This is a genomic window from Paenirhodobacter enshiensis (assembly GCF_000740785.1).
GTDB lineage: Bacteria > Pseudomonadota > Alphaproteobacteria > Rhodobacterales > Rhodobacteraceae > Rhodobacter > Rhodobacter enshiensis.
Genome location: NZ_JFZB01000012.1, coordinates 1 through 57671 on the forward strand (window position 1 = coordinate 1; position 57671 = coordinate 57671).

Annotated in this window: 48 protein-coding genes (1 of these 48 running past the window's edge); 32 read left to right on the forward strand and 16 right to left on the reverse strand. The window is 68.2% G+C overall.

The annotated features are described in order from the left end of the window. Window positions 1–237: 237 nt before the first annotated feature. Window positions 238–1149 carry a DMT family transporter gene (locus tag CG50_RS07990; protein ID WP_036636927.1) on the forward strand — a complete coding sequence of 304 codons (912 nt, stop codon included), beginning with the start codon at window positions 238–240 and terminating at the stop codon, window positions 1147–1149. Here the strand turns inward: CG50_RS07990 and CG50_RS07995 are convergent. Next, a complete protein-coding gene (locus CG50_RS07995; RefSeq protein ID WP_036636930.1) occupies window positions 1146–2480 on the reverse strand; it encodes an aspartate aminotransferase family protein in 1335 nt (444 codons plus the stop codon). The two genes, CG50_RS07990 and CG50_RS07995, sit on opposite strands and share 4 nt — an antisense overlap. Window position 2481: 1 nt before the next feature. Next, a complete protein-coding gene (locus CG50_RS08000) occupies window positions 2482–3336 on the reverse strand; it encodes an aldose 1-epimerase family protein (RefSeq protein WP_036636933.1) in 855 nt (284 codons plus the stop codon). Window positions 3337–3629: 293 nt separating this feature from the next. On the opposite strand from CG50_RS08000, the gene CG50_RS08005 reads away from it, so the two are divergent. The 5 genes from CG50_RS08005 to CG50_RS08025 all read left to right on the forward strand — a co-directional run bounded on the left by CG50_RS08005 (window position 3630) and on the right by CG50_RS08025 (window position 10794). After that, window positions 3630–5705, forward strand: coding sequence for a hydantoinase/oxoprolinase family protein (locus CG50_RS08005; protein WP_036636935.1), 2076 nt, complete (start codon window positions 3630–3632; stop codon window positions 5703–5705). A gap of 4 nt (window positions 5706–5709) precedes the next feature. Further along, window positions 5710–7329 (forward strand): hydantoinase B/oxoprolinase family protein, encoded by a 1620-nt coding sequence (locus CG50_RS08010; RefSeq protein WP_036636937.1) that lies wholly within the window; start codon window positions 5710–5712, stop codon window positions 7327–7329. A gap of 65 nt (window positions 7330–7394) precedes the next feature. Beyond that, the gene (locus CG50_RS08015; protein WP_036636939.1) at window positions 7395–8207 is read left to right on the forward strand and encodes an NAD-dependent epimerase/dehydratase family protein; all 813 of its coding nucleotides are present in this window, start codon (window positions 7395–7397) and stop codon (window positions 8205–8207) included. 162 nt (window positions 8208–8369) lie between these two features. Then, window positions 8370–9308 (forward strand): LysR substrate-binding domain-containing protein, encoded by a 939-nt coding sequence (locus CG50_RS08020; protein WP_161785395.1) that lies wholly within the window; start codon window positions 8370–8372, stop codon window positions 9306–9308. 193 nt (window positions 9309–9501) lie between these two features. Further along, the gene (locus CG50_RS08025) at window positions 9502–10794 is read left to right on the forward strand and encodes a D-amino acid dehydrogenase (RefSeq protein ID WP_036637178.1); all 1293 of its coding nucleotides are present in this window, start codon (window positions 9502–9504) and stop codon (window positions 10792–10794) included. A 67-nt stretch (window positions 10795–10861) separates the two neighbouring features. Here CG50_RS08025 and CG50_RS08030 read toward each other — a convergent pair whose 3' ends face one another. Further along, entirely contained in the window at window positions 10862–11377 is a 516-nt protein-coding gene (locus CG50_RS08030) for a copper chaperone PCu(A)C (RefSeq protein WP_036636941.1), read from the reverse strand. A 45-nt stretch (window positions 11378–11422) separates the two neighbouring features. Next, entirely contained in the window at window positions 11423–11785 is a 363-nt protein-coding gene (locus tag CG50_RS08035; protein WP_036636943.1) for a hypothetical protein, read from the reverse strand. 99 nt (window positions 11786–11884) lie between these two features. Between CG50_RS08035 and CG50_RS08040 the strand changes: the two genes are divergently transcribed. Further along, window positions 11885–13441, forward strand: a complete 1557-nt coding sequence (locus CG50_RS08040) for a D-aminopeptidase (RefSeq protein WP_036636945.1) — start codon at window positions 11885–11887, stop codon at window positions 13439–13441. A 2-nt stretch (window positions 13442–13443) separates the two neighbouring features. Here CG50_RS08040 and CG50_RS08045 read toward each other — a convergent pair whose 3' ends face one another. The 3 genes from CG50_RS08045 to CG50_RS08055 all read right to left on the reverse strand — a co-directional run bounded on the left by CG50_RS08045 (window position 13444) and on the right by CG50_RS08055 (window position 17437). Beyond that, complete coding sequence (locus CG50_RS08045; protein WP_036636947.1) at window positions 13444–14763, reverse strand: NAD(P)/FAD-dependent oxidoreductase; 1320 nt, start codon at window positions 14761–14763, stop codon at window positions 13444–13446. A gap of 196 nt (window positions 14764–14959) precedes the next feature. Next, a complete protein-coding gene (locus tag CG50_RS08050; RefSeq protein ID WP_036636949.1) occupies window positions 14960–16405 on the reverse strand; it encodes an NAD-dependent succinate-semialdehyde dehydrogenase in 1446 nt (481 codons plus the stop codon). Window positions 16406–16783: 378 nt separating this feature from the next. Next, a complete protein-coding gene (locus CG50_RS08055) occupies window positions 16784–17437 on the reverse strand; it encodes a GntR family transcriptional regulator (RefSeq protein ID WP_036636951.1) in 654 nt (217 codons plus the stop codon). A 287-nt stretch (window positions 17438–17724) separates the two neighbouring features. Between CG50_RS08055 and CG50_RS08060 the strand changes: the two genes are divergently transcribed. From CG50_RS08060 to CG50_RS08080, 5 genes are all read left to right on the forward strand, one after another. Next, complete coding sequence (locus tag CG50_RS08060; RefSeq protein ID WP_036636953.1) at window positions 17725–19308, forward strand: gamma-glutamyltransferase family protein; 1584 nt, start codon at window positions 17725–17727, stop codon at window positions 19306–19308. A 287-nt stretch (window positions 19309–19595) separates the two neighbouring features. After that, a complete protein-coding gene (locus tag CG50_RS08065) occupies window positions 19596–20456 on the forward strand; it encodes an ABC transporter substrate-binding protein (RefSeq protein ID WP_051909732.1) in 861 nt (286 codons plus the stop codon). A 109-nt stretch (window positions 20457–20565) separates the two neighbouring features. Beyond that, complete coding sequence (locus tag CG50_RS08070) at window positions 20566–21288, forward strand: amino acid ABC transporter permease (RefSeq protein WP_036636955.1); 723 nt, start codon at window positions 20566–20568, stop codon at window positions 21286–21288. Window positions 21289–21318: 30 nt separating this feature from the next. Beyond that, complete coding sequence (locus CG50_RS08075; RefSeq protein ID WP_036636957.1) at window positions 21319–22095, forward strand: amino acid ABC transporter ATP-binding protein; 777 nt, start codon at window positions 21319–21321, stop codon at window positions 22093–22095. Window positions 22096–22231: 136 nt separating this feature from the next. Further along, the gene (locus CG50_RS08080; protein ID WP_036636959.1) at window positions 22232–23083 is read left to right on the forward strand and encodes a bestrophin family protein; all 852 of its coding nucleotides are present in this window, start codon (window positions 22232–22234) and stop codon (window positions 23081–23083) included. Between the two features lie 7 nt (window positions 23084–23090). Here the strand turns inward: CG50_RS08080 and CG50_RS08085 are convergent, their stop codons facing one another. The 5 genes from CG50_RS08085 to CG50_RS08105 all read right to left on the reverse strand — a co-directional run bounded on the left by CG50_RS08085 (window position 23091) and on the right by CG50_RS08105 (window position 30531). Beyond that, window positions 23091–24755 carry an adenylate/guanylate cyclase domain-containing protein gene (locus CG50_RS08085; RefSeq protein WP_051909734.1) on the reverse strand — a complete coding sequence of 555 codons (1665 nt, stop codon included), beginning with the start codon at window positions 24753–24755 and terminating at the stop codon, window positions 23091–23093. 180 nt (window positions 24756–24935) lie between these two features. Further along, window positions 24936–25811: an MBL fold metallo-hydrolase gene (locus tag CG50_RS08090; RefSeq protein WP_081880346.1), complete on the reverse strand. Its 876-nt coding sequence runs from the start codon at window positions 25809–25811 to the stop codon at window positions 24936–24938. Window positions 25812–25923: 112 nt separating this feature from the next. Beyond that, a complete protein-coding gene (locus tag CG50_RS08095; RefSeq protein ID WP_036636963.1) occupies window positions 25924–26379 on the reverse strand; it encodes a cyclic nucleotide-binding domain-containing protein in 456 nt (151 codons plus the stop codon). A gap of 11 nt (window positions 26380–26390) precedes the next feature. Further along, on the reverse strand, window positions 26391–29108 hold the full coding sequence (locus CG50_RS08100; RefSeq protein ID WP_036636965.1) for an ABC transporter transmembrane domain-containing protein: 2718 nt from the start codon (window positions 29106–29108) through the stop codon (window positions 26391–26393). A 79-nt stretch (window positions 29109–29187) separates the two neighbouring features. Then, window positions 29188–30531 (reverse strand): nucleotide sugar dehydrogenase, encoded by a 1344-nt coding sequence (locus tag CG50_RS08105; RefSeq protein WP_036636967.1) that lies wholly within the window; start codon window positions 30529–30531, stop codon window positions 29188–29190. 178 nt (window positions 30532–30709) lie between these two features. On the opposite strand from CG50_RS08105, the gene CG50_RS08110 reads away from it, so the two are divergent. Together CG50_RS08110 and CG50_RS08115 are read left to right on the forward strand one after the other, a co-directional pair. Then, window positions 30710–31795, forward strand: a complete 1086-nt coding sequence (locus CG50_RS08110) for a glycosyltransferase family 4 protein (protein ID WP_036636970.1) — start codon at window positions 30710–30712, stop codon at window positions 31793–31795. Then, window positions 31785–32546: a polysaccharide deacetylase family protein gene (locus tag CG50_RS08115; RefSeq protein ID WP_036636971.1), complete on the forward strand. Its 762-nt coding sequence runs from the start codon at window positions 31785–31787 to the stop codon at window positions 32544–32546. Before CG50_RS08110 ends, CG50_RS08115 begins: the two co-directional genes overlap by 11 nt. Here the strand turns inward: CG50_RS08115 and CG50_RS08120 are convergent. Further along, window positions 32524–33489, reverse strand: coding sequence for a glycosyltransferase family 32 protein (locus CG50_RS08120; protein WP_036636973.1), 966 nt, complete (start codon window positions 33487–33489; stop codon window positions 32524–32526). The two genes, CG50_RS08115 and CG50_RS08120, sit on opposite strands and share 23 nt — an antisense overlap. A 125-nt stretch (window positions 33490–33614) precedes the next feature. Between CG50_RS08120 and CG50_RS08125 the strand changes: the two genes are divergently transcribed. The 7 genes from CG50_RS08125 to CG50_RS08155 are packed head-to-tail and all read left to right on the forward strand — an operon-like array spanning window position 33615 to window position 43221. Further along, complete coding sequence (locus CG50_RS08125) at window positions 33615–35495, forward strand: ABC transporter ATP-binding protein (RefSeq protein ID WP_036636975.1); 1881 nt, start codon at window positions 33615–33617, stop codon at window positions 35493–35495. Next, a complete protein-coding gene (locus CG50_RS08130; protein WP_036636977.1) occupies window positions 35492–37435 on the forward strand; it encodes an ABC transporter substrate-binding protein in 1944 nt (647 codons plus the stop codon). Before CG50_RS08125 ends, CG50_RS08130 begins: the two co-directional genes overlap by 4 nt. Beyond that, window positions 37432–38430 (forward strand): ABC transporter permease, encoded by a 999-nt coding sequence (locus CG50_RS08135; protein WP_036636978.1) that lies wholly within the window; start codon window positions 37432–37434, stop codon window positions 38428–38430. The genes CG50_RS08130 and CG50_RS08135 overlap by 4 nt, the downstream gene beginning before the upstream one ends. Beyond that, the gene (locus CG50_RS08140; protein WP_036636980.1) at window positions 38427–39596 is read left to right on the forward strand and encodes an ABC transporter permease; all 1170 of its coding nucleotides are present in this window, start codon (window positions 38427–38429) and stop codon (window positions 39594–39596) included. Before CG50_RS08135 ends, CG50_RS08140 begins: the two co-directional genes overlap by 4 nt. Before the next feature lie 20 nt (window positions 39597–39616). Then, entirely contained in the window at window positions 39617–40825 is a 1209-nt protein-coding gene (locus tag CG50_RS08145; protein WP_036636982.1) for a glycosyltransferase family protein, read from the forward strand. A 3-nt stretch (window positions 40826–40828) separates the two neighbouring features. Continuing rightward, window positions 40829–42073, forward strand: coding sequence for a glycosyltransferase family 4 protein (locus CG50_RS08150; RefSeq protein WP_036636985.1), 1245 nt, complete (start codon window positions 40829–40831; stop codon window positions 42071–42073). A 2-nt stretch (window positions 42074–42075) separates the two neighbouring features. Continuing rightward, on the forward strand, window positions 42076–43221 hold the full coding sequence (locus CG50_RS08155; RefSeq protein WP_036636986.1) for a glycosyltransferase family protein: 1146 nt from the start codon (window positions 42076–42078) through the stop codon (window positions 43219–43221). On the opposite strand, the gene CG50_RS08160 is transcribed toward CG50_RS08155, so the two are convergent. Beyond that, window positions 43218–44003, reverse strand: a complete 786-nt coding sequence (locus CG50_RS08160; RefSeq protein ID WP_036636988.1) for a metallophosphoesterase — start codon at window positions 44001–44003, stop codon at window positions 43218–43220. The genes CG50_RS08155 and CG50_RS08160 overlap by 4 nt on opposite strands. 51 nt (window positions 44004–44054) lie before the next feature. Beyond that, a complete protein-coding gene (locus CG50_RS08165) occupies window positions 44055–45011 on the reverse strand; it encodes a helix-turn-helix domain-containing protein (protein WP_036636990.1) in 957 nt (318 codons plus the stop codon). Between the two features lie 280 nt (window positions 45012–45291). Here CG50_RS08165 and eat point away from each other — a divergent pair, with 280 nt between their 5' ends. The 3 genes from eat (at window position 45292) to eutC (ending at window position 48922) form a co-directional block, all read left to right on the forward strand. Then, a complete protein-coding gene (eat, locus tag CG50_RS08170) occupies window positions 45292–46671 on the forward strand; it encodes an ethanolamine permease (protein ID WP_036636992.1) in 1380 nt (459 codons plus the stop codon). Window positions 46672–46736: 65 nt separating this feature from the next. Beyond that, window positions 46737–48122 carry an ethanolamine ammonia-lyase subunit EutB gene (locus CG50_RS08175; RefSeq protein ID WP_036636994.1) on the forward strand — a complete coding sequence of 462 codons (1386 nt, stop codon included), beginning with the start codon at window positions 46737–46739 and terminating at the stop codon, window positions 48120–48122. Continuing rightward, a complete protein-coding gene (gene eutC, locus CG50_RS08180) occupies window positions 48119–48922 on the forward strand; it encodes an ethanolamine ammonia-lyase subunit EutC (RefSeq protein WP_036636996.1) in 804 nt (267 codons plus the stop codon). The genes CG50_RS08175 and eutC overlap by 4 nt, the downstream gene beginning before the upstream one ends. 16 nt (window positions 48923–48938) lie before the next feature. Here the strand turns inward: eutC and CG50_RS08185 are convergent, their stop codons facing one another. After that, window positions 48939–49850 (reverse strand): LysR substrate-binding domain-containing protein, encoded by a 912-nt coding sequence (locus CG50_RS08185; protein ID WP_161785396.1) that lies wholly within the window; start codon window positions 49848–49850, stop codon window positions 48939–48941. Window positions 49851–49962: 112 nt separating this feature from the next. Here CG50_RS08185 and CG50_RS08190 point away from each other — a divergent pair, with 112 nt between their 5' ends. The 8 genes from CG50_RS08190 to CG50_RS08225 form a co-directional block, all read left to right on the forward strand. Continuing rightward, window positions 49963–51003 (forward strand): ABC transporter substrate-binding protein, encoded by a 1041-nt coding sequence (locus tag CG50_RS08190; protein WP_036636997.1) that lies wholly within the window; start codon window positions 49963–49965, stop codon window positions 51001–51003. 75 nt (window positions 51004–51078) lie between these two features. Then, window positions 51079–52146, forward strand: a complete 1068-nt coding sequence (locus tag CG50_RS08195; protein ID WP_036636999.1) for an ABC transporter ATP-binding protein — start codon at window positions 51079–51081, stop codon at window positions 52144–52146. Beyond that, complete coding sequence (locus tag CG50_RS08200; protein ID WP_036637000.1) at window positions 52143–52997, forward strand: ABC transporter permease; 855 nt, start codon at window positions 52143–52145, stop codon at window positions 52995–52997. The genes CG50_RS08195 and CG50_RS08200 overlap by 4 nt, the downstream gene beginning before the upstream one ends. Further along, window positions 52997–53794, forward strand: a complete 798-nt coding sequence (locus tag CG50_RS08205) for an ABC transporter permease (RefSeq protein WP_152559470.1) — start codon at window positions 52997–52999, stop codon at window positions 53792–53794. Before CG50_RS08200 ends, CG50_RS08205 begins: the two co-directional genes overlap by 1 nt. Next, the gene (locus CG50_RS08210) at window positions 53791–54921 is read left to right on the forward strand and encodes an NAD(P)/FAD-dependent oxidoreductase (RefSeq protein WP_036637004.1); all 1131 of its coding nucleotides are present in this window, start codon (window positions 53791–53793) and stop codon (window positions 54919–54921) included. The genes CG50_RS08205 and CG50_RS08210 overlap by 4 nt, the downstream gene beginning before the upstream one ends. Further along, a complete protein-coding gene (locus tag CG50_RS08215) occupies window positions 54905–55210 on the forward strand; it encodes a (2Fe-2S)-binding protein (RefSeq protein ID WP_036637006.1) in 306 nt (101 codons plus the stop codon). Before CG50_RS08210 ends, CG50_RS08215 begins: the two co-directional genes overlap by 17 nt. Next, window positions 55210–56586 carry an NAD(P)/FAD-dependent oxidoreductase gene (locus CG50_RS08220; protein WP_036637009.1) on the forward strand — a complete coding sequence of 459 codons (1377 nt, stop codon included), beginning with the start codon at window positions 55210–55212 and terminating at the stop codon, window positions 56584–56586. The genes CG50_RS08215 and CG50_RS08220 overlap by 1 nt, the downstream gene beginning before the upstream one ends. After that, on the forward strand, window positions 56583–57671 hold the 5' portion of the coding sequence (locus CG50_RS08225; RefSeq protein WP_036637011.1) for an NAD(P)/FAD-dependent oxidoreductase. The gene runs 60 nt beyond the window's last position; the window shows 1089 of its 1149 coding nt (coding positions 1–1089); the start codon lies at window positions 56583–56585; the stop codon falls past the right edge of the window. Before CG50_RS08220 ends, CG50_RS08225 begins: the two co-directional genes overlap by 4 nt.

Consider the following 57671-nt stretch of genomic DNA (forward strand, 5'->3'; position numbering starts at 1 on the left):
AAAACTGTCCGGAAAATGGGGACCACCTCAATTATCGCGGTCCCGATGGCAACTTTTCGGCCCAGAATGACAGCTTTATCATCATGGCACGCGTTTTCTGCAAAAAGTAATAATCGCAGAATAAGGATTCTGTAAAATGCGGTATGTATGGAAATTGTGGGCAAAATTTTCGCCGGAATAGGCGATAAATCTAGGGCCTGCGCCGAAACGGCGCAAGCCTGAGGAAAGACCCGAACGATGATGACACGGACAGCCCCGGTGACCTTGCTGCTCTTCGCGGCGGTGCCGGCGATGTTTGCCTCGAACATGGCGATTGCGCGCTGGTTCGACGGCCGGATTCCCCCGATGACGCTGGCCAGCCTGCGCTGGCTGATTGCCGGGGCGATTCTGACCATTATCATCGGCCGGGCGCGGCCCTCGCTGCAGGTGCTGGCGCGCAACGCGGGGCTTCTGGCGGTGTTGACGGTGCTGGGCGGCGTGCTCTCCGTCGCGCCGCAATATGCCGCCGCGACCCGGACCGAGGCCGGGCATATCGCGCTGATCTTCGCGACCTCGCCCCTCATGGTCAGCTTCATCGAACGTCTGGTCTGGAACCGTGGGCTGAGTGCACCGGTGCTGGCGGGCTCGGTTCTGGCCTTCGCGGGGATCGCCGACGTGGTCAGCCGCGGCGCGCCCGAAACCTTGCTCGCGCTGCGCTTCAACCCGGGCGATCTGCTGGCGCTCGCGGCGGCGATGGCCTGGGCGGGCTATACCGCGCTGACCCGTCGCGCCGACAGCGGGCTGAGCCCGATGGTGCAGCTCTGGGTTCTGGCGCTTGGCAGTGGCGTCGCGCTCTTGCCCGCCGCCGGGGCCGAGGTCGTCGCGGGTCATCTGCCGGAGATCACCGTCGCGACGGTGCTGGGGGTCATCGCGCTCGCCACCGTCGCGGGTGTCGGCGCCTATTGCGCCTATGGCGCGCTGATAGGGCGCATCGGCGCGGCGCGGGCGGCAATGTCGATGTATCTGGTGCCGCTGTGGACACTCGCCTTCGGCGCGCTGTTCCTGAACGAGCCGGTCCAGCCCTATCACCTGAGTGCCATCGCGCTGGTGCTGGCCGGGCTCGGGGTGTCGAACCTGCACCTCTCCCGCCCGGTCGAGGCCCGGGCCTAGCCTGCGATGGCCATGTCGAGCGCCCCGGCCAGGCGCTCGACGATCAGCGCGACATGGGTTTCGTCGATGATATAGGGCGGCGCCATCAGCACATGATCGCCGCGCTTGCCGTCGATGGTGCCGCCGCCCGGATAGACCATCAGCCCGGCCGCGAGCGCGGCCTCCTTCAGCCGTGCGTAAACCTTGCGCGCCGGATCGAAGGGCGTCTTGCCGGCGCGGTCCTCGACCAGCTCGATCGCGCGAAACAGCCCCCGGCCGCGGATGTCGCCGACATGCGGATGATCGCCGAACCGCGCGCGCAGCGCCGTGTCGAGCGCCGCCCCCATCGCGCGGACATGGGCCAGAAGCCCGTCTTCCTCGATCACCTTCTGCACCGCCAGCGCGCCCGCGCAGGCCGTGGCATGGCCGACATAGGTGAACCCGTGCTGGAACGTACCCGATCCGGTGGTGATCGCCTCGAAGATCCGGTCCGACATCAGACAGGCGCCGATCGGCTGATAGCCGGCACCGAGGCCCTTGGCGCAGCTCAGCAGATCGGGGGCGACGCCCTCGTCCTCGCAGGCGAACAGCCGCCCGGTGCGCCCCATGCCGCACATCACCTCGTCGAGGATCAGCAAGATGCCGTAGCGGTCGCAGATCTCGCGGATGCGGCGGAAATAGCCCGGCGCGGCGGTGATCGCCCCGGCCGTCGCCCCGCCCACCGTCTCGGCGATGAAGCCGATCACCGTCTCGGGGCCGAGGCGCAGGATCTCGGCCTCCAGCTCGTCGGCGGCGCGGATTCCATAGGCCTCGGGCGTCTCGCCGGGTTCGGCGTAACGGTAGGCGAAGCACGGTGCGATGTGGCTGACCGGCAAGAGGATCGGCTCGTAGACCGCGCGCCGGCCGGGGTTGAAGCCGACCGAAAGCGTGGCGATGGTGTTGCCGTGATAGCTTTGCCGGCGCGCGATGAAATGGCGCCGGGCGGTCTCGCCCTTCTCCCAGAAATATTGCCGGGCGAGTTTCAGCGCGGTCTCGTTTGCCTCGGACCCGCCCGAGACGTAGTAGACATGGCCAAGGTCGCCGGGCGCGCGGGTGGTCAGGAATTCGGCCAGCTCCTCGGCCGGCTCCGAGGTGAAGAAGCTGGAATGCGCATAGGGGATGCGGTCGAGCTGCGCCTTGATCGCGGCGATCACCCGCCTTTCGCTGTGTCCGAGGCAGGACACAGCCGCCCCGCCCGAGGCATCGAGATACCGTTTCCCCGTGCTGTCGATGACATAGGGCCCATCGCCCGCCACCGCCACAGGCAGCGGATGCGACGGGTCGCGGTGCAGGATATGGGTGCGGTTGTCCATCTCAGATCACCTCGACGCTGAAACCGAATGTGGCGGTGTCGCCGGCCGCGAGGGTCAGGCTATAGGGGCGCGCGGCGATCTCCGGCCCGGCGCCGGCGCGGGCCGCCATGCCGTGCCAGGGCTCGATGCAGATGAACGGCGCGCCGGGCTTTTGCCACAGCGCAAGGTTCGGCAGGTTCTCGAAGCGGAAGTGCAGGCGCGGGCCGGTGTCGGCCGCGTAGACCAGCCCCTCGCCCGCGCCCTCGGGGAAGATCATCGCGTCTTCGGTGAATTGCGCGGGCGTGAGGGGCAGCGCGCCTTTGACGAAGGGCGAGGGCAGCTTCGTCTCGCCGATCAGCCCGCCTTCGAGGCGCACAAGGGCCGGCTCGCCGCGGTTGTCGAGGGTGATACGATGCGCCCCCTCGGCGCCGGGCAGCGGCCACAGGAACGCCGGGTGGAAGCCGAGCCCGAACGGCATCGGCGTATCGTCGCGGTTCTCGACCGTGGCGGTGACACTCAGCCGGTTCGCCGCGATCCGGTGGGTCAGGCTCAGGCGGAAGGCGAAGGGATAGACCGCCCGCGTCGCGTCGCTGTCGCTCAGCACGAAGGTGCAGGCGGTCTCGCTCGCCTCGACGAGATCGAAGGTCGAGCGGCGGGCGAAGCCGTGCTGCTTCATCTCGGCCGCGCGGCCGTTCACCGCGATCACGTCACCCTCGGCACGCCCGACGATCGGGAACAGGACCGGCGAACGCCCGGCCCAGAACGCCGCATCGCCGTTCCACAACAAGGGCTTGCCCTGCCATTCCAGGCTCTGCATCTCGGCCCCGAGCGGGCTGATCGTGGCGCGCAGCGTGTCGCTGCCGATGGCGAGGGTCATCTTGTGCTTTCCGGTCCGGTGACGGCCCGAGCAGGCGGGCTTTTTCTTGGCTTACACCCGGCCAACACAGGCGAAAAGTCCGCGATCCCGCGCCGGCCGGGCAAACGGGCGGTTTTGGCGACGACTGCCGGTTTTCCGGGCGATGTCCTGACAAGGACAAGTATTACTTGCCCTGAATCCAGCTTTTCTTGCTTTCGGCGCGCGGCATCCGCGACCACCTTCAGGGCAACGTTTCGCATCCGCGGGGTCCCCCGCACACCAATGCCCGCGGCCCCGGCCGCACAGGAGGCCACATGATCCGACTTGGCGCCGACATCGGCGGAACCTTCACCGACATCGTTCTCGAGGTCGGCGAACAGATCTTCTCGACCAAGGTTCTGACCAATTACACCCAGCCCGAACAGGCGATCATCGACGGGATGGCGATCGTGACCGAACAGGCCGGGATCGGGCTGGCCGAGATCGACCAGATCATCCACGGCACCACGCTCGCCACCAACGCGCTGATCGAGCGGCGCGGTGCGAAGACCGCCCTCGTCACCACCGAGGGCTTCCGCGACGTGATCGAGATGCGCACCGAAAGCCGCTTCGATCAGTACGACCTGAACATCCGCCTGCCGAAACCGCTGATCCCTCGCGAGCATCGCTATCCGGTCGCCGGCCGCATCGGCGCGCAGGGGCAGGAGCTGGCTCCGCTCGACGAGGACGCGCTGCGCGCGCTGATCCCGGTGCTGAAGGCCGAGGGTTTCGGCGCCATCGCCATCGGGTTCATCCATTCCTACGTCAACCCCGCGCACGAGCGCCGCGCCCGCGAGATCCTGTCCGAACTCGGCCTGCCGGTGTCGATCTCGTCCGAGGTCTCGCCGCAGATGCGCGAATACGAGCGCTTCAACACCGTCTGCGCGAACGCCTATGTCCGGCCGCAGATGGCCGATTACCTGACCCGGTTCCGCACCCGGCTGACCGAGATGGGCGCCACCTGTCCGATCTTCATGATCCATTCGGGCGGCGGTCTGGTGTCGCTGGAAACCGCGGCGGAATTCCCGGTGCGTCTGGTCGAATCCGGCCCCGCCGGCGGGGCGATCTTCGCCGCCGGCATCGCGCAGCGCTTCGGCCTCGACAAGGTGGTCAGCTATGACATGGGCGGCACCACCGCCAAGATCTGCCTGATCGAGGATTTCGTTCCCCGCACCGCCCGCACCTTCGAGGTCGCCCGCAGCACCCGTTTCGCCAAGGGTTCGGGGATGCCGATCTCGATCCCGGTGATCGAGATGATCGAGATTGGCGCGGGTGGCGGGTCGCTCGCCTGGGTCGACAGCATGGGCCGGATCCAGACCGGGCCGGAATCCGCGGCCTCGGAGCCGGGTCCGGCGTGCTATGGCCGCGGCGGTCTGCGCCCGGCGATCACCGATGCCGATGTGATCCTCGGCAAGATCGACCCCGAGAATTTCGCCGGCGGCGCGATCCGCCTCGATGCCGGGGCGTCGTCCGATGCCATCGGCCGCGAAGTGGGCTCGAAACTCGGGATGGAGGCGCTCGAAGCCGCTTTCGGCATCGCCGAGGTGGTCGATGAGAACATGGCCAACGCCGCCCGCGTCCACGCCGTCGAGAACGGCAAGGACATCGGCGAGAACATGATGATCGCCTTCGGCGGCGCCGCGCCCCTGCACGCCGCGCGGCTGTGCGAGAAGCTCGGCATCGACCGGTGTCTGATCCCGGTCGGCGCGGGTGTGGGTTCGGCCATCGGCTTCCTGCGCGCGCCCTTCGGCTATGAGGCGCTCGGTTCTCACGTCATCCGGCTGTCGGAATTCGATGCTGCGGTGATGAACGGGCTGGTGGCGGACCTCAAGGAAACCGCCGAGAAATTCGTTCGCGAAGGCGCGGGCGCGGGCCGGCACGATTGCGAGATCACCGCCTTCATGCGCTATGCCGGGCAAGGCTGGGAAATCCCCGTGCCGCTGGCCGAGCATACCTTCACCGCCGCCGATCGCGACCGTCTGAAGGCCGATTTCCAGGCCGCCTACGCGCGCTTCTTCGGGCGCAGCATCGACGCGCTCGGCGGGCTCGAAATCGAGATCGTCACGCTCTCGGTGAAGGTCGAGAGCCGCCAGCCCGCCCCGGCGCCGCATGATCTGAGCACCGGCACCCCCGCGCCCGTGCCTGCCGGTCAGGGCGAACGTGCGGTCTTCGACCCCGATACCGGCGAGATGATGCCCTCGGCCATCGTCGCGCGCTCTGCGCTCGTGCCCGGTCAGCGCATCGCCGGCCCCGCCGTGATCGTCGAGCGCGAGACCTCGACCGTCGTGACCTCGCCCTTTGACGCCGTGTTGCAGTCCGACGGCTCCATCCTGCTGATCCGCAAGGAGTGATCCCATGAACGTTTCCGACATTCGCATGCAGGTGATGTGGAACCGCCTGATCTCGGTCGTCGAGGAGCAGGCGCTGACGCTGATCCGCACGGCGTTCTCGACCTCGGTGCGCGAGGCGGGCGACCTTTCGGCGGGCGTGTTCGGCCCCGACGGGCAGATGCTCGCCCAGGCCGTCACCGGCACGCCCGGCCACGTCAACACCATGGCCGAGGCGGTGCTGAACTTCCTCGCCGAGATCCCGCGCGAGGAGATGTTCGAGGGCGACACCTATGTCACCAACGATCCCTGGCTCGGCACCGGGCATCTGCATGACATCACGATGGTTTCGCCCTCGTTCCTCGATGGACGGCTGGTCGGCTTCTTCGCCTGCACGGCGCATGTGGTCGATGTGGGCGGGCGCGGCTTCGGGGCGGATGCGAAATCCGTCTACGAGGAAGGCATCCAGATCCCGATCATGAAATTCGCCGAGAGGGGCGTGGTCAACACCTCGCTGCTGCGTCTTTTGAAGGCCAACGTGCGCGAACCCGATCAGGTGATCGGCGATTTCTACTCGCTGTCGGCGTGCAACGAGGTCGGCCATCGCCGGCTGGTGACGATGATGCGCGAGATCGGGCTGAGCGACCTCGACGCGCTGGCCGAATTCATTTTCAGCCGCACCCGTGCCGCGACGCTCGAACGGATCCGGGCGCTGCCGCAGGGCGCATGGTCGAACGTGATGGACACCGACGGCTATGACGAACCGATCCGTCTGGCCGCGAAGGTCGAGATCCGGGGCGAGACGATCAACGTCGATTTCACCGGCTCGTCCGCGCCCTCGCGGTGGGGCATCAACGTGCCGCTGATCTACACCAAGGCCTATGCCTCCTACGCGCTGAAATGCGTGATCGCGCCCGATGTGCCGAACAATTCGGCGAGCCTCGCGCTGTTCACCATCTCGAGCCCCGAGAACATCTGCAACGCGCAGCGCCCGGCCCCGGTCAGCCTGCGCCACGTGATCGGCCACATGATCCCGGACGTGGTTCTGGGCGCGCTGTCGCAGGCGCTGCCCGGCCAGATCCAGGCCGAGGGCGCGGGTTCGCTGTGGAACGTGCATCTTTCGGTCAAGCCGGTGTCGAAACAGGCCGGCCGGCGCGCCGAGGTGCTGATGTTCAACTCGGGCGGCACCGGCGCGCGGCCGGCGCTCGACGGGCTGTCGGCGACGGCCTTCCCTTCGGGCGTGATGACCATGCCGATCGAGGCGACCGAGCAAACCGGCCCCATCGTGATCTGGCGCAAGGAGCTGCGCCCGGATTCGGGCGGCGCCGGGCGCTATCGCGGCGGCCTCGGTCAGGTGATCGAGATCGGCGCGATGCCGGGGCACGAGCTCGACTTCTCGGCGATGTTCGACCGGGTGAACCACCCGGCCCAGGGCCGCGAGGGCGGCGAGGCCGGCGCGCCGGGCGAGGTCGTTCTCGACGACGGCACGAAGATGCGCCCGAAGGGCTGGCAGCATGTGCCGGCGGGGCGGCATCTGATCCTGAAGGCGCCGGGCGGCGGCGGCTTCGGCCCGGCCTCCGAACGCGATCCCGAGGCGCTGGCGGCCGATCTGCGCGGCGGCTATGTGAGCGCGGGCGGCAAGTCCTGACGCGGATGCCCCGAGACCGGGGGCTTTGCGGCAAAGAAACTGACGAGAAACAAGGGGACAAGACCATGGCGAAATACAAGCGCATCCTGATCACCGGCGCCGCGGGGCGGCTTGGCTCGCGGCTGCGCGGCGGGCTCGCCCATCTGGCCGACACGATCCGGCTGACCGACGTGAACCCGATTGCCGATCTCGGGCCGAATGAGGAATTCGTGCAGGCGGACCTCGACGACCTCGATGCGGTGGTCGCGGCCTGCGAGGGCTGCGATGCCATCGTGCATTTCGGCGCCCGCGCCGACGAGGACAAGTGGCAGGTGATCCTGCATTCGAACATCATCGGCGGCTACAACGTCTACGAGGGCGCGCGGCGCGGCGGGGCGAAGCGGGTGGTTTATGCCTCCTCGGTCCATGCCATCGGCTTTCACAAGATCGTCGACCAGATCGACGCCCATGCGCCGCATCGCCCCGACAGCCTTTACGGCGTGGCGAAATGCTTCATGGAAGACCTGAGCCGGATGTATTTCGACAAGTTCGGGCTGGAATCGGTGTGCTGCCGGATCTTCTCGTCCTTCCCGGAGCCCGCGGACCGGCGCCATCTGTGGTCCTATCTGTCGTTCGACGACTGCGTGCGCATGGTCGAGGCGAGCCTGCGCGCCCCGGTGGTCGAGCACACGATCCTGTTCGCCACCTCGGACAATCGCGAGAAGGGCTTCGACAACCGGCTGGCGGGCCATATCGGGTTTCACCCGCAGGACAACACCGAGCCGTTCCGGGCCGCGATGGAGGCCGCGACCCCGGAGATCGACCCGAAGTTGCCGCGGTTCCGCTTCCTGGGCGGTTACATGACCGAGCTGCCGCATCCCGACGACGCGAAGGCCTGAGGGGGCGGTTTCGGCCCTGGTGGGGTGAGGGGCTCTGCCCCTCGCCCGTTCCGGGCTCACCCCGGGATATTTGCGGAAAGCCGAAAGAGCCGGGCGGGGATGGCCGGGCGGGATCGGGGCGGTTATGCTCGGGTGCGAGAACCCCTGCCCTGTTTCGAGCCCATGCCTGACCCTGCCCGCCCTTCGACCGAGACCGTGCCGCGGCTGCCGCCGCTGAATGCGCTGCGCGCCTTTGACGCCGTGGCTCGGCACCGGAGTTTTCGCGGCGCCTCGGAGGAGCTTCGGGTCTCGCCTCAGGCGGTGAGCCAGCAGATCCGCCATCTGGAGGAAGCGCTCGGTGTGATGCTGTTCATCCGCCGTGCCCGGGCCGTCGATCCGACCGAAGCGGCGCTGGTTCTGGCGCGCCATGTGCGGGCAGGTCTTGGCGAATTTGCCGAAGGGGTGCGGCAGGTCTCGCGCAGCCCGGTGCGCGCGCGCATCAACATCAATGTAAGCCCCTATTTCGCCTCGCATTTCCTGCTGGCCCGGATCGGGGCATTTCGCGCGACGCTTCCCGGCATCGACCTGCGCCTGACCACGATGGTCGAGATGCCGGAGTTCGACCGCGACGACATCGATGCCTCGGTGCAATGGGGTTATGGCGAGTGGCGCGGCGTCGAGGCGGTGCGGCTTGTCTCCGATCCCAAGGTGATCTGCGCGACGCCCGCGATTGCGGCCCGGATCGGTTCGGCCGCCGATCTGGCGCATGAGGTGCTGCTGGAGCCGGTCAGGGATGGCTCGTTCTGGGCGCCGGTGTTGGCGTTTCTGGGGGTGGACACCCCGCTCGGCGCGGCGCGGATGGTGTTTCACGAGGCGGCGACGACACGGCAGGCGACGCTCGAGGGCCTTGGCGTCGGGCTGTTGTCCGAAGCCCATGCGCGCGAGGACATCGCCGCCGGCAAGCTGGTTGCCCCGCTTGGCGATGCGCTTGCCGATCTGCCCGAGGCGCAGGTTCCGGGCTTCTATCTGGTTTTGCCGCGCCGGCGCCACCCGCCGGCGCCGGTTCTGGCGTTCCGGAACTGGATTCTGGCGCAGGACTGGTCATCTCCGGCGCGGGTGTGACGGCGATTCGCGCGCACTTTTTCAAATTCATCGAAGAAATCACCGAAAAGCGGATTTCTGTATATATCTTGTTGCGGCGGATGGCCTCCGGGCCGGACGATTTGCGAAGAACGACCACTCCGGCCGGATAATGTTGCGCGATATCCCGCCGCAGAGGCGGTCGGGGCGCTATGGCATCGCTGCGAGGTCGCTGATGAAAATCGTCATTCTTGGGTCGGGCGTGATCGGTGTCACCTCGGCGTGGTATCTGAATCAGGCGGGCCATGAGGTTACCGTCATCGACCGCGAGGCGGGCCCGGCGCTCGAGACCTCGTTCGGCAACGCGGGCGAGATCAGCCCCGGATATTCCGCCCCCTGGGCGGCGCCGGGGATCCCGATGAAGGCGCTGAAATGGATGTTCATGCGCCACGCGCCTCTGGTCATCAATCTGCGCCCCGACGCCCACAAGGTCGGCTGGCTTGGCAAGATGCTGCTGAACTGCACCTCGGCGGCCTATGCGGTCAACAAGAGCCGGATGGTGCGCATCGCGGAATATTCGCGCGACTGTCTGCGCGATCTGCGCGCCGAGACCGGCATCCATTACGACGAGCGCACCCAGGGCACGCTGCAGGTGTTCCGCGATCCCCATCAGGTGGAATCGGCGGCGAAGGACATCGCGGTTCTCAAGGCCGATGGCGTGCCGTTCGAGGTTCTCGATGCCGATGGTTGCGTCGCCTATGAGCCCGGCCTGAAGAAGTTCAAGCCGCAGATCGCGGGCGGGCTGCGCCTGCCGGGCGACGAAACGGGCGATTGCTTCAAGTTCACCAACGCGCTCGGCGAGATGGCCAAGGCGAAGGGCGTAACCTTCCGCTGGAACACCGAGATCACCGGCCTCGAGACCGAGGGCGACCGCATCGTCGCGGCCCGCGCCGGCGCCGAGCGCATCACCGCGGATGCGTTCATCGTGGCTTTCGGCAGCTACTCGCCGTTCCTGGTGCGCCCGCTCGGGATCAACCTGCCGATCTACCCGCTCAAGGGCTATTCGCTCACCGTTCCGATCCGCGACGAGGCGCGCGCCCCCGTCTCGACCGTGATGGACGAGACTTACAAGGTCGCGATCACCCGTCTGGGCGACCGGATCCGCGTCGGCGGTCTGGCCGAGATCAACGGCTTCAACATGGCGCTCGACCCGCGCCGGCGCGCCACGCTCGACAAGTCGCTCACCGATCTGTTCGAGGGCGCCTGCGACCCGGCCGAGGCGCTGTTCTGGTGCGGTCTGCGTCCGATGACCCCCGATGGCACGCCGATCATCGGCCGGACCCGGTTCTCGAACCTTTACCTGAATACCGGACACGGCACGCTCGGCTGGACGATGTCGGCGGGGTCGGGGCGGCTGATCGCGGATATCGTCTCGGGTCGCAAGACCGGGATCGACGCGACCGACCTCGGCTACGACCGCTATCTGAGCGAGCGTCAGGCCGGGCACAGGCCGGCCCTTGCCGCCTGAGACCGGCGGTTCTGACCGATGAAGGCCGTCCCGTCGCCGGGGCGGCCTTTTCGATGTGGCGGACAGCTCAGTTCGAGGCCGGGGCCGCCATGCCCATCGGCTTTCCGGCGCCCATATGCGCCTTGCCGGGGGCGATCACGGCCATCTTCAATGCGACGTCGCCTGCCTTTTCGAAGGTCAGGGTGACGTCGACGGTCTCGCCCTCGGTCAGGGGTCTGGTCAGCCCCATGAACATGACGTGATAGCTGCCGGGCTTCAGCACCACGGTCTGGCCGGCCGGGATCGGCAGCCCGTCCGGCAGCTCGCGCATCTTCATCACATCGCCCTGCAGTGCCATTTCGTGGACCTGCACCTCGGTCGCGAAATCTGCCTTGCCGCCGATCAGGCGGTCGTCTGCGGATCCGGCGTTGGAGATGGTGACGAAGCCGCCGGCGACCGGGGCCCCGGGCAGGGTGGCGCGGGTGAACGCATCGCTGAGTGTCAGGCCGGCAACCTGGACAGCGGCGGGTTTCGGGCTCTCGGCGAAGGACAAGGAGGCCGGGACAAGCGCCAGCGCGGCGCCCAGAAGGAACGGACGGATCATGGAAATCTCCGGTATATCAATTCGTTGAAGGTGTGTGGGCGGGTCTCAGACCCGCGGGGGCGCCCGCCATCCCCGCCCCGGGTCGAGGACCGGCCGGATGGCCTGGCTTTCGCGCGGAGCGGGGACGGTCCGGACCCGGATGAACCTCGCCGCGCGCACTGCTCCCGGCGCGGGCAGCAGCCGGACCGCGCCATCGACATGGCAGCCGGCGTCGGGCGTGAGGCCGTGAATATCGCCGCGCTTGCCCGCGCAGACATCGGCGACGTCGAACCCGGCCAGAGCAGCCGCGGCGATCCTCTCGGCCTCGGCCGAGGGGGCACGATGGGCGAATCCGCACGCCGCCGTCGAAACGGTCAGCATCGTCAGCACGATAAGGCCGGCGAGGCCGTGGCGCAGCAAGCGGATCATCGGCGGAGCTTGCACGGAACGACGCGCACGCGCAAGCACACTGCCGGCTTTCGCCCGGCCGTGCATCGGCGTAGCCTGCGCGCCGAACAGGAGACCCCGATGACCGATCTGAACCTTGCCGCCGCCGAAGCCCTTCTCGACACTCTTCCCGCGCGTCTCGGCGGTCCGGGGGGGCTTGCGGGTGTGGTTCACGAAGGCCGCATCGTGATGGCGCGTGCCTGGGGCTATGCCGATCTCGAGGCCGGGCGGCCGATGACGCGGCAAAGCCGGCTGCCGGTCTGCTCGATCTCGAAGCAGTTCACCTGCGGCGCGGTGCTGGCGGCGCTCGGTTCGCCAGAGGCGCTGGACGATCGGGTCGCGGATTGGCTTCCGGCTTTTGAGGAGCCGCGGCCGAGCGCGCGCAACCTGTGCAACAACCAGTCGGGCCTGCGCGATTACTGGGCGCTGACGGTCCTTGACGGCGCGCGGGCCGAGCAGGAATTCCCCCGCGGTGCCGCACGTCCGCTGATCGCGCGGATGAAGACCGGGCATTTCGCGCCGGGCACCTCCTATTCCTATTGCAACGCCAATTTTCGCATCCTCGGCGACATGCTGTCCGAGGCGACGGGCCGCGACCTCGCAGAGCTTTACCGCACTCTGATCTGGGATCCGGCGGGGATGGACAGCGCGGCGCTGACGCCCGACACGCGCCATCCGGTCGATGGAGTCACCGGCTATGAGGGCGCGCCCGATCACGGCTTCCTGCCGGCGCATAACGGCGTCTGGTGGCAGGGAGATGCGGGGATTTCGGCCTCGCTCGATGACATGCTGGCGTGGGAATGCTGGATTGATGCCACGCGCGAGGATGCGGGCTCGGTTTATCGCCGCTTGTCAGAGCCGCAAACCTTCGCCGACGGCGCGGCGGCGGGCTATGGCTTCGGCCTCGCGCGCGAGACCGTCGGGCGGGCTGTTTTCACCGGGCATGGCGGTGCGTTGCGCGGCTTCCGGCTCTATCGGATGAACGCGCGGGCGGAGCGGCTTTCGGTCGTGGTGATGCTCAACCACGAGGGCGATGCGCATGGCGCGGCAGTGGCGCTGGCGCGTGCGGCGCTTGGCGTGGCGGAACCCGCGGCGCCTTTGTTGCCCGAGGGCTGGGACGGGATCTGGCTCGACCGCGAACGCGGCATGGTGGCGCAGATCGTCTCCGGCCGGCGGAGCGCGACTTTGCATTATGCCACCCGCCCGCTGTCGATGCAGTTCGACGGCGAGGGGCTGAGCGCGCCGGGCACCACGATCCGCCGCGATGGCACGGCGCTGAGCATGGCGCTGCCGGGCGAGAATACCGTTCGTCGTCTGATCCCGCTGTCCCCCCTGCCCCATGCCTCGGGCGACGAGATTTCGGGCCTTTACGAAAGCCCGGAACCCGGCAGCCGGATGCGGATCGAGGCGCGCGACGGCGCGGTCTTCGCCACCTTCGAGGGCACGCTCGGTCAGGGCCGGCCGGAGCCGATGACCCCGGTCGCGCGCGACATCTGGCGGCTGACGGTGCGCCGCTCGATGGATGCTCCGGCACCGGGCGAATGGACCTTCACGGTCAGCCGTGACGCGGCGGGCCGCGTCGCGGGCGGCACGCTCAGCGTCTGGCTCGCCCGCGGGATCCGCTGGCGCCGGCTGTAACCTCAGGCGAGCGCGGGCCGCAGCCGGCGGATCGACAGCGGTTCGGGATCGACCGCCGGGCGGCGCCCCATCACCAGATCGGCCGCCATCTCGCCAAGTGCCGGGCCGACGCCGAAGCCGTGGCCCGAGCAGCCCGAGGCGATGAAGAAGCCGGGCACCGTGGCGATCGGGCTGACCACCGCGACGGAATCGGGCGTCACATCCATCACGCCCGCCCAGGCCGTCACCAGCTTCGCCGAGGCGAAGGGGGTGAACGCCTCGGCCAGTTGCGCCATCGCCTTGCGGATATTGGGCAGATGCGGCGCCGGGTCGAGGGTGCGGCAGGTCTCGAACGCGGTCACCCGGTCGCCCGCCCAGTGCCGCGGGCGGCGCAGATCCTCGAAGAAGCTCATGCCGAAGCGCAGGCTCAGATCGCGCCACGAGCCGAGCAGAGAGGGCAGATATTCGCGCATCAGCACGAAGTTGTCGGGCAGGATCGGGGTCAGGTTCGCGCTGCGCAGCGCGATGGTGTAATCGCCGTCGAGGCGGCGCCGGAACGCGATCTTGCGTGCGCCGAAGGCGGTTTCTCCCAGGCCTTCGACGCCGGTGACGCGGGCCGCGGTGCCCAGAACCTGAAGCTGCGGGAAGTCGATGCCGAGGTTGCCGGCAAACAGCCGCGACCAGGCCCCGCCCGCCAGCACCACCTGCGAACAGCCGATCCGCCCGCGCTCTGTCACCACGCCCGAGACGCGGCCGGCCGAGGTTTCGACCGTGCGCACGGCGCAATTGGTCAGCACCCTGGCGCCGGCGCGCCGCGCGGCTTCGGCCATCGCGGGGGTGGCGAGCCAGGGCTCCGCCCGACCGTCGCTGTCGCACAGGATCGCGCCGGCCAAGGGTTTCGCCGGGTTCATGCCGGGGAAGGCGGCGGCGGCCTCGCGCGCGCTCAGCTGCCTTGTGTCGAAGCCATGCGCGCGGGCGGTCTCGCGCCATTTGATCCACGGCGCGCCCTCGGCTTCGGAATGGAAGGCATAGGCGATGCCGGTCTCGCGATAGCCGGTCTCGGCACCGATGCGGGCGTTCATGCCCCGCCACATCTCGCGCGAGGCGATGGCGAGCGGCAGTTCCGCCATGTCGCGGCCGATCTGGCGCACCCAGCCCCAGTTGCGGCCCGACTGCTCGCCGCCGATCACGCCCTTTTCGCACAGCGCGACAGGGATGCCGCGCTCGGCCAAGGTCAGCGCGGTCATCGTGCCGACGATGCCGCCGCCGATCACCACGACCTCCACTTGCTCGGGGAGTTCGGCATCGCCGGTGACGGGGGTGACGGGGATCGAGATCGACATGGGTCAGGCCTTCGGTGGGCAGAAAAGACCGGGCTGGTCTGCGCGGTGCAACGCGCCTTGTCACGCGATTTCGGCGCCCGGACGGCGGTTGCGGCGATCTGTCCGGGAATGGTGCCGTGAAAAGCGGCAGCACGCGAAAAAGAGAAGGCCCCGATCCGCGGGGACCGGGGCCTTCGGTGTGGTCTCAGGGACAGGCTCAGCCGATCCGGGTGACGAACTTGGTGTCGAGATAGGCCTCGACCGCCTCGGATCCGCCTTCGGTGCCGTAGCCCGAGTCCTTCATGCCGCCGAACGGCACTTCGGGCAGCGCGAGGCCGAGGTGGTTGATCGTCAGCATCCCGGCCTCGACCCGTGCGGCGAGCGCATCCGCCGTCGCCGAGTTGCGCGTCCAGGCATAGGCCGCGAGGCCGAAGGGCAGACGGTTCGCCTCGGTGATCGCTTCCTCGACCGAGGCGACGCGGTTCACGATGGCGACCGGGCCGAAGGGTTCTTCGTTCATGATCCGGGCGTCGAGCGGCACATCGGCCAGAACGGTCGGTTCGTAGAACCAGCCCTTGTTGCCGAGGCGCTTACCGCCGGTCATCAGGCGCGCACCGCGCTCGATGGCGTCAGAGACCAGCGCCTCGATCGCCGGGATGCGGCGCGGGTTGGCGAGCGGGCCCATGGCGACGCCCTCTTCAAGCCCGTTGCCGACCTTGACCTGCTTCGTCGCGGCGGTGAAACCGTCGAGGAAGGCGTCGAACGCCGGCTCCTCGATCAGGAAGCGGGTCGGCGAGACGCAGACCTGACCGGCGTTGCGGAACTTGTGCATCGCCATGACCGAGGCCGCCTGCGCCACATCGGCATCCTTCGCGACGATCACCGGGGCATGGCCGCCAAGCTCCATCGTCACGCGCTTCATGTGCTGACCGGCGAGCGCCGCCAGCATCTTGCCCACGGGCGTCGAGCCGGTGAACGAGATCTTGCGGATCACCGGATGCGGGATCAGGTATTCGGAAATCTCCGCCGGCACACCATAGACCAGGTTGATCACGCCGGCCGGGGCGCCGGCATCGACGAAGGCCTGAATCATCGCCGCGGGCGAGGCCGGGGTTTCCTCGGGCGCCTTGACGATGATCGAGCAGCCGGCGGCCAGCGCCGCGCACAGCTTGCGCACCACCTGATTGATCGGGAAGTTCCACGGCGTGAAGGCCGCAACCGGGCCGACCGGCAGTTTCAGCGTCATCTGCACGACGCCCGGCTGACGCGAGGGGATCACCTGACCGTACTGGCGGCGGGCTTCCTCGGCGAACCAGTCGATGGTGTCGGCGGCGCCGAGCGTCTCCATCCGCGATTGCGCCAGCGGCTTGCCGTTCTCGCGCGTCATGATCCAGGCGATCTCGTCGACGCGTTCGCGCAGCAGCTCGGCCGCGCGGCGCATCAGCTTCGAGCGCTCGAACGCGCCGGTGTCGCGCCAGATCGCGAAGCCCTTCTCGACGGCGGCAAGCGCGCGGTCGAGGTCGTCGCGCCCGGCATGGGCGACACGGCCGATCACCTCTTCGGTCGCCGGGTCGATCACGTCGATCCAGCCCTGCGATCCCCCGACCCACTGGCCGTCGATCAGCAGGCGCACATCGGGATAGGTAAAGTCAGTCGTGCTCATGGCGTTCGTTCCGTATGGTTCAATCTTCTGGATGTATCGGCCGGGGCGGTGCGTCCGGGGACGGCATGACGGCCGGGTCGGGCTCATAGGTGGCGGCGAAGTGCGACAAAGGCAAGGGTTTGCGCGCCGGGGCGGGCAGTTTCGGGCCGGCCGGCAGGCGAAGCGCCCAAATCCTGGCCATCGCGATCAACCAGCCGCGCAACGTGCCGAGCGACGGGATCGCCCGGGCGACCGTATCGGACCGGGGGCATCCGCGATTTCTGCCGAATGCCTTTCGCTGCGATGAAGCGGCTGCCCGGCCACGAAGATCTGGCGCGAAGATCCGGATTGCGCCGACCGTATCGGACCGGGGCGTCCCGGGCCCTCCCCCGGGCGGGGTCAGCGCAGGGGGGGCGTCTCCTCGCCCTCGACGATCTCAAGCACCACGCGGAAGGTCGCGGCGGTGTGCGCGCGCATCAGACGTTGTGCCTCGTTTGCGTCCTCGGCGTGGATCGCGGCGGCGAGAGCGCGGTGCTCGACCTGCGAAGTGGCGATGCGGTCGGCGCGGCGATTGAACTGGATATGGCGCCAGGGCATGGTGCGCAGCTCCAGTTCCTCGATCATCTCCGCCATCACCGGGTTATGGGCACCGTCGCGGATGATGCGGTGAAAGCGGCGGTTGACCTCCTCGAAATCGGCATCGGGGTCGTCGCCGGCCTGCACCGCGGCGGCGAGGGCCTGACGCTCCAGCTCGCTCATCCTGAGAGCGGCGAAGCGTGCGACCAGCCCTTCGATCTCTCCCATCGCCTCGAACAGCGCGTGCAGGGTCTGGGTCGGGATTTTCCGCACCAGAAGCGCGCGGCGCGGTCCGCGTTCGGCCAGCCCCGTCGAGACCAGCCGCTGCAGCGCCTCGCGCACCGGGGTGCGCGACATGCCGTATTCTTCCGCTATGGGTATCTCGTTCAGCAGGTCGCCCGGATGGTAACGCCCTTCGAGAATGCCCGAAAGAAGGGCGGAATAAACGTCGTCAGCGTATTTTTTGCCACTTCTCATTCTTCATGCCACTGTTGGATATCTTTTTCTTTATTTGTATACATAAACGAAGCGACACCATCGTGCCACCTCGAAGAGGAATCATCGGGCGTCGATCTGGTCCCGGCCGTCACGGGCGGATGCAGGTCAGCCTATCGCCGAAGCCGGGCGGGGCCAAGCGCCGCCCGTGTTCCGGACGTCGATCCCTGCGCGGTGTGGCCCGATGATCGCCCCGCCCGTTCGCGGGCGAGGAGGAATGAGACAAGACAACGGGCCCGAAGCGGGCCAGACCACAGGAAGGACGCCCCATGTTCAACTTCTTCTCGGCGCAGCGACCGTCGACCTATACCGGCAAGGCGATGATCGCGACCTCGCATCCGCTGGCGACGGCGGCGGGGCTCGAGGTGCTGCAGCAGGGCGGAAATGCCGTCGATGCGGCGATCGCTGCGGTGGCGGTGCAGGCGGTGGTCGATCCGCTGATGACCGGGGTCGGCGGCGATTGCTTCGCGCTTTACGCCCCGGCGGGGGGTGCGGTGCGGGCGCTGAACGGCTCGGGCCGGGCGCCGGCGGCGGCAAGCGTCGCGGCGCTGAAGGCGGCGGGTCTCGAAACAGCGATCCCGCTGCGTTCGCCTCATGCGATCACCGTTCCGGGCGCGGTTTCGGCCTGGGTGCGGCTGGTTGACGATCACGGCAGCCTGCCGTTGTCGCGCCTGTTCGAACGTGCCATCGGCTATGCCGAGGAGGGCTTCCGTGTGACGCCGCGCGTGGCGCAGGACTGGGCGCAAAGTGCCGCGACCGTCGCCGACGATCCGGCGGCCTCGGCGGTGTTCCTGCCCGGCGGCAAGGTGCCCTCGGTCGGCGACACGATCCGCAATCCGCGTCTCTGCGCCACCCTTCGTGCCATCGCCGAGGGCGGCGCGGCCGCCTTCTACGAAGGCCCGAACGCCGGGGCGATGGTCGATTATCTGCGCGGCATCGGCGGGCTGCATACGCTCGACGATTTCGCGGCGGGCCGTGACGGCGCCGAATGGGTGACGCCGATTCACGCCAGTTATCGCGGCCATGTCATCTATGAATGCCCGCCGAACGGTCAGGGCGTCGCGGCGCTGCTGATCCTGAAGATCCTCGAAGGCTTTGACATGGCCACGCTCTCCGAGGCCGACCGGATCCACCTCCATGCCGAGGCGGCCAAGATCGCCTATCACCACCGCGACGCGCTGATCGGTGATGCCGATCACTGCCGCGGCGTGGCCGAGACGCTGCTGTCCGAGCCGGCGATCTCGACCCTTCGCGCGCGCATCGACATGAGCCGCGCCGGCCGCCCGGCGCTCTGGGACGAGCCCGAGCACAAGGACACCATTTACCTCTGCGTCGTCGACGAGGCGGGCAACGCGATCTCCTTCATCAACTCGATCTTCCATGCCTTCGGTTCGGGCCGGATGGATGCCGAGACCGGGGTGCTGTTCCACAATCGCGGCGCTTCGTTCCGGCTGATCGAGGGGCACCCGAACGCCATCGGCCCGCGCAAGCGGCCGATGCACACCATCATCCCGGGCATGATGTTGACGGATGGCCGGGTCGAGATGCCCTTCGGCGTGATGGGCGGGCAGTATCAGGCGGCGGGCCATGCGGCGTTCCTGTCGGGCGTGATCGACCGCAGGATGAGCTTGCAAGAGGCGATGGACGCACCGCGCAGCTTCGGTTTCGGCGGCGTGCTGGAGGTCGAGCCCACCGTCTCGGCCGAGGCGCGGGCAGAGCTGGAACGGCGCGGACACAAGGTCGTTGTCGTCGCGGCTCCGATCGGGGGCAGTCAGGCGATCCGCATCCGCGAGGATGGGCTCCTCGAAGGTGGTTCCGACACGCGCAAGGACGGGATGGCGCTCGGGTTCTGATCTCGTTTCGACGGTCCATGCACGGCCCCGCCTTCGCAGGCGGGGCCGTTTTCGGTTCAGGGTCTGTGCCGGCCGGTCCGGAAACCGAATCAATGCCGCAGATGTTCAATACATTACTGTTCAATATGTATACATAATGAGCTGATACATCCGATCAGCGGGCAGAATTTGGGCGTTCCAGGGCTGAGCCCCGGATTTCTCCCGAGGCCACGGCCTTTGCATTGCCCCTGCCGGCTTGCAAGCGCAGCTTCGGATCAGAGCTTCACCGGCACCACGGAGGGATTTCGATGCTGGACCATGACCTTTCCCCGTTCACCCGACCGGCGCTGTCGCGGCTTGCCGCAAGTGCGGCGTTGTGCGCGGCACTCGCGGCGCCCGGCCTTGCCGCGGCCGGTCTGCCCGACGCCATCGCGTCCTCGAAGACGCTGACCTTCTGCAGCGCACTCAGCCAGCCGCCGCTGGAATTCGTCGACGAGAATCAGACGCCGGTCGGCGCCGATATCGAGCTTGGCGACGAGCTGGCGAAGCGGCTGGATCTGAAGACCAAATGGATCAACATCCCGTTCTCGGGGCTGATTCCGGCGCTGCAGGCAGGGCAGTGCGATGCGATCCTGTCGCAGCTGTTCATCAAGGCGCCGCGCCTTGAGGTGATCGACCAGGTTCCTTACGCCTGGTCTCAGGAGATCCTGGCCTTCAAGAAGGGCTCTCCCGTGGTCGACGATCCGGTCGAGATGTCGGGCAAGAAGGTTGCGAGCGTCACCGGCACCACCGCCACCGTGCTGCTTGAGCAGGCGAACGAAAAGCTGAAGGCCGAAGGCAAGGCGCCGATCACCATCGTCGAATTCCCGACGGGCACCGCCGCCTTCCAGCAGCTGATGATCGGCCAGGTCGATGCTTACGGCGCCTCTTTCGAGATCGGTCAGTATTACGATCAGCACAACCCGGGCGAGATCGTCACCGGATCGAAGCCGTTCTACAAGATCCTCACCGGCATCGGCGTGCGCAAGGACGAGAAGGGCCTGAGCAAGGCGCTGGAAGAGCAGTTCGCCCTGATGATGAAGGATGGCAGCTATGCCGCCATCTACAAGAAATGGGGCATCGAGAGCGACATGCTCGACGCGCCCATGCCGACCCAGCCCGCGAACTGAGACCGCCGAACGAAACCCGGCGAACCGAGGAAGGCTTCCGCCCGGCGCATGACGTGCCGGGCGGTCCGCCCCGCGACAGGCGCGGGCGCAAGATCACAGCGAGGATTCCGTGCATTTCGACTGGCCGTATTTCTGGCATCAGCTGCTGACCCCGGGGGACAAGTTCCTCACCGGCCTCGGGCTGACCGTTTCGATGGCGCTGTGCGCCGAGATCATCGGCCTTGTGCTGGGGCTGGTCATCGCGCAGATGCGGCTGTCGCGTCCGCGTCCGTTGCGTGCCTTCGCCAGCCTCTATATCTGGGCGATCCGGGGCACGCCGCTTCTGGTGCAGATCGTGTTCATCTACACCGGCCTCGCTGCGGCGGGGATCATGCGGTTTCGCGATTTCACCCTATTCGACATCACCGTCAGCGGCAGCGTTCAGGCTGGCATCATCGCGCTCGGTCTGCACGAGGCGGCCTATATGGCGGAGATCTTCCGCTCCGGCATCCAGGCAGTCGACCGCGGTCAGTTCGAGGCGGCGAAGGCCATCGGTATGCCGCCCTCGATGATGATGCGTTACGTCGTGCTGCCGCAGGCTTTGCGGGTGGTCTTGCTGCCGATCGGCAACCAGTTCAACATCTTGCTGAAGAACACCACCCTCGTCAGCGTGATCGGCGTGTCCGAGATGATGCTGGTGACCGAGACGATCAACTCCGCCACCTTCCGCACCTTCGAGCTGTATTCCGTCCTCGGGCTCTATTTCCTCATGCTGACCAGCCTGTGGACGCTGTTCATGAGATGGGCCGAGAAGCGGCTGGAGCTGAGCTCGCGCGGCACCGCGACGCGCTGAACCCGTGCAACATTCCCGAGGGGCAAGACGATGATCGACAAGCGCAATCTGCTGGTGGAAATGGACGCCATCGAGAAATGGTATGGTCCGACAAAGATCCTCGACAAGGTGGATTTCAAGGTCTCCAGGGGCGAGGTCGTGGTGCTGATCGGGCCTTCGGGCTCTGGCAAGACGACGCTTCTGCGCTGCATCAACCATCTGGAGACGGTGCAGGGCGGCCGCATTCTGGTGAACGGCAAGCCCATCGGCTACCGCATCACCAACGACAAGCTGGTCGAGGATTCCGAGCGCAACGTCGCGCTGCAACGGCGCGATGTCGGCATGGTGTTCCAGCGCTTCAACCTGTTCGCCAACATGACGGTGCTGCGCAATATCACCATCGCGCCGAAGCTGCTGCGCGGGCTGACCCAGGCCGAAGCCGAGGCCGAGGCGCGCACCCTGCTCGCCCGCGTCAACCTCGCCGACAAGGAGAATTCCTATCCGCACGAGCTGTCGGGCGGCCAGCAGCAGCGCATCGCCATCGCCCGCGCGCTCGCGATGAAGCCCGCGCTCTTGCTGTTCGACGAGCCGACTTCCGCCCTCGATCCCGAGATGGTGGGCGAGGTTCTGGCGGTGATGAAGGATCTGGCAACCTCGGGGATGACCATGGTCGTCGTCACCCACGAGATGGGCTTCGCCCGTCAGGTCGCGGACCGCGTGGTGGTGATGGCCTCGGGCCACATCATCGAAGAGGGCACGCCCGAGGAGGTCTTCGAAAACCCGCAGCATCCGAAAACTCAGGCGCTGCTGAATTCGGTCTTGCACTGAGGGCGCGGGGGGGTGCCCTCCTCCCCCACCGCGCACGGCGGAAGCCGATTGCAGCACCCGGATTTGCACGGCATTCTGGCGCCCTGCCGCCCGCGCTCCGGGCGTGGCATGAACGCGCGGGAGTGCGGAGGAAAACATGATCGTTCGCGGCCGGCCGAGTGCACTTGGCCTGTTCTTCGTGGTGCGCGGCTCGCTGATCCGCGAGGTCTGGCCGCAGGTGGTGGGGGTCGCGCTGCTTTCGGCGCTGGTGGTGCTGGCGCATCGCTCCGTTCCCGCGCTGGTGCCGGGGGTCAACACCGCGCCCTTCGCGCTTCTCGGCATCGCGATCTCGATCTTCCTCAGCTTTCGCAACAGCGCGAGCTATGACCGCTGGTGGGAGGGGCGCAAGCTCTGGGGGCAGATCATCCAGACCGCGCGCGACATCGCCCGGCAGAGTTCGATGATCGAGGGGCAGCCGGAACGGCGCGGGCTGCTTCTGGCCGTCGTGGCCTTCGCCCGCCGGGCCGAGCGTCAGCTGCGCGCCGCCCCCGGCCCCGAAAGCGCCGATCAGGCGCTGGCCGAGGCCGCCCGTCAGATCGGCGCGGCCGAACGCGCCGGCACGCTCACTCCGATGGAGGCGCTGGTGCTGCATCAAAGCCTGGTTCGGCTGTCGCAATCGCTCGTCGGTTGCGAGCGGCTGGCGAACACCCCCCTGCCCTTCGCCTATACGCTGCTTTTGCACCGCACGGCCTATCTGTTCTGCTTCGTGCTGCCTTTCGGCTTCGCCGACACCATCGGCTGGGGCACGCCGCTGATGACGGCGCTGGTGGCCTATACGTTCTTCGGCCTCGATGCGCTCGGCGCGGAGCTCGAGGATCCCTTCGCGCTGCTGCCGAACGGGCTGCCGCTGGCAGCCTATGCGACCACGGTCGAGATCGCGCTGCGCCAGGCGCTTGGCGAAACCGACCTGCCCGCCCCGGCGAAGCCGATGGGGTTCATTCTGACCTGATCTGCCCTCAGAGCGTGGCGGCGGGCTCCGGGGCCAGTCGCTGCGTGGCCGCCTCGTCGATCAGATAGACCCGCAGCATCGAGCTGCGACCGCGGATCGCGATCTCATGGTTGACGATGCCGCCGAAATCGAGGCCGGAGCGATCGGCGACCTCGGCCGAGACGACGATCGGCATGTTTTCCTGTTTCGCCACGGTTTCCAGACGGCTTGCGACATTCACGGTATCGCCGACGACGGTGACCGCCGTCGCCCCCGGAATCCCCATCCGGCCGACGATCACCGGCCCGGCATGGATGCCGGCGACGGCGGTCAGCGGGGCCTCGCCGTTCTGGGCGATGTCGCGGCTCAGCTCGTCGACGGCACGGCGGATCGCGATGGCGGCGCGGATTGCGCCGCTGCATCCGGCCTCAAGATTGTCGTCGGTCGCGAAGATCGCCATCGCGCCGTCACCGATGAACTTGTCGATCCGTCCGCCCTCGGCCTCGACAGCCGATCCCACCGCTTCGAAATAGCGGTTGAGCAGGAACACCACGTCATAGGGCAGGTGGCGCTCGGAATAGGTGGTGAAACCGCGGATGTCGCAAAACAGCACGACGCGCTGACGCTCGACCGGGGGGGTGTCCTCGGCCGTCGGCTGCAGGCCGCCGGTCGCGGGCACCAGAACCCGCTCGATCTGCAGGTTGCCGCGCGGGCGCAGCTGGCAGGCCAGCCGTATATCGCCATCGGCGCCGATGCGGCGCAGGGTGGCGGCCTCGATCTCGTTCGGAGGAGGCAGCATCGTGTCGGATTCGAGAACCCGGACCCGGCAGGTCGAACACCGCCCGCTGCCGCCGCACACCGAGTATTGCGCGATGCCGTTCATCCGGCTTGCCTCCAGAACCGAGGTTCCGGCCAGCGCATGGACCAGCGCGCCGGTGTCGTAGCGGATTTCGAAGCCGCGCGCGTGCTGAAGCACCGAACGCAGCTGACGCGCCATCAGCACCCCCACCAGCACCAGCACGTAGCCGTTGCGCAGGTAGGCCGAAAGCGTGCTGACCACCTGTTCGTGATGGGTCGAGCGCAGCACCATCGGCGTCGCGCTCGACACGGTGTTGAAAAGGAAACCATAGATAGCGAGGCCGCGTCCGACCACGACGAAACCGGCAAGTGCCAGCGTCGGCAGCACCCCGGCCACCACCAGCGCCGGCAGCATCCAGCCCCGCGTGCCGAAGCGGTGGCGCAGCGCCTTCGCCGCGCCGATGCAGCCATGCGTCCATACCACGATCACCGCCACCGCCTGTTGCAGCCCCAGCGGCGGCGCATCGACCCACATCGAGTGCAGCACGCCGCGATAGGTGGTTTCCCAGCCATAGGCCATCCGCCCGATTCCGGCCGACACGATGTGATCGGCCAGAAGATAGGGGATCAGAAGTCCGAAGATCAGCTGCACCATCTCCCAGGGCGGCATCGTCAGCGTGCGCCGGGCGTAAAGCGTGAACAGCGCGTGCCCGGCGTGAAAGATCAACGAGCCATAGAGAAGAACCTCGCCCGGCAGGGTCTGCCACGGACCGGTGAACAGCGGCCGCAGCGCCTCGGCCCGGTCGATCGAGACCAGCAGCATCGCATGGTTGAGCAGGTGCATCGTGACGAAGCACAGGATGACAGTGCCGGAAGCACTGCGAAGCCAGTCCATCGCACGGCGGCCGGACAGGGGGGCGGAAGGGGGGGGCATGGCGCTCACGGCTGTGACGAGGGAGGATCTCGACGGGGATCTCGACGGGGATCTCGGAGGCGGGTTAGCCCCGTTCGGGGGCGAACCGCAAGGGCATGGGACGGGTCTCGGCGAGGCTTCGCCGTCCGGGGCGCGGCGCGCTCAGAGCGCGATCCGCATCCCCTGACGGGCGACGAACGCGCCGGGGAATTCAGTCGCGGCCGCAGTGGCGATGGCGTCGAGCGCGTCATCGGTGCGGAACGGTGCGTGATGGACGAAGCCCACCTGTCCGACGCCGGCCGCGCGCGCGATGCGCAACGCCTGCTGCCAGCTCGAATGGCCGAAACCGCAGTGGCTGCACATGTCGCCATCGTCATACATGCTGTCATAAAGCATCAGATCGGCCCCGGCGACGAAGGCGGTCACGGCCGGATCGAGGACGCCGGGCACATGTTCGACATCGGTCACGATACACAGCGCGCGGCCGCCGGCCTCGACCCGGTAAGCGGTGGCGCTGCCCGGATGGTTCAGTGCGAGCGTGCGGATGCGCAGCCCCGGAGCCAGATCGAATGTCTCGGGCGGATCGAAGTCGCGGGTTTCGAGCGTGGCGCGGAACACCTCGGGACCGACCGGGAAATAGGGTGCCCGCATCAGCCCCGCGAGCAGCTCTCGCGCCGGGCCGGTGGCGGCGTGGCCAGACCACAGCGTCAACCGGGTCTCGGGGCAGTAGAGCGGCGCGAAGAACGGCAGGCCGATGGTATGGTCGTAATGCCAGTGCGACAGGAACAGGTCGATCTCGCGCACCCCTTCGGCGCGCAGGGCCTGCCCGGCGGGATGGATGCCGCTGCCGGCGTCGAAGATCAGCACGCGGCCGGCCACGCGCAGCTCGATGCAGATGGTGGCCCCGCCGTAGCGTGCCACGCTGGCCGTGGCCATCGGCAAGGAGCCGCGCACACCGTGCAGGCGCAGGTCGAAGACGGCGCCGGCCGCGGGCAGAGCGCAGGCTGCATCGGCAACGGAAGAACGGGCGTCGGTCATGTCGCTTCCTCGGCGCGGCAGCAGGTCCCGGGGCGTGGGGCGCACTCAGCACAGCACGCCCTGTCGGCCGATACAAGCGTCATCCCCGCCGCCCGTTTCGTCGCCGCCGGCCTCATCGCGCCAGGCCCGCGCGGGCGGCGATCAGATCGTCGGTGGTCGCGCTCAGCCGTTCGGCCATCATGCGCAGCATGGACAGCGTGACGGCGCTGTCTTGCTGCAACAGCCGCAGCAGATCGTCGCGCGCGATGCGCAGCGCATCAAGGCCGACCGCAGCGCGCACCGTGGCCGTTCGGTTGCCCTCGCACAGCACGGCAATCTCGCCGATAATGCTGCGCTCGGGGATCTCGGCGACGCGCACCGGCCCCGCCGGGCCGTCGACCAGCACATCGACATAGCCGTTCAGCAGCAGATATGCGCAATCGCCCGGATCGCCCTGATGGAAGATCACCTCGCCGGCCTCGAAATGCAGCCGTTTCGAGGCGAAGGCCAGCCGCTTCAGACCCAGTATGTCCGCACCGGCGAGCAGCGGCACCTGCCGCAGGATACATACTTCGTCATTCAGGGACATGGGCCTTCCTCCTAGCTCAGCGCGATGCCGCTGCCGCCGCTCGCGGCGCTTACGGTGTCCAGTCCGCCATCGGCGACGACGCGGCCCCGGTCGAACATGATGATGCGTCCGAACAGATGTGCAAGGCGTGTATTGGTCAGAACCCAGATCACGCTGGCTCCGTCGCCGCGTTCGGTCACGGTGGCGACGACGGCGCATACGATCCGTTCCTGCGTGCGCGGATCGACGGCCGAGAGCGACTTGTCGAACACGTAATATTCGGACTGCCGGATCAGCGCGCGGGCGATGTTCAGCTTCTGGCGCTGTGCGAGCGACAACCGCCGGCCGCCCACACCGATGTTGACGCCAAGCCCCAGCTCCATCACCCGCCGCGTCAGCCCCGCCTCGTCAAGGGCGGCGACCACCGCGGCGCGCACCGACTGTCCGGCGCGCGTGCCGGTGTCGCGACTTTTGCCGAACAACACGTTTTCCATCAGCGTGGCCGAGCGCATGTAGCGCATCGGATCGTATGGCTCGATCATCGCGCGCAGCTCGGGGCTGATCTCGCGGTGAATGGCGTTGCGCGCCTCGACCACGCTGCGGGCAAGCTCCGGCGTCATCAGTCCGAAGCGCTGCACCGGCTCGACATAGAACATCGCCAGCCGGATCAGCCCCATCCGGTCATCGCGCGTGGCCTCGGACAGGCCGCCCGGCGTCACGCGCAACACCAGCTGGCGCAGGTCGGGGATGTCCTCCATCGTCAGATAAGGCAGATCGTTGAGCAGAACGTCCTGCGCCGGATCGTCGCCGAGCAGTTCCAGCAGCGTCGTTGCCATCCCGAGCCCGAGGTCGAACAGCTGTCCCGCCAGCCCGCCCCGCATCATGATCGAGCGCACCTCGGGGCTTTGGATGATCCGCGGCATCTGGGTCATCGGATCCTCGAGCGTGCCGAACAGCAGGTTCTCGGCGATGGTCGCCTCCTCGTTGTAGCGGTCGCGCTCGAAGGGAACGACATGGGCGTCGATGCGGCCGGCGTCGATGCCGGCGCGCAGCGCGTGGCGGATCTCGACCAGGCGGCGGGTGAGGTCAGGTTTCTCCAGCGGATCGACATGCGACATCAGACCTAGGCCGAGAATGTCGTCCTGCATCTCGGTCACGCTCAGCGCCGCCATCACCGCGTCCGGAATATCATGGGCGCCGCGGGCATTCGGCGCGACGCTTTCGACATCGAGCCAGTCGGCATCCATGTCGAGCGGCGGATTGCCCGCCGCGCGGGCCTCGGTCTGGCACCACTGGAACTGTCGGGCGGTCGCACCGCTGCGCCTGGGGGAGGGGCCGGGGGCGTGGCGCAGCCCATAAAGCAGATTGTCGAGAAGGCTGCCGTAGAAGAAATACCCCTCTGCCGGCACATAGGTGATCTGGCGTCCCGCCACGCCCTCGGGCAGCTCGAGCAGACTGACATCGCCCGCGGCGAGCTTGCCGGAGGCGGGCCAGATCGCGCGCCCGATCGCGGCGGCGAAGGCCTCGGCCCCGCCACCATGGTCATCGACGAGGGCGACGGTCTCGGAGCGGCCGATATGCAGCGTGGTGTGATCGAGAAGCAGATTGCCGCTGTCGTCGCGCAGCACAAGGCTGCTGGCGTTGAGCGGTCCGGGCAGTCGCGCCAGCCCCGGCATCACGCGCTGCACCGTCTCGGGGATCAGCTCGTCGACGCGGAACTGCTCCACTACCTGCTCGTATTTCACCTCGACGTCCTGACGTGCCTGATCCCAGTCGATCAGCTCTTTCAGCGGCCCCGGAAGTTCCTTGTAGGCGTTGATGACGGCGACCAGCTGCCCGACATCGAGCGTGCCGCGGATCGTCAGCCAGCCGCCGAGCAGGTAGAACACGAAGGGCGTCACCTGCGCGAGGAAGTTGTTCAGGAATTTCACCATGAACTTCCACTGATACAGGTCGTAGCGGATGCGGAAGATCTCGCCCAGACGGCGCGACAGATCGGCGCGTTCGAGGTTGGTGGTGTCGAGCGCATGGACCGTGACGATGCCGTCCATGATCTCGTTGACCCGGCCCGAGAGCTGGCGTGCGGTCAGCTGCCGCTCGCGGCCGAGCGCGATCAGCCGGCGCCGCATCCGCGGGATGATCAGCCCCTGCACCGCCGCGATCCCTCCCGCCAGCGCGCCGAGCCACAGGCTTTGCATCAGGATGAACAAAAGCGCGGCCAGCGCCTGCCCGCCGAGCATCAGCGGCTGCACGAAGGCATCGCCGGTGAAGCCGCCCAACGGCTCCACCTCGTCCTTGATCATGCTGGCGGCTTCGGCGGGTTTCAGGCGGCGGAACTGTGCGGGCGGGAAGCGAAGTAACCGGTCAACCAGCTCGTAGCGGATCCGGCGCAACAGCCGCTCGCCCATCCGGCCCTTGAACGTGTTGATGTAAAGTTTGAAGACCCCGTTCACCACCACGAGGCCCAGGAAGGTCAGGCTGAGCGCGATCAGCATCCCCATCCGGTCGAGATCGAGGCCGGGGAAAAGCTCGACCTTGCCGATCAGCGGGATGTCGGGCGCCCAGTGCAGGAAGCGCTGCGTTGCGCCCGGCTCGGTGAAGCCCATGCCCTGGATCGGGCCGTTGACGATCTGCTTGGGCAGGTCGAAAGACAGATAATAGGGGATCATCGACAACAGGACCACCGCAAGCACCCAGATCTGCTCGCGGCGGGTATGGGTCCAGATGTAGCGCGTCAGGCTCTTGTCCATCGGGGCTGTCCTGTCTTCGGGCCTTTTCGTGCGGCCCGTCTGCGGGCCTGTCCGGGGGGCTTTCGGTTGGCCGCGTGCCTCACGCCTTGACGATATGGGGCGCGGCGATCCCGTGCCGGCCCATCGCGTTGCGGGTATCGAGCACGAGATCCGACCAGCGCGCAAGCGCGGCATAATCCGTCGCGTCGTGATCGGTCGCGATCACCACCGCGTCAAAGCCGCGGATCGTCGCCTCGTCCCAGTCGACCGAGCGCATCCCCTTCAGATCCATGTATTCGCGGGTGCGCGGGATCTCGGGGACGAAGGGGTCGTGATAGGCCACCTCGGCGCCGCGCTCGCGGATCAGTTCGAGGAGTTTCAGCGACGGGCTTTCGCGGATGTCGGGGACGTTCTTCTTGTAGGCGAGGCCGAGCACCAGCACCTTCGAGCGGCTGAGCGCCTTGCCCGCCACCCGGTCGAGCGCCTGCCCGAGGCGATCCGTCACGTGATGCGGCATCGAGGTGTTGATCTCGCCCGCCAGTTCGATGAAGCGGGTGGGCTGGTCGTATTCGCGCGATTTCCACGTCAGGTAGAACGGGTCGATCGGGATGCAATGCCCGCCGAGGCCCGGCCCCGGATAGAACGGCATGTAGCCGAAGGGCTTCGATTTCGCGGCCTCGATCACCTCCCAGACGTCGATGCCCATCGCGTCGTAGACGAGTTTCAGCTCGTTCACCAAGGCGATGTTCACGCAACGGAAAATGTTCTCGGTCAGCTTCACCGCCTCGGCGGTGGCGTTGGTCGAGACCGGCACGACCTTGTGCACGAAGCCGCCGTAGAACGCTTCCATCAGCATCGCGGCGTCGGCGCCGTCGCCCGCGACGACCTTGGGGATGGTCACGGTCTCGAACTGGCGGTTGCCGGGGTCTTCGCGCTCGGGCGAGAAGCCGAGGAAGAAATCCACCCCCGATTTCAGCCCGCCCGCCTCGAGGATCGGGCGCACCACGTCATCGGTGGTGCCGGGATAGGTGGTCGATTCGAGGCTGATGAGCTGGCCCTTGCGCAGATGCCCGGCGACCGAGCGCGCGGTGGCCTCGATGAAGCTCAGATCCGGGGTGCGGTGCGCGGTCAGCGGCGTCGGCACACAGATCGCGATGCAGTCGCATTCCGCCAGCTCGGCGAAATCGCAGGTGGCGCGGAAATGGCCGCTGTCGCGCATCTCGTTCAGCGTGGCGTCGGGCACCGCCTCGATATAGCTGCGGCCGGCGGCGATGGCCTCCATCTTGGAGGGGTCGATGTCGAAGCCGGTGACTTTGAAGCCGCCGCGCGCCATCGCGATCGCGAGAGGCAGCCCCACATATCCGAGGCCGATCACCGCGGCGCGCGCCTCGCGCGTGCCGATCCGCGCGGCGAGATCCGCCGCCTGTTGCGAGAAGCTGCTCACCGCTCTCTCCTTCCGTCCGTCTTCCCTCTGACCTGTGCGGAATTTGCCGCCAAGTCAATTGCCTTGCCGGCGCCGGGGCGCACAGGGGCTGCGCGCGGCCGGGGGGCATCTGTTCACCTCGCGTCCCCGGACCTATAGTCCGGCCCGGGATCGACGGGGGCACGGGGAGGCCGGACGGATGCGGATCGCGTTTTACGCGCCTCTGAAGGCGCCCGATCATCCGGTGCCCTCGGGAGACCGGCTGATGGCGGGGCTGCTGATGCGCGCGCTCGGGATGGCCGGGCATGAGGTTCGCCTCGCCTCGCACCTGCGGCCGTTCCTGCGCGACCCGGATGCGGGCGCGCTCTCCGGTTTCCGGGCCGAGGCCGCGGCGGAGGCCGCCCGGCTGCGCGCGTTGTGGGCGGATGCGCCGCCCGATCTGTGGTTCAGCTATCATCCTTATTACAAATCGCCCGATCTCCTCGGCCCCGGTCTGTCTCGCGAGCTCGGCATCCCTTACGTGACGGCGGAAAGTTCGTGGTCGGCGCGGCGCACGGCCGGCGACTGGGGCGCGGCACAGGATGCGGTGCGCGAGGGGCTCTCACTCGCCGCGCTCAACCTGTGCATGACGGCGCGCGACCTTGCGGGGATTCTGGCGGGCGTGCCCGCGGCCCGCACCGCGCGGCTGATGCCGTTCATCGAGGCCGCGCCGTTTCTCGCCCGCCCGCCCCGGCCGGAGCCCGGCCATCTGATCACCGTGGCGATGATGCGGCCGGGCGACAAGCTGTCGAGCTATCGGGCACTTGCCGCGGCGCTGCGCGATCTCGGCCCGGGCTGGCGCCTGTCGGTCGCGGGCGACGGGCCGGCGGCGGCCGAGGTGAAGGCGGCCTTCACGGGGCTGCCGGTCACCTTCCTCGGCGCGCTCTCCCCCGCCGAAGTCGCGGATCTGCTGTCGCGCGGTGCCGCCTATGTCTGGCCCGGCCATGGCGAGGCTTACGGTCTCGCCTATCTCGAAGCGCAGGCGGCGGGCCTTCCGGTGGTGGCCGAGGCGACGGCGGGCGTGCCCGAGGTGGTGCGCGACGGCGCGACCGGGGTTCTGGTGCCCGAACGCGATACCGCGGCCTTCACTGCCGCGCTGCGCCGTCTGCTTGACGATGCGGCGTTGCGCGACCGCATGGCCCTTGCGGCCCGCGCTTTCCTGCGCGACGAACGCGACATCGCGCCGGCGGCCGCGATGCTCGGCCGCCAGCTTTCCGCCGTGACAGGAGCCTCCGATGAGCGATGATACCTCCGCCGTGCTGATCCGCGCCCTCGATGCGGCCCATGCGGCCGGGCGCGAGGTCCGGTTCTGGCTGCGCGATGACGATGCGGTGGCGCCCACCCCGGCGCTCGACCGGCTTTTGACGCTGAGCGCGGCCGAGGGCGTGCCGGTGACCCTTGCCGTGATCCCGCGCGATACCGGCGCGGCGCTGGCCGAACGTCTGGCCTCCGCGCCGCTCGCCCGTGTCGCGGTGCATGGCTGGGCGCATGAGAACCACGCCTTGCCGCCGCGCAAGAAGCAGGAGCTCGGCCCCGACCGGCCGGCGGAAACCGTGCTGGCCGAGATCGCGCGCGGGCGGGAAAAGCTGAGCGCGCTGCACGGCGCCCGGCTGCTGCCGCTGCTGGTGCCGCCGTGGAACCGCATTGCGCCCGGGGTGGTGGCGGGGCTGCCGGCGCTCGGCTTCACGGCGCTCTCGACCTTCGGGCCGGAGGATCCGACCGCACCGATGCGCGCGATCAACACCCATGTCGATCCGATCGACTGGCACGGCAGCCGCAGCCTGTGTCCGGAAGCGGCGTTGTGGCAAGGCGCGGCGCAGCGGGTTGCGGATCTCGGGACGGGGCCGGTTGAGGGGACGGTCGGTCTGCTGACCCATCACCTCGTGCATGACGCGGCGATCTGGGATTTCGTCGAGCGCTTCATCGCACTCACCCGGGCGCATCCGGCGTGTCGCTGGATCGACCCGGCCGAGGTCATCGCCAGCTCTTCCAGGTGAACATCAGCGCATCGGTTGCCTGCGCCGTGGCCTCGGCCTCGGCGAGCGTCGCGGTGTCGGGCAGATCGGGGGCGACGGTGCCCATGGGCGGCAGGGTCAGCGGGCATTGCCGGGCGACCAGCGTGAAGATCACCGGCCCCGACACCCACCAGGCCGGGGCGCGCGGGATCAGCCGCATCGCCTCTGGCACCGCGCGGGCAAGCGCGGTCATCGCCGGATGGCCCGCCGGCGCGCCGATCAGGTAATTGCCCAGCATCACCGCCCCCGCCCCGGTCAGCCGCGGCGCGGCCTCGGCCAGAGCGATCAGCCCGATCAGCGGCACACGGGTTTCAAGCGTGCCTTTCGCCGGAAACCAGTCGGCATCGAGATAGACCCCGCCCTCGGTCGCGAGGATCGCATAGCGCGCGACGTCGACCGCACCCGGATAATCGCCCAATGCCAGCATGGCGCGAAACGCCGGATCGCGGTCGATGGCCAGCGCGGCAAGATCGGCCTCGCGCCACAGCCGGTGCCGCCAGCCGCCGCGCGCCGCGTGCGCTTGCCAGCGGGCGATATTGACCGGCACCGGCCTCGGCCCGATCCAGATCTGATGCAGCACCCGCGGCACCGGGGTGGTAGCCATCTCTCTCGCGCGCGCGATTTCGCCGGCACTCAGTCGCGCGGCGGGGGCGAGGGTCTCGGGCGGCGGCCCTTGCGTCACCTGCCAGCCCAGGGCCTCGGCGCGCGCCCCCTCGGCCCGCGCAAGCCGGCCCAGAACCGCATGAAGCCGACGCGGCACCCCCGCCGCCGTCAGAGGCCCCATCGCGCCGCCGTCGTGTGCGGGAAGTGCCGTCAGAATCGCCCGCGCCCCTGCGCTGTCGCCTGCCGCGATGGCGTCTTTCGCGGCCTGCAACTGGCTGTCGAACCAATGCTTTTCGGGGGGCGTGTCGCGGGCGTCGGGCATCTGGCATCCTTTCCGCGCCATGCTGACCGCCCCCGCCCCCCGACACAAGAGCCCGCGCGCATCCCCACGCATGGACACAGCCCCCGCGCTGGTCTAGCGTCGGGCTCACAACCCCCGGAGGGCCGATGTCGGAACCGCGAGATTTGCTGCGCATCGAAGAGCTGAGCGTGACCTTCCCGCTCTATGGCGGCCGCATCGAGGCGGTGCGCAAGGCCTCGATGCGGCTGCTGCCCGGACGGGTGACGGCGCTGGTCGGTCAGTCGGGATCGGGCAAGTCGGTGATCGGGCGCACGATTCTGGGCATCCAGCCGAAGACCGCCGAGGTCTCGGGCCGCATCCTGTTCGACGATCCTGCCGCGCCCGCGGGGCACGTCACCGATCTGCGCGCCCTGCCGCGCGACGGCCGCGCCATCCGCAAGCTGCGCGGCGCCCGGATCGGGATGATCTTTCAGGAGCCGATGACCTCGTTCTCGCCGGTCCATACCATCGGCAACCAGATCGACGAGGCGCTGCGCATCCACAGCATCCTTAGCCCGGCGGAGCGGCGCGAGAAGGTCCTCGACATGCTGGCGCTGGTGGGCTTCCCGGCGCCGAAACAGGTCATCGGCATGTATCCGTTCGAGCTGTCGGGGGGGATGCGGCAGCGCGCGATGATCGCGATGGCGCTGATCTGCGATCCGGCCCTGCTGATCGCGGACGAGCCGACGACGGCACTCGACGTCACCATTCAGGCACAGATCCTGCGGCTGTTGCGCGATCTGCAAGAGCGCCTCGGCATGGCGATGCTGCTGGTGACGCACGATCTGGGCGTGGTCGCCAATGTCGCCGATGAGGTCGTGGTGATGTATCAGGGCGAGGTGATGGAGGCGGGGACCACTGACGACATCTTCCGCCGCCCCTCGCACCCCTATCTGCGCGCGCTGATGAATGCCGTGCCGCGCTTCGACATGGCGCGGGAGGAGCGTTTGGCGCCGCTCGTGCCGGTCGCGACCGATACCAGGCGGCTGATGTCGGCGTGTCGCGTCGCCGCCCCCGTCGCGGGCGCGAACCCGGTGCTGCTGTCGGTGCGTGGGCTGACCAAGACCTTCACCCCGCGCACCGGGCGCGGGCTGTTCGGCCCGCGGGCCGAGCCGATGCGCGCCGTCGATGACGTGAGTTTCGACATCCGCCGCGGCGAGACGCTCGGTCTTGTCGGCGAGTCGGGGTCTGGCAAGACCACGGTCGGCAAGATGGTGGTGCGCGCGATCACGCCCGACGCCGGGCAGGTGCTGCTTGCGGGCGAGGACGTTCTCGCGGCGCGGGGGGCGGACCTAGACCGGCTGCGCCAGCGCGTGCAGATGGTGTTTCAGGATCCGGTCTCGTCGCTCTCGCCGCATATGACGGTGGGCTCCATCCTGACCGAACCCCTTGAGATCCATCACCGCGGCGACCGCGCCGCACGGCACGAGGCGGCGCTCGCGCTGATCCGCTCCGTCGGGCTGATGGAGCGCGACCTGATCCGCTATCCGCACAGTTTCTCGGGCGGGCAGCGCCAGCGCATCGGCATCGCCCGTGCCCTCGCGCTTGGCCCCGAGCTGATCGTGTGCGACGAGGCGACCTCGGCGCTCGATGTCTCGGTTCAGGCGCAGGTGCTGAACCTGCTGCGCGATCTGCAACGCGATCTGGGGCTGACCTATCTGTTCGTGTCGCACAATCTGGCGGTGGTGAATTACATGGCCGACCGGATCGCGGTGATGCAGTCGGGCCGCATCGTCGAGATCGCGCCGCGTGAGGTGCTGATGCGCACCCCCGCCCATCCCTATACCCGCGCGCTTCTGGCGGCCGTCCCCCATGCCGACCCTGACCATCCGCTCGATTTCACGCGGGTGGGCGAGGGACGGTCGAGCAAGCACTGGCCCGCGGCCTTCCGCCCGGAGCCGGGCGCGGCGATGACCGCGGTCGATCTGGGCGACGGGCACCGGGTGCTCGCCCGCGCCGATGCCGACATGTCGGAGCTGATGCCATGACCCGTTCCCAGATCCATCCAGGCCGGCGCGAGGCGCTGGCGCTGATCGCGGCCGGGGCCATGATGGCGCCGGGCGTGCTGCGTGCGGCGGCCGCGGTGTTCACCGGCGCGCCCTCGCTGAGGGAGGCAGAGGCTTCGGGCGCCCTGCCCCCGGTCGCGGAGCGTCTGCCGAAACTGCCGCGCGTCGTCGACATGGCGGGCACCGGGCGGCTGCCGGGCAAGCATGGCGGGCGGCTGCGGCTGCTGATCGGCGGGCAGCGCGACATTCGCTTCGCCCCGATCATCGGCTATTCCCGGCTTCTGGGCTATGACCCCGACTTCAACCTCCATCCCGACATCCTCGAAAGCTACGAGGCCGAGCGCGACACCCGCTTCACCTTCCGGCTGCGCGAGGGGCACCGCTGGTCCGACGGCAGCCCGCTGAGCGCCGAGGATTTCCGTTACGCCTGGGAAGACTGCGCCCTCAACACCGAGATGTTCCCGGCCGGTCCGCCGCCCGACATGCTGGTCGACGGCCGCCCGCCGCGGTTCAGCGTGATCGACGAGCGCACCGTCCGCTTCGAGTGGGACAGCCCGAACCCCGAGTTTCTGGTGCGCATCGCCGCCCCCGTGCCTTTGCGGATCGTGCTGCCCTCGGCCTATCTCAAGCAGTTCCATGCCGCTTACGCCACGCCCGAGGCGCTGGCGCCCTTGATCAAGCAGCAGCGCGTCGATGACTGGGTGGCGCTGCACATGAAGATGTCGCGCCTGACCCGGCCCGAGAACCCGGATCTGCCGACGCTCGAACCCTGGATGCCGCGCACCGCGCCGCCGTCCGAGCAGTTCGTCTTCGCCCGCAATCCGTATTTCCACCGCGTCGACGAGAACGGGTTGCAACTGCCTTACATCGACCGGCTGGAGTTCAACATTTCCTCTGCCGACATCATCCCGGCGAAGACCGGCACCGGCGACAGCGATCTGCAATTCGGCGGCATCGACTTCGCCGATTACACCTACCTCAAGGACGCCGAGAAGCGCTTCCCGATCCGTGTCGCGCTGTGGCGCCGGATTCAGGGCTCGCGCATGGCGCTGATCCCCAACCTGAACTGTCGCGACGACGGTTGGCGGGCGGTGCTGCGCGACGTGCGGGTGCGGCGCGCGCTGTCGATGGCGGTCGACCGGCACGAACTGAACATGGCGGTGTTCTTCGGGCTGGCGAAGGAAAGCGGCGACACGGTGCTGCCCGAAAGCCCGCTGTGGAATCCGACGCTCTCCGAGCTGTGGACGCGCCACGATCCGGTGGTGGCGAACGGGCTTCTCGACGCGGCCGGATTGCTGCGCCCCGAGGGCCATCACATGCGCCGTCTGCCTGACGGGCGGCTCGCGCAGATCGTGGTCGAGACCGCGGGGGAAAGCACGCTTCAGACCGACGCGTTGCAGCTGATCGCCGATCACTGGCGCGAGGTGGGGATCGACCTGCTGATCCGCACCAGCCAGCGCGACATCTTCCGCAAGCGCATCATGGCCGGCGAGATCGTCATGTCGGTCTGGGAGGGGATGGACAACGGCGTGCCCACCGCCGACATGCCGCCCGCGGCGCTGGCACCGACCTCGGACGACCAGAACCAATGGCCGCTGTGGGGGGCGTATTTCCAGTCGAACGGCTCGGCCGGCGAACCGCCCGACCTGCCCGAGGCGATCGAGCTTTTGCATCTTTACCAGGCCTGGCAACGCTCCGTCAGCACCGAGGAACGAGAGCTGATCTGGGGCAAGATGCTGCGCCTGACGGCCGAGCAGGTGTTCACCATCGGCACCGTCAACCAGACGCTGCAACCCGTCGTCTCGGCGCGCGATCTGCGCAACCTGCCGCACGAGGGGCTCTATGGCTTCAACCCGACGGCTTACCTCGGCGTCTACATGCCCGACACGCTGTGGCGCGACACATCGGAGGGGGGCGCATGATCCGCTATATCCTGTGGCGCCTCGCGGTGATGGTGCCGACGCTGATCCTGATCTCGATGCTGGTGTTCACCATCATCAAGCTGCCGCCGGGCGATTATTTCGAAAGCTACGTGCAGGAGATGCGCGCGCTCGGCGAGACCGCGGACTTGCAGGAAATCGAGGAGATGAAGGCCCGCTACGGTTTCGACAAGCCGGTGCCGGTGCAATATCTGCACTGGGTGGGCGGCATGTTGCACGGCGATTTCGGCTATTCCTTCGAGTATCGGATGCCGGTCAGCGAGGTGGTGGGCGACCGGATGTGGCTGACGGTGCTGGTCTCGATGGCGACGATCATCGTCACCTGGGTGATCGCCTTCCCGATCGGCATCTATTCGGCGACGCATCAATACAGCTGGGGCGATTACGGGCTGACCTTCGTCGGGCTTCTGGGGCTGGCGATCCCGAATTTCCTGCTCGCGCTGATCATGATGTATTTCGCCAATATCTGGTTCGGCATCTCCATCGGCCATCTGATGGACCGGGCGTATCTGAACCAGCCGATGAGCTGGGACAAGGCGAAGTCCATCCTTGAACATCTGTGGATCCCGGTGCTGATCATCGGCACCGGCGGCACGGCGGGGATGGTGCGGCGGCTGCGCTCGAACCTGCTCGACGAGCTCGAGAAACCCTATGTCGTCACCGCCCGCGCCAAGGGGCTGGCGCCGGGGCGGGTGCTGATGAAATATCCGCTGCGCATGGCGCTGAACTTCTTCATCTCGGACATCGGCTCGATCCTGCCGCAGGTGGTTTCGGGCGCTGAAATCACCGCCATCGTGCTGTCTTTGGAAACCACCGGCCCGCTGCTGATCCGCGCGCTGCAGGGGCAGGACATGTATCTGGCGGGATCGTTCCTGATGTTTCTCGCGTTTCTGACGGTGATCGGGGTGCTGATCTCGGACATTGCGCTGGCGCTGCTCGATCCGCGGATCCGGCTTGAGGGGAGGGCCGCGAAATGACCGGTTTGCCGCCGCCGGGCGCTCCGCTCGGCCATTACGTCTCGGACGCGCCCTTCGATCCGCTCGCCGCCGAACGCGCTGCCGAGGCCGCGCCGGCGGTGGCCGCGACGCAGGGTCAGGTAATGTGGTGGAAGTTCCGCCGTCATCGTCTCGCGGTGATCTCGGGGCTGTTCCTGATCGCGATGTATCTGGTCGTCGCCTTCGCCGAATTCCTCGCCCCCTCGACCGTCGACACCCGCAACGTCGAGCGCATCTATGCCCCGCCGCAGGCGCTGCATCTGTTCGACAAGGGGCAGTTCGTCGGCCCCTTCGTCTATGGCCGCGACATGACGCTCGACCTCGACACGCTGCGCCGGGTCTATACCGACGATACGTCCCGCGTCGAACCGCTGCGCTTCTTCTGCCATGGCGCGGCCTATCGGATGTGGGGCCTGATCCCGGCCGACCTGCATCTGTTCTGCCCCGCGAACGGCGGCGAGCTGTTCCTGCTCGGCAGCGACCGGCTCGGCCGCGACGTGCTGTCGCGGATCATTCACGGCGCGCGGATCTCGCTCACCATCGGTATTCTCGGCGTGACGATGAGCTTCGCGCTCGGGCTGATCCTCGGCGGCATCGCGGGCTATCACGGCGGCTGGATCGACCTGGTGATCCAGCGGGTGATCGAGGTGTTGCAGTCGATCCCGACGATCCCGCTGTGGATGGCGCTCGCCGCGATCATGCCGGTGACCTGGAGCCCGATCGTCGTCTACGCCGGCATCACGGTGATTCTCGGGCTTCTGGACTGGACCGGGCTCGCGCGCGCGGTGCGCTCGAAACTGCTGGCATTGCGGGAAGAGGATTACGTTCTCGCGGCGCAGATCATGGGCGCGCGGCCGCGCCGGATCATCGCGCGCCATCTGATCCCGGGCTTCATGTCGCATCTGATCGCCTCGGCCACGCTGACGATTCCGGGGATGATTCTGGGCGAGACCGCGCTCAGCTTCCTCGGCCTCGGGCTGCGGCCGCCGGTGACCAGCTGGGGCATCCTGCTGACCGAGGCGCGCAATGTCTCCACCCTCGCGCTCTACCCCTGGCTGCTGTTGCCGGCGGTGCCTGTGGTTTTGGTGATACTCGCGTTCAATTTTCTCGGCGACGGGTTGCGCGACGCGGCGGACCCGCTGAGATAGCGGCAGCTAACGGAGCCAGCATGCCGATACGTCTGAAGAACGCGCGCATCCTCATGTACAGCCACGATACCTTCGGGCTGGGACATCTGCGCCGATGCCGTGCCATCGCCCATGCGCTGGTCGAGGCGTTCTCGGGTCTTCAGGTGCTGATCGTCTCGGGCGCGCAGATCGCCGGCGCCTTCGATTACCGCGCCCGCGTCGATTTCGTGAAAATCCCCAGCGTCATCAAGCTGCGCGACGGCGAATATACCTCGATGGCGAAGCACATGGACCTGTCCGAGACGCTGCGAATGCGCCGGGCGATCCTGCTCGACACCGCGCGCTCGTTCCGCCCCGACATCTTCATCGTCGACAAGGAGCCGCTCGGCCTGAAGGGCGAGGCCGAGGAGACCCTCGCCTGGCTCAAGGCCGAGGGGCACACGCGGCTGGTTCTCGGTCTGCGCGACATCATGGATTCGCCGCAGCTTCTGGCCGCGGAATGGGAGCGGCGCGGCAACCTGCCGAAGATCGCCCAGTATTATGACGACATCTGGGTCTATGGCCCGCGCGCCTTTCACGATCCGCTGGCCGGTCTGCCGGTGCCGCCCGAGGTCCGCGCGCGGATGAGCTTCGTGGGCTTTCTGAAACGCCGGGTGCGGGCGCGGACGGGGCTGCCCCAGGCGCCCGCGCGGCCGCCCTATGTGCTGGTCACCTCGGGCGGCGGCGGCGACGGCGCCGAGATGACGCGCGACGCGATCAACGCCTGGCGCCTCGCCCCCGATCTGCCGCATGGGGTGATCGTGCTCGGCCCCTACATGCCGGCCGAGGAACGCGCCGCGCTGACCCGCCTCGCCCGCGGGCTGCCGGTCGAGATCATCGACTTCGTGCCGAAGATGGAAGAGCTGATGGCGGGGGCCGTGGGCGTCGTGTGCATGGGCGGTTACAACACCTGGTGCGAAGTGCTGTCCTTCGACAAGCCCGCCCTCATCATCCCGCGCCGCGTCCCGCGCGAGGAGCAGCTTTTGCGCGCCACCCGCGCGGCCGAGCTTGGCCTCGCGATGATGCTGCAACCCGAGGAAGCGGCCGATACCCCGCGCCTGGTCGCCGCGATCCGCGCCCTTCCGGGCCTGCCGCCGCCCTCCGCCAGCGGGCGCGCGCCGGAACTCGACGGTCTCGCCAATATCGCGCAGATCGTCGGCGACTGGCTGAAACCCGACCGGGGCGAGCCGCTGATGCGCCGGGCCGGCTGAGCGGTGTCAGGGCAAAAGATCCTCGCGGTGGTGCTGAAAGGTTACCCCCGCCTGTCCGAGACCTTCATCGCGCAGGAGCTTCTGGGCCTCGAACGTGCGGGGTTCCGGCTGTGGCTGGTGTCGCTGCGCCATCCGACCGACAAGAAGCGCCATCCGGTGCATGACGAGATCAAAGCCCCCGTCACTTATCTGCCGGAATATCTGTATCAGGAGCCGGGCCGGGTTCTGCGCGCGCTGGCCCGCGCCCTGCCCCGTCCGGGGTTCTGGCGCGCGCTGGCGGCCTTCGGGCGCGATCTGATCCGCGATCCGACGCCGAACCGCGGCCGGCGCTTCGGTCAGGCGCTGGTGCTGGCGGCGGAATGGCCTGCGGATGCGGTGGCGATCTACGCGCATTTCCTGCACACCCCGGCCTCGGTCGCGCGTTATGCGGCGATGGTGCTGGGCGTGCCCTGGGCGGTCTCGGCGCATGCCAAGGACATCTGGACCTCGCCCGACTGGGATCTGCGCGAAAAGCTCGGTTCGGTCGGCTGGGCGGTGACCTGCACCCGCATGGGATACGAGCATCTGCGCGCTCTCTCGCCCCGGCCCGAGCGGGTGAACCTCAGCTATCACGGCCTCGATCTGACGCGCTTCCCGCATTGGGAGGGCACGCGGGCGGCGCGTGACGGCGCGGACCCGGCCGATCCGGTGCGGCTGATCAGCGTCGGGCGCGCGGTGCCGAAGAAGGGCTATGACGTGTTGTTGCAAGCACTCGCCCTGTTGCCCGCGGATCTGAACTGGCGCTTCACCCATATCGGCGGCGGGGCGGAGCTTGCGGCTCTGAAGGCGCTGGCGGAGCAGCTTGGCCTGTCAGGGCGGATCCAGTGGCAGGGCGCGCAGGATCAGCAGGCGGTTCTGGCGGCGTATCGCGCGAGCGACCTCTTCGCGCTCGATTGCAGGATCACCGCTGACGGCGACCGCGACGGGCTGCCGAACGTGATGGTCGAGGCGGCGAGCCAGCGGCTGTGCTGCATCGGCACGACGATCTCGGGCATCCCCGAGCTGTTCACCGACGATGAAACCGGGCTTCTGGTGCCGCCCGAAGACCCTGCGGCGATGGCCCGTGCGCTTGAACGCGCGATGCGCGATCCGGGCCTGCGCGCGCGTCTTGGCGCGGCCGCCGAGGCCCGCGTGCGGCGCGATTTCAACGCCGAAACCTCCATTCACCAGCTGAGCGCACTGTTGCGCCGCCTTGAACAGGATAGCTGACGATGACTGTAACCGCCTCCCCCCGCGTCCTGTTCTACGTTCAGCACCTGCTGGGCATCGGCCATCTGGCGCGCGCAAGCCGCATCGCGCAGGCGCTGGCCCGCGACGGGTTCGAGGTGACGATGGTGACGGGCGGTCTGCCGGTGCCGGGCTTTCCGGGGCCGGGCGTCGCGCATGTCGCCCTGCCCGCCATCGCCGCCGGGGCCGAAGGCTTCGCCGATCTGGTCGACGAGGCGGGCCGCCCGATCGACGACGCTTTCAAGGCGGAGCGGCGCGATCTTCTCCTCGACACCTATCGTGCCATCGCCCCCGATGTCGTGCTGATCGAGGCCTTCCCCTTCGGCCGCCGTCAGGTCCGGTTCGAGCTGCTGCCGCTCCTCGACGCGATTCACGCCCGGCCGCATAGGCCGCTGGTGCTGTCCTCGGTGCGCGACATCTTGCAGGAGAACCGCAAGCCCCGCCGGAACGAGGAAAGCCTCGCGCTGATCGAGGCGCGGTTCGATGGCGTTCTGGTGCACGGCGATCCGGCGTTCATCAGGCTAGAAGACAGCTTTCCCCTCGCCGGCCGGATCGGAAGCCGCATCCTTTACACCGGCCTCGTCGCGCCGGAACCGCCCGAGCCGCCTTCGGAACGCTGGGATGTCGTGGTCTCGGCCGGCGGCGGCGCGGTCGGCGGCGATCTGATCCGGGCGGCGCTCGCGGCGCGGGACCGTCTCGATCCGGCGCTGAGCTGGTGCCTGATCGCCGGGCCGAACCTGCCCGAGGCCGAGTATTCCGCGCTTGTCGCCGCCGCGCCGCCGCAGGTTGCGTTGTTTCGCTTCCGCAAGGATTTCGCGCAGCTTCTGGCGGGGGCGCAGGTCTCGGTCTCGCAGGCGGGGTACAACACGGCCTGCGACATCCTGCGCGCCGGCTGCCGCGCGGTTCTGGTGCCCTATGCCGCGGGCGGCGAGACCGAGCAGACCACCCGCGCCGCGCATCTGCCGGCCGAGGTGGTGACGGAGGCCGATCTGTCGCCCGACACGCTTGCCACGGCGATCGGCCGGGCGCTGGAACGGCCGGCGGCAAGCCTGCCGCAGCTCGATCTGAACGGGGCGGCGAATACCGCGAAGCTGTTGCGCCGGATGCTGGAGGGCGGCAGCGCGTCCTAGGCCGGGCAGCGCAGCACGCCGCGACGCAGGATCCCGGCCTCGCTGCCCTCGGGCACCTCCGACGGCGTGCCGAAGGAGATGTTGCGCAGCTCGGTCTCGCCAAGGTGCAGCTCGGTGCGCTCATGGGTATGCCCGCTCAGCCACAGCGCCGGCGCGTGCCGCGCGATCAGCGCACCGAGATCCGAGGCGAAGAGCGCCGGCACATGATCGCCGAGCATCCCCGGATGCGGCGCGTGATGGGTGACGACGACGGCGCGACCGGCCCAGGGGGTGGCGAGGCGCGCCTCGATCCAGCGCAGATCCTCGCGGTGACATTGCAGAAGATCTTCCGCGCTCAGCCGCCGGCCGTCGGGGCCGGGGATGCGGTGAAGGTCGAGCCCCTCGCTCAGATCGCCCGCGAGCGCCTGATCGGTCCACAGCGTCGCGCACAGGAACCGCGTTTGGCCCAACCGCAGTTCGCGGCGCAGCGCGAGTGACGCGCCTGCCTCGGCGCACAGCCGCGCGAGCTCATCCGCCCGGTCGATGCCGAGCTTGTAGTAATCGTGATTGCCGGGGATGACATGGACCTTGCCCGGCCCGGTCCGCGCGACAAGCCGGCCGAGGTGGCGCGGCCATTTGCGCAACGGATCGTTCGACAGGTCGCCCGCGACGATCACCGCATCGAGGCTGTGCCAGAATTCCGCAGGCAGCGCCGCCAGCGGGTCGCGTTCGGTGCGCTTCCACAGATCGAGATGCAGATCCGCGACGACGAGGACCGTGGCGGGCGGGGGCGGGTTGGTCATGGCGGGCCTTCGGCTGGAACGGCGCCAGTCTAGGGGGGCGGGTCCGCGGCCTCAAGCCGCGGATCGGCGCAGCGTGTCGCGGGGCAGCTCGCCGAACAGGGTGCGGTAATCCTGCGCGAAACGGCCGAAATGCCAGAAGCCCGTGGCGGTCGCGGCTTCGGTTACGCTCAGCCCCTCGCGGATGCGCCGGCGCGCCGCGTTCAGCCGCAGCGCCCGGACATAGGCGAGCGGCCGCATCCCCAGCTCGCGCGCGAAGACATATTGCAGATTGCGCCGGCTGATGCCGATGGCGTGGCACAGGCTGTCGATGTCGGTCGGATCCTCGGGGCGGGCGGCCTCGACGATGGTGCGCAGGCGCGCGATGGCCTCGGCGCCCGACAGCCGCTCGCCCGCGTCGGTTTCATCGGCGTCGGCCGAGAGCAGGCTTTCGCGGATCAGCCCGGCGATCTCGTCGAGCATGGCGCGGGTCTCGGCCCCCGTCATCGCGCCCTCGGCGATCTTGCCGAACGCGTCGCCGAGCGTCAGGCCAAGCCGGTTGCGCAGCCCCTCGGGTGCCGCGCGCAGGCCCGGCCGGGCGAGACGCAGGGCGAGCCGCTCGCGCTCGGGCTCGGCACAGGGCGCGAGAAGACGGGCGCGGCTCAGCTCGATCCCGGCGATGTCGAGGCCGGCGGGGGTGTGGAACTCGAACCCGTCATGGCCGGAGAAGAGATGCAGCTGGCGGCCGTCGCAATGTCGGCCGCAGAACAGCGCCGCCCCGCCGATGAACCGCGGCACGCCGAGTGCGACGACATCCGGGCCCAGATCGCCGCTTTGCAACAGCGCCTGCGAGGTCACCTCGCGAAACAGATAGGCGCCGCCGAGTTCGGCATCCTCCAGCCGGCCCTGGAACCGGCCGGGCGCGAGCTGGCTGTAGCTTTGATTCCAGCCCTCCAGCAGCGCCGATTGCTCGTCGATGTCGGTGGTATTCAGCACGCGGGCGGCCGGCGGATCGGGTCGGGCTGGGGTCATGGCGCCATCCTGCGCCCTGTCAGCGCCGAGTCGTCTCCGGCGTGGGGTCCGGAGGCGCGAAAACTTTCACCCGCGGAATTTATCATCCTTCATGCGAAAAACCATCCTGTTTTTTGGGCGACCTGAAAAGCGACGGTCGGTCGATCCGACCAAAGCGGCGATTTGCCGAAATCGGATAGTCGGACAGCGGGGTGCGGATACTCCGGGCGGCATTTCCCGGTTCCGGCGCCGCACGGCCGCCCTCCGGGAGGCGCGAAACAACCATAACAGGGGAACGGAAATGGCATCGGATAACGCGGGGACGACGGGCGGGCAGCAGCTCAGCAAGTCGCTCGGAACGGTTCAGCTCTGGGGGATCGCCGTCGGGCTGGTGATTTCGGGCGAGTATTTCGGCTGGAGCTATGGCTGGGGCACGGCGGGCACGCTCGGCTTCCTGATCGCGGCGGCCTTCGTCGCGGTGATGTACACCACCTTCATCTTCAGCTTCACCGAGCTGACTACGATGATCCCCCATGCCGGCGGCCCCTTCGCCTATGCCCGCGCGGGTCTCGGCGAGACGGGGGCGCTGTTCGCCGGCCTCGCCACGCTGATCGAGTTCGTCTTCGCCACGCCGGCCATCGCGCTGGCCATCGGCGCCTATCTGAACGTGCAGTTCCCGGACATCTCGCCCAAGGCGGCGGCGGTCTGCGCCTATCTGGTGTTCATGACGCTGAACATCCTCGGCGTGTCGATCGCGGCGACCTTCGAACTCGTGGTCACCGTCATCGCCATCGGCGAGCTTCTGGTGTTCATGGGCGTCGTCGCGCCGGGCTTCGAGTGGTCGAACTTCACCGCCGGGGGCTGGATGGGGCAGGACAGCTTCTCCTTCGCCGGGATCCCGGCGATCTTCGCGGCAATCCCCTTCGCGATCTGGTTCTTCCTGGCGATCGAGGGCGTCGCGATGGCGGCCGAGGAAGCGCGCGATCCGAAGCGTTCGATCCCGCGCGCCTATATCGCCGGCATCCTGACGCTGGTCGTCCTCGCGCTCGGCGTGATGATCTTCGCGGGCGGCGCCGGCGACTGGACCAAGCTGTCCGACATCAACGACCCGCTGCCGCAGGCGATGCGCTATATCGTCGGCGACAACAGCGGCTGGCTGCACATGCTGGTGTGGCTCGGTCTGTTCGGTCTGGTGGCCTCGTTCCACGGCATCATCATGGGCTATTCGCGGCAGATCTTCGCGCTCGCGCGCGCTGGCTTCCTGCCGCCCGCGCTCGCTGCGGTGCATCCGCGCTTCAAGACGCCGCACCGCGCCATCCTGACCGGCGGCGTGATCGGCATCGCGGCGATCTTCAGCGACAATCTGATCGTGATCGGCGGTCAGCCGCTGACCGCGAACATTGTCACCATGTCGGTGTTCGGCGCCATCGTGATGTATGTGCTGAGCATGTGGAGCCTGTTCAACCTGCGCCGCACCCGCCCCGATGCGCCGCGCAGCTACCGCGCGCCGCTTTATCCGCTGTTTCCGCTGATCGCGCTGGTTTTCGCGCTGATCTGTCTGGTGGCGATGGTGCTGACGAATTTCCTTGTCGCGGCGATCTTCGTGGCGATCATGGTCGTGGGCTACCTTTACTTCCGTCTGACCGGCCATCACCGCGCCGCCGCGGCGGATGCGGCGTAAGGGCCGCGCAACGCACTGACTTCATGTCCGGCCTGCCGGCCGGGCATCCAATTCTGGAGGCGTGAATGACCGGCTATTCCCACAGCTTCGGCGGAGAGACCTACCGCTTCGCATCGCTCGCGGCGCTGATGGCCTGCGCGACACCGGCACGCTCGGGCGATGCCCTCGCCGGGATCGCGGCCGCCGACGACGAAGAGCGGGTGGCGGCGCAGATGGCGCTGGCCGATCTGCCGCTCTCGACCTTTCTCGTCGATCATGTCGTGCCCTACGAGACCGACGAGGTCACCCGCCTGATCCAGGACAGCCATGATGCGCGCGCCTTCGCGCCCATCGCGGCGCTGACCGTGGGCGGGTTCCGCGACTGGCTGCTGTCGGATCGCGCGGATGCGGCGAGCCTCGCCGCCCTCGCCCCCGGCCTGACGCCCGAGATGGTCGCCGCCGTCAGCAAGATCTGCCGCAATCAGGATCTGATCCTGATCGCCAGCAAGGTCCGCGTCACCACCGCATTCCGCAACACCATCGGGCTCAAGGGGCGGATGTCGACCCGGCTTCAGCCCAACCACCCGACCGACGATCCGGCGGGTATCGCGGCCTCGATCCTCGACGGGCTGATGTTCGGCAATGGCGATGCGGTGATCGGGATCAACCCGGCCTCCGACAGCCTGCCGGCGGTCGAGAAACTGTTGCGGATGCTCGACGAGGTGATCCGCCGCTACGACATTCCGACGCAAAGCTGCGTGCTGACCCATGTCACGAACTCGATCGAGCTGGTCTCGCGCGGGGTGCCGGTCGATCTGGTGTTCCAGTCGATCGCCGGGACCGAGGCGGCGAACCGCAGCTTCGGCATCGACCTCGCGCTGCTGCGCGAGGGGCGCGAGGCGGCGCTGTCGCTCGGCCGCGGCACGGTCGGCGAGAACGTGATGTATCTGGAGACCGGGCAGGGTTCGGCGCTCTCGGCCAATGCCCATCACGGCGTCGATCAGCAGACGCTCGAGGCGCGCGCCTATGCCGTCGCGCGGATGTGCAAGCCGCTTCTGGTCAACACCGTCGTCGGCTTCATCGGGCCGGAATATCTGTATGACGGGCGCCAGATCGCGCGCGCGGCTCTGGAGGATCACTTCTGCGGCAAGCTCCTCGGCCTGCCGATGGGCTGCGACATCTGTTACACCAACCACGCCGAGGCCGATCAGAACGACATGGACACCATCCTGACGCTTCTGGGCGTCGCGGGGATCACCTTCATCATGGGCATTCCGGGGTCTGACGACGTGATGCTGAACTATCAGACCACCTCGTTCCACGATGCGCTTTACCTGCGCAAAGTGCTGGGGCTGCGCCCTGCGCCCGAGTTCGAGGCCTGGCTCGGCGAAACCGGGATTTTCCGCGACGGCGGGCTGAGCGGCGAGATCCCTGCCCCGTTCCGGCGGGCCATCGGCGGAGAAGCGGCATGAGCGACAACGATCCCATCGTCTTTCCGAGTGGCTGGACCCGGTTGCGGGCGCTGACGCCGGCGCGCATCGCGCTCGGCCGCGCCGGAACCAGCCTGCCCACTGCACCGCATCTGGAATTCCAGTTCGCCCATGCCCGGGCGCGGAAGGCCGTGCATCTGAGCCTCGACCGCGAAGCACTGGCAGCGGAGCTTGCGGCCGCGGGGCTCGGCACGCTTCTTCTCGACAGTGCGGCCGAAAGCCGGGCGGTCTACCTGCAACGGCCGGACCTCGGCCGGCAGCTGTCCGCGGCCTCGCGCGAGCGGCTGCATGACGCGGCGACCGGCCCGGTCGATCTGGCGCTGGTGGTGGGCGACGGGCTTTCGGCCACCGCCATCGCGGCGAATGCGGTGCCGTTTCTGCGCGTGCTGATGCCCTCCGTCGTCGCGCGCGGGTTGACCATGGCACCGGTCGCCATCGTCTCGCAGGCGCGCGTCGCCGTGGGCGACGAGATCGGCGCGGGGTTCGGTGCGCGCATGGTCGTCGTGCTGATCGGCGAGCGGCCGGGGCTGAGCTCGCCCGACAGCATGGGGATCTATCTGACCTACGCCCCCCGCCCCGGGCTGACGGACGAGGCGCGCAACTGCATCTCGAACGTGCGCGCAGCCGGGCTGAGCTATCCCGAAGCCGCTCACAAGCTGATGTTCCTGATGGACGAATCCTTCCGCCGCGGGCTTTCCGGCGTGCAGCTGAAGGACGAGGCCGACACCCTGGCCCTCGACGGAGCCGGGCCGGGACGCAACTTCCTGCTGCCCGAGGCGTAGGGACTGCCGACCGCCGTCAGATCGCGAAGCCCGCCTCGATGTCCAGCACCCCGCGCCGGATCACCGAGATCAGGGTTTGCACCATCTGCGACGGCGTATCGTAGGCCGACAGCAGCAGCCACATCACCAGCTTCGGCTGCTGCACCAGCGGGCGGAACACCACCTTGTCCGGGCCCCAGCCGATCGAGGCGAGTTGCGGCACCAACGCCACGCCGCAGCCCTGACTGACCAGCGAACAGGCGGTGTCGGCCATCTGCGCTTCGAGGTTCGATTCCATGCTGACGCCGGCGCGGCTCATCGTCTCCAGCACGATCTGTTGCGAGCGGTCCTCGTGGCTGAGCGTGATCAGCCGGTCGCGGCGCAGTTCGCGCAGATCGACCGGGCCGTGCAGCCCCGCCAGCGGATGATGCGCCGGCAGCGCCACCACCAGCGAGATTTCCGCGAAGGGCCGGCAGATCACCCCGTGGTCGTTCGACGGCACCATCGAGATCCCGAAGTCCGCCATCCGCGTCAGCATCGCGCCCGCGATATCGGCCGAGTTGCGGGTGTGCAGCGACAGCCGCACATTCGGCCGGTCGCGCAGGAAGCGCGCCGCGAACAGCGGCAGCGCGCGCAGACTGAGCGCCGGATAGGCCATCGCCGAAATATCGCCGCGCTCCATCTGCCGGATTGCGCGGGCGGTGTTCTCGATGCGGGCGAAACCGGCCTCCAGCGTGTCGGTTTCGATCATCAGGCTGCGCGCCTCGGCGGTGGGCAGCAGGCGCCCGCCTACCTTGGTGAACAGCGCGAATCCGCAGCTTTCCTCGAAACTCTTCAGCAGTTTGCTGACCGCGGGTTGACTGATGAACATCTGCTCCGCCGCCTGCGTGACGGAACCGCATCGCATGACGGCGTTGAACGCCTCGATCTGCCGCATATTCGGGCGCATGGCCGGGTTGTCCATTCCATCAGGTTATCGAATCCATAATTAATATCATTTGCGCGAGGCCGCAAAGGGCTGTCTGCTGAGGTCAAGAAAATCACCAACAGGGATCAAGGCCATGACCAGGCACCACCGCTTTCTTCTGGCACTGACGACCGCGGCTACGCTGGCGGGCGCGGGCAGCGCCCTTGCCGAAACCAGGACGCTGACCGTGGGCGGCTACGGCGGTTCGTTCGAGACGCTGCTGAAACAGGACATCATCCCGGCTTTCGAAAAGGCCCATGACGTCAGGATCGCCTTCGTTCCGGGCAATTCGACCGAAAATCTCGCCCGTCTTCAGGCGCAGAAGAACGCGCAGGAAATGGATGTCGTCATCCTCGATGACGGCCCGATGTATCAGGCCGATGCGCTCGGTTTCTGCGCGCCGCTCAAGCCGCTGCCGATGGCGGGTGACATCTATCACATCGCGAAGATCGGGCCGGACACCATCGGTATCGGCTTCGTCGCGACGGGGCTCGTCTACAACAAGGACTGGTTCAAGGAAAAGGGCTGGCCCGCACCGACCAGCTGGGAGGATCTGAAGGATCCGAAATTCGATCAGATCCTGTCGATCCCGCCGATCTCCAACACCTACGGGCTTCATGCGCTGGTGATGGCGGCGCGTCTGGCGGGTGGCGGCGAGAAGAACATCGACCCCGGCTTCAAGTCGTTCGAGGACGACATCGCGCCGCAGGTGCTGACCTTCGAGCCCTCCTCGGGCAAGATGTCGGAGCTGTTCCAGTCGAAGGAAGTGGCGCTCGCGGTCTGGGGGTCGGGGCGGGCGAAGGCGGTCGCGGACAGCGGCTTCCCGATGGGCTTCGTCTATCCGAAGGAAGGCGCCGTCGCGCTGATGCTGGCGGCCTGCCCGGTGGTGAATTCGGATGTGCCCGACCTGTCTCAGGAATTCATCCAATACCTTCTGCAGCCCGATGTTCAGGTCAAGCTGGCGATCGCGCAGGGTGCCGGACCGGTGAACAAGAAGGCCGTTCTGCCCGACGATCTGGCCGCGATCGTTCCCTACCGCGACTCGATCTCCAAGCTGGTCAAGGTCGACTGGGACACCATCAACCAGCACCGCGACGAATGGACGACCCGCTGGTCGCGCGAAGTCGAGAAGTAATCCTCTCCCCAGCCTCGGCGGCGGGTTCGCCCGCCGCCGCTTTTGTTTTCCGTCCAAGCTGAACCGGAGCGAAGCATGGCCTTCCTTGAGCTTCATGGCCTGACCAAGCGCTATGGCACCATCACCGCCGTCGACAGCATGACGCTGAATGTCGAGAAGAACAGCTTCGTGTCGCTGCTCGGCCCGTCGGGCTGCGGCAAGACCACCACCTTGCAGATGGTCGCCGGGTTCGAGACCCCGACCGAGGGCCGCATCCTGCTGAACGGGCGCGATCTTTCGGCGATCCCGGCACGCGAACGCGGCCTCGGCATCGTGTTCCAGAGCTATGCGCTCTTCATGCACATGACGGTGGCCGAGAACGTCGCCTTCGGCCTCGAGATGCGCAAGGTCGGCAAGGCCGAGCGCGCGCGCCGGGTCGCGGCGGCGCTCGATCTGGTGCATCTGTCGCATCTGGCGGACCGCTATCCGCGCGCGATGTCGGGCGGCCAGCGTCAGCGCGTCGCCCTCGCCCGCGCGCTGGTGATCGAACCGGAGCTGCTGCTGCTCGACGAACCCTTGTCGAACCTCGACGCCAAGCTGCGCGAGGAGATGCAGCTCGAACTGCGCCGCATCCAGCGCGAGGCCGGCGTCACCACGCTGATGGTCACGCACGATCAGTCCGAGGCGCTGGCGATGTCGGATCGCGTCGTGGTGATGGAACGCGGCCATCTGCGCCAGGAAGACGCGCCCTTCGAGGTCTATGAACAGCCCGGGTCGCTGTTCGTGTCGAATTTCCTCGGCAAGAGCAATGTTTACGATGCGCGGCTGATCGCGGCAGATGCCACCGGCTCGCGCCTCGTCGTCGCGGGGCGCGAGATCGCCGGACCCGCCGGCGTCACCCTGCCCCCGGGCGATGTCGCGCTGGTGCTGCGTCCCGAGCGCGTCGAGGTCGTCGCCCCGGACGCCGCGCTGATCGAGGGCCGGGTGATCGAGCGTATCTTCTTCGGCAATCAGTGGCTGCTGCGCGCCGGGACCCCGTTCGGCGAGATGCTGATCTCGCGGCGCAATTCCGGCCGGGCCGAGGCCGCCGTCGGCGACCGCATCGGCCTTGGCTGGGAGGCGCACCACATCCGCGTCCTGCCGCGCGAGGAGGCCCGCGCATGAGCGAGACCCGCCGCAACTGGCTGCTGAGCGCGCCGGGTCTGGTGCTGTTCGGGGTGCTGCTGTTCGTGCCGCTGGTGATGACCTTCATCCTCAGCCTGAACAGCTTCGACTTCTACGGCGGCATCAAACCGGACATCGGCCCCGGCAATTACTTCGCGGTGCTGGGCGACGGCTATTACTACACGATCTTCGGCCGCACCTTCGCCATAGCGCTCGTCACCACGGTGATCTGCGTGCTGATCGGCGTGCCCGTCGCCTGGTTCATGCTGAAGATGACGCCGTTCTGGCGCTCGATCATGGTGCTGGTGGTGATCGGGCCGCTGTTGATCTCGGTGGTGGTGCGCACGCTCGGCTGGGCGATCATCCTGGGCAACAAGGGCATTGTGAACGACGCGCTGATCCATCTCGGCCTGATCGAGCGACCGATCAAGATGATGTTCACCTCGGGCGGTATCGTGGTCGCGCTGGTGCATGTGATGGTGCCGTTCATGGTGCTGGCGGTCTGGGCGGCGCTGCAACGCGCCGATCCGGCGGCGGAACGGGCGGCGGAATCGCTCGGTGCCGGGACGGTGACGATCTTCCGCCGCGTAGTGGTGCCGCAGGCGCTGCCGGGGATCCTGTCGGGCTCGCTGATCGTGTTCTCGATGTCGGCGAGCGCCTTCGCCACCCCCGCCATCATCGGCGGCCGGCGCGCCAAGGTGATCGCGACCACGGTCTACGATGAATTCATGGGAACGCTGAACTGGCCGCTCGGCGCCGCCATCGCGATGCTGCTTCTGGTCAGCGTGGTCGTGGTGATGCTGGCCTGGAACCGGCTGGTGGAACGGCGCGTGGAAAAGGTGATCGGCTGATGCGCAACGGTGTTTTCGCGAAACTGTGCTGCCTGGTCTTCGCGGCCTTCATGCTGGCGCCGATCGTCGTGGTGGTGGGGGTGTCCTTCACGCCGACGGGGTTCCTGGAATTCCCGCCCTCTGGCATCTCGCTGCGCTGGTTCCGCGCCATCCTCGACGCGCCCGAGTTCATCGAGGGCGGCTGGATCAGCCTCAAGCTCGGTGTGATCTCGGCGACGCTCGCCGCGGTGATCGCGGTGCCCGCCGCGCTCGCCATCGGGCGGGGCCGTTTCCGGGGGCGCGAGGCGCTCCTTGCCCTCTTCATGTCGCCCCTCATGGTGCCGACGGTGGTTCTGGGCATCGCGTTTCTGCGCTTCCTGACGGTGGTCGGGCTGTCGGGCACTTTCACCGGGCTTGCGCTGTGCCATGCGGTCATCATCCTGCCTTTCGTTCTCAGGCTGGTGCTCGCCTCCATCTCGGGGCTCGACCGGGCGACGGAGCGGGCGGCGGAATCGCTCGGTGCCGGGGGCTGGACGGTGTTTCGCCGCGTCACCCTGCCCGCCATCGTGCCCGGCATCCTCGGCGGCTGGGTGCTCGCCTTCATCACCAGTTTCGACGAGCTGACGGTCTCGGTGTTCATCGTGAACCCCTCAACCACCACGCTGCCGGTGCGGCTCTATTCCCATATCGCGCAGACCACGGACCCGCTGGTCGCCTCGGTCTCGACGGTGACGATCCTGTTCACCGTGGTGCTGATGATCGTGGTCGATCGCTTCTACGGCCTCGACCGGCTGCTGATCGGAGAAGGAAAGAAATGACACGGAACGAAGCGGCGTCCGACACGCTGGTGATCGGCGGTGGCGTGGTCGGAGCGGCGCTGGCCTGGGGGCTGGCGCGGGCGGGCGAGAGGGTCACGGTGCTCGACGATGGCGACATCGTGCTGCGCGCCTCGCGCGGGAATTTCGGGCTGGTCTGGGTGCAGTCGAAGGGCGCGAACATGTTCGACTATGCCCGCTGGACCCGGCGCTCGGCCGATCTGTGGCCGGAGTTCGCGGCGATGATCGGCGAAGAGACCGACCTCGATCTGGCCTATGAGAAACCCGGCGGGATGCATTTCATGCTCTCGGAAACCGAGCTCGAAGCCGCGCGTGCCCGCAATTTCGCGATGAAGGACGTGACCGGCCCCGACGATTACGGCGCCGAGATCGTCGACCGGCACGAGCTCGACAAGATCTTCCCGGGCCTTGGCCCGGATGTCATCGGCGGATCCTACGGCCATCACGACGGCCATGTGAACCCGTTGAAATTGCTGCGCGGTCTGCATATCGCGATGGAGGCGCGCGGGGTGCGCTACGTCTCGAACGCGCGGGTCGAAAGCGTGGCGAAGGACGGCGCGGGCTTCGCCGCCGAGACGGCGAAGGGCCGGTTCAGCGCGGCGAAGGTGGTCCTCGCCGCCGGTCACGGCACGACCGAGCTCGCCCCCGCGCTCGGCCTCGACATGCCGCTGCGCCCCGAGAAGGGTCAGATCCTGGTGACCGAGCGCTGCGCGACGCGGCTGTTGCCGATGCCCACCCATGTGCTGCGCCAGACCGACGAGGGCACCGTCCTGATCGGCGACAGCCACGAGAACACCGGCTATTCGACCGCCTCCTACACCCCGGTGCTGACCGACATCGCGCGCCATGCGCTGCGCTGCTTCCCGGCGCTCGCCGCGCTGAAGGTGGTGCGCAGCTGGGGCTGCGTGCGCGTCCTCAGCCCCGACGGCTGCCCGGTCTATCACGCCTCGGAAACCTGCCCCGGCGCCTTCGCCATCGCCTGCCATTCGGGCGTCACCCTGGCCGCCGCCCATGCGATGGAGCTGGCGGGCGTGATCGCCTCGGGCTCTTTCGGCGACCGTTTCGCCGCCTTCCACCCACGGAGATTTTCCCATGCCCAAGCGCATTGAAACCGGCGGCGCGACCGTCACCTTCACCTTCGACGGGCGCCCGGTCACCGCGATCGCGGGCGACAGCGTGGCCTCGGCGCTGGCCGCGGCGGGCATCACCCGGCTGCGCGACAGCGTGGTCTCGGGCGCGCCGCGCGGCATCCATTGCATGATGGGGGCCTGTTTCGACTGTCTGGTCGAGATCGACGGCATCCCGAACCGGCAGGCCTGCATGACGCTGGCGGCCGAAGGCATGACCGTGCGCGCACAGCAGGGCGCGGTGAGCGTGAGCGAAGGAGGGCGGGCGTGATGCGCAGTGTCGACGTGGTGGTGATCGGCGCCGGCCCCGCGGGCATGTCCTGCGCGGTCGAGGCCTCGGCGGCCGGGCTTTCGGTTCTGGTGCTCGACGAGAACCCGGCGCCGGGCGGCCAGATCTGGCGCGGGATCGAGACCGCGACCGAGCGGCGCGGCCGCATCCTCGGCCCGGATTACGGCGCGGGCCGGACGGTGGCGCAGGCGTTCCGCGCGTCGAAGGCGGACTACCTCCCCTCGGCGCTGGTGTGGAACATCTCGACCGAAAAGGTGGTGGAGTATTCGCATCGGGGCGCCTCGCATCAGGTGCAGGCGGGGGCCGTGGTCTCGGCCACCGGCGCGTTCGAGCGGCCGAACCCGCTGCCCGGCTGGACGCTGCCCGGTGTGACCACCGTCGGCGCGTTGCAGATCTTGCTGAAATCCGCGGGGCTCGTCGAGGAAGACGCGGTTCTCGTCGGTTCCGGTCCGCTTCTGTGGCTGATGGCGGCGCAGCTCGTGGATGCCGGGGTGCCGCCGAAAGCGGTGGTCGAGACGACGCCGAAGGGCCGGGTGCTGGCGGCGCTGCGCCATCTGCCGCGCGCGCTCAGGGCGCGCGATTACCTGTGGAAGGGCCTCGCGCTGATGCGCAGGGTGAAGGCCGCGGGCGTGCCGGTGCATTCCCACGCGACCGGCATCCGGATCGAGGGCAAGGATCAGGCCGAGGCCGTCAGCTTCGCCGCGAACGGCCGTCGGGTGCGGATCGAGAGCGGCCATATCGCGCTTCATCACGGCGTCGTCCCGAACCAGCAGGTCACCCGGCTGATGCGCGCGGAACATGTCTGGGACGCCAGCCAGATGTGCTTCCGCCCGGTGCTGAGCGACATGGGCGAGACCTCGGTCGCGGGGCTGTTCGTCGCGGGCGACGGCACCGGGATCGGCGGCGCGAAGGCGGCCGCGCTGCAGGGCCGGCTGCTCGGCCTGCGTCTCGCGGCCCGCGCCGGGCGCTCCGTCGCCCCGGAGCGGATCGAACGGCTCTCGGCCGGCCTCGCGCGCGAGGGCTCGGTCCGGCCGTTCCTCGAAGCGCTTTACGCCCCGCCCGCCTGGATCAATGCCCCCGAGGACGCCACCATCGTGTGCCGCTGCGAGGAGATCACCGCCGGTCAGGTGCGCGCCGCCGTCGATCTGGGCGCGCCCGGCCCCAATCAGGTGAAATCCTATCTGCGTTCGGGCATGGGACCGTGTCAGGGCCGGGTGTGCGGCCTTCTGGTGTCGCAGATCATCGCCGCGAAGCGCGGTCTGCCGCCGCAGAAGGACGATTATTACCGTATCCGCCCGCCGATGAAGCCCCTGCCGCTGACCGAGCTGGCCGCCTACCGGCCGGAGGGCGCGAAGTGACCCCGGCCGAGGCCGGCCGCTCCGCCGATCTGCTGGTCATCGGCGGCGGCATTCATGGCTGTTCGACCGCGTTTCATGCCGCGCAGCGCGGGCTGAAGGTCATCGTGATCGAGAAAGACAGCGTGGCGCGCCATGCCTCGGGCGTGAACGCGGGCGGGGTGCGCCGGCTCGGCCGCGCGCTGCCGGAGATCCCGATTTCCGAACGCTCGATGCAGATCTGGTATGGCATCGCCGATCTGCTCGACGACGATTGCGGCTTTCAGGTCGCGCCACAGATCAAGGTGTGCGAGACGGAAGAAGAGCTTGACCGGATGCGGGCGCGCGCGGCCTCGGTCCGGGCGATGGGGTTCGGGCATGAGGTGATCCTCGATCAGGCCGAGCTGCGGAGCTATCTGCCCGCGGTCGCACCTCATGCGGTGGGCGCGCTCGCCTCGCTGCGCGACGGGTTCGCGCAGCCCTACCGCACCACCTTCGCCTTTCAGCGCAAGGCGCAGTCGCTCGGCGTGCGGTTCCACGAGGGCCTTGCCGCCCAAAGGGTCAGCCGCGAGGGCCGGGACTGGATCGTCGACACCGCCGAGGGGCGGTTCCGCGCGCCCGTCCTGCTCAACGCCGCCGGCGCCTGGGGCGGAGAGATCGCCGCGCAGCTCGGCGAGCGCGCCCCCGTCGAGGCCATCGCGCCGATGATGATCGTCACCGCGCGGCTGCCGCATTTCTGCGATGCCGTGGTGGGCGCCGCCGGCCGGCCCTTGTCGTTCAAGCAGATGCCGAACGGCACGGTGGTGATCGGCGGCGGCATCCGCGGAAATGCGGACCCGCGCACGAACCTGTCGGAAATCCTGTTCCCCGCGCTTCAGCGCACCGCCGAGACCGCGGCCGACCTGTTCCCGATCATGCGCGGCGCGACCATCGTGCGCAGCTGGTCGGGGGTCGAGGGGCGGATGCCCGACGACATCCCGGTGATCGGCCCCTCGGCCCGGCACGAGGGGCTGTTCCACGAATTCGGCTTCTCGGCGCACGGGTTCCAGATGGGGCCGGGCACCGGTGCGATCATGGCCGAGCTGATCGCCACCGGACAGACCGACGCA

Bases quoted from the DNA above. Each gene is read 5' to 3' on its own strand.
- CG50_RS07990 (WP_036636927.1), top strand. From the start codon at position 238: ATGATGACACGGACAGCCCCGGTGACCTTGCTGCTCTTCGCGGCGGTG.
- CG50_RS07995 (WP_036636930.1), bottom strand. From the start codon at position 2,480: ATGGACAACCGCACCCATATCCTGCACCGCGACCCGTCGCATCCGCTG.
- CG50_RS08000 (WP_036636933.1), bottom strand. From the start codon at position 3,336: ATGACCCTCGCCATCGGCAGCGACACGCTGCGCGCCACGATCAGCCCG.
- CG50_RS08005 (WP_036636935.1), top strand. From the start codon at position 3,630: ATGATCCGACTTGGCGCCGACATCGGCGGAACCTTCACCGACATCGTT.
- CG50_RS08010 (WP_036636937.1), top strand. From the start codon at position 5,710: ATGAACGTTTCCGACATTCGCATGCAGGTGATGTGGAACCGCCTGATC.
- CG50_RS08015 (WP_036636939.1), top strand. From the start codon at position 7,395: ATGGCGAAATACAAGCGCATCCTGATCACCGGCGCCGCGGGGCGGCTT.
- CG50_RS08020 (WP_161785395.1), top strand. From the start codon at position 8,370: ATGCCTGACCCTGCCCGCCCTTCGACCGAGACCGTGCCGCGGCTGCCG.
- CG50_RS08025 (WP_036637178.1), top strand. From the start codon at position 9,502: ATGAAAATCGTCATTCTTGGGTCGGGCGTGATCGGTGTCACCTCGGCG.
- CG50_RS08030 (WP_036636941.1), bottom strand. From the start codon at position 11,377: ATGATCCGTCCGTTCCTTCTGGGCGCCGCGCTGGCGCTTGTCCCGGCC.
- CG50_RS08035 (WP_036636943.1), bottom strand. From the start codon at position 11,785: ATGATCCGCTTGCTGCGCCACGGCCTCGCCGGCCTTATCGTGCTGACG.
- CG50_RS08040 (WP_036636945.1), top strand. From the start codon at position 11,885: ATGACCGATCTGAACCTTGCCGCCGCCGAAGCCCTTCTCGACACTCTT.
- CG50_RS08045 (WP_036636947.1), bottom strand. From the start codon at position 14,763: ATGTCGATCTCGATCCCCGTCACCCCCGTCACCGGCGATGCCGAACTC.
- CG50_RS08050 (WP_036636949.1), bottom strand. From the start codon at position 16,405: ATGAGCACGACTGACTTTACCTATCCCGATGTGCGCCTGCTGATCGAC.
- CG50_RS08055 (WP_036636951.1), bottom strand. From the start codon at position 17,437: ATGAGAAGTGGCAAAAAATACGCTGACGACGTTTATTCCGCCCTTCTT.
- CG50_RS08060 (WP_036636953.1), top strand. From the start codon at position 17,725: ATGTTCAACTTCTTCTCGGCGCAGCGACCGTCGACCTATACCGGCAAG.
- CG50_RS08065 (WP_051909732.1), top strand. From the start codon at position 19,596: ATGCTGGACCATGACCTTTCCCCGTTCACCCGACCGGCGCTGTCGCGG.
- CG50_RS08075 (WP_036636957.1), top strand. From the start codon at position 21,319: ATGATCGACAAGCGCAATCTGCTGGTGGAAATGGACGCCATCGAGAAA.
- CG50_RS08080 (WP_036636959.1), top strand. From the start codon at position 22,232: ATGATCGTTCGCGGCCGGCCGAGTGCACTTGGCCTGTTCTTCGTGGTG.
- CG50_RS08085 (WP_051909734.1), bottom strand. From the start codon at position 24,755: ATGGACTGGCTTCGCAGTGCTTCCGGCACTGTCATCCTGTGCTTCGTC.
- CG50_RS08090 (WP_081880346.1), bottom strand. From the start codon at position 25,811: ATGACCGACGCCCGTTCTTCCGTTGCCGATGCAGCCTGCGCTCTGCCC.
- CG50_RS08095 (WP_036636963.1), bottom strand. From the start codon at position 26,379: ATGTCCCTGAATGACGAAGTATGTATCCTGCGGCAGGTGCCGCTGCTC.
- CG50_RS08100 (WP_036636965.1), bottom strand. From the start codon at position 29,108: ATGGACAAGAGCCTGACGCGCTACATCTGGACCCATACCCGCCGCGAG.
- CG50_RS08110 (WP_036636970.1), top strand. From the start codon at position 30,710: ATGCGGATCGCGTTTTACGCGCCTCTGAAGGCGCCCGATCATCCGGTG.
- CG50_RS08115 (WP_036636971.1), top strand. From the start codon at position 31,785: ATGAGCGATGATACCTCCGCCGTGCTGATCCGCGCCCTCGATGCGGCC.
- CG50_RS08120 (WP_036636973.1), bottom strand. From the start codon at position 33,489: ATGCCCGACGCCCGCGACACGCCCCCCGAAAAGCATTGGTTCGACAGC.
- CG50_RS08125 (WP_036636975.1), top strand. From the start codon at position 33,615: ATGTCGGAACCGCGAGATTTGCTGCGCATCGAAGAGCTGAGCGTGACC.
- CG50_RS08130 (WP_036636977.1), top strand. From the start codon at position 35,492: ATGACCCGTTCCCAGATCCATCCAGGCCGGCGCGAGGCGCTGGCGCTG.
- CG50_RS08135 (WP_036636978.1), top strand. From the start codon at position 37,432: ATGATCCGCTATATCCTGTGGCGCCTCGCGGTGATGGTGCCGACGCTG.
- CG50_RS08140 (WP_036636980.1), top strand. From the start codon at position 38,427: ATGACCGGTTTGCCGCCGCCGGGCGCTCCGCTCGGCCATTACGTCTCG.
- CG50_RS08145 (WP_036636982.1), top strand. From the start codon at position 39,617: ATGCCGATACGTCTGAAGAACGCGCGCATCCTCATGTACAGCCACGAT.
- CG50_RS08155 (WP_036636986.1), top strand. From the start codon at position 42,076: ATGACTGTAACCGCCTCCCCCCGCGTCCTGTTCTACGTTCAGCACCTG.
- CG50_RS08160 (WP_036636988.1), bottom strand. From the start codon at position 44,003: ATGACCAACCCGCCCCCGCCCGCCACGGTCCTCGTCGTCGCGGATCTG.
- CG50_RS08165 (WP_036636990.1), bottom strand. From the start codon at position 45,011: ATGACCCCAGCCCGACCCGATCCGCCGGCCGCCCGCGTGCTGAATACC.
- eat (WP_036636992.1), top strand. From the start codon at position 45,292: ATGGCATCGGATAACGCGGGGACGACGGGCGGGCAGCAGCTCAGCAAG.
- CG50_RS08175 (WP_036636994.1), top strand. From the start codon at position 46,737: ATGACCGGCTATTCCCACAGCTTCGGCGGAGAGACCTACCGCTTCGCA.
- eutC (WP_036636996.1), top strand. From the start codon at position 48,119: ATGAGCGACAACGATCCCATCGTCTTTCCGAGTGGCTGGACCCGGTTG.
- CG50_RS08185 (WP_161785396.1), bottom strand. From the start codon at position 49,850: ATGCGCCCGAATATGCGGCAGATCGAGGCGTTCAACGCCGTCATGCGA.
- CG50_RS08190 (WP_036636997.1), top strand. From the start codon at position 49,963: ATGACCAGGCACCACCGCTTTCTTCTGGCACTGACGACCGCGGCTACG.
- CG50_RS08195 (WP_036636999.1), top strand. From the start codon at position 51,079: ATGGCCTTCCTTGAGCTTCATGGCCTGACCAAGCGCTATGGCACCATC.
- CG50_RS08200 (WP_036637000.1), top strand. From the start codon at position 52,143: ATGAGCGAGACCCGCCGCAACTGGCTGCTGAGCGCGCCGGGTCTGGTG.
- CG50_RS08205 (WP_152559470.1), top strand. From the start codon at position 52,997: ATGCGCAACGGTGTTTTCGCGAAACTGTGCTGCCTGGTCTTCGCGGCC.
- CG50_RS08210 (WP_036637004.1), top strand. From the start codon at position 53,791: ATGACACGGAACGAAGCGGCGTCCGACACGCTGGTGATCGGCGGTGGC.
- CG50_RS08215 (WP_036637006.1), top strand. From the start codon at position 54,905: ATGCCCAAGCGCATTGAAACCGGCGGCGCGACCGTCACCTTCACCTTC.
- CG50_RS08220 (WP_036637009.1), top strand. From the start codon at position 55,210: ATGCGCAGTGTCGACGTGGTGGTGATCGGCGCCGGCCCCGCGGGCATG.